Annotated in this window: 47 protein-coding genes and 4 pseudogenes (1 of these 51 cut by a window edge); 28 read left to right on the top strand and 23 right to left on the bottom strand. The window is 69.2% G+C overall.

Going from position 1 to position 57058, the window contains the following annotated elements:
• From MMSR116_RS00250 to MMSR116_RS00205, 10 genes and pseudogenes are all read left to right on the top strand, one after another.
• Positions 1-11 carry the final stretch of a helicase HerA-like domain-containing protein gene (locus MMSR116_RS00250; RefSeq protein ID WP_191991903.1) on the top strand. Its footprint begins 1537 nt before the window's first position, so 11 of the gene's 1548 nt are visible here — the last part of the coding sequence; its start codon lies off the left edge, out of view; its stop codon occupies positions 9-11.
• Between the two features lie 88 nt (positions 12-99).
• On the top strand, positions 100-1830 hold the full coding sequence (gene poxB / locus MMSR116_RS00245; protein ID WP_158168452.1) for a ubiquinone-dependent pyruvate dehydrogenase: 1731 nt from the start codon (positions 100-102) through the stop codon (positions 1828-1830).
• Positions 1831-1895: 65 nt separating this feature from the next.
• Positions 1896-2639, top strand: a complete 744-nt coding sequence (locus MMSR116_RS00240) for a (Fe-S)-binding protein (protein WP_158168450.1) — start codon at positions 1896-1898, stop codon at positions 2637-2639.
• A complete protein-coding gene (locus tag MMSR116_RS00235; protein WP_158168448.1) occupies positions 2636-4207 on the top strand; it encodes a lactate utilization protein B in 1572 nt (523 codons plus the stop codon). Before MMSR116_RS00240 ends, MMSR116_RS00235 begins: the two co-directional genes overlap by 4 nt.
• On the top strand, positions 4204-4797 hold the full coding sequence (locus MMSR116_RS00230) for a LutC/YkgG family protein (RefSeq protein WP_158168446.1): 594 nt from the start codon (positions 4204-4206) through the stop codon (positions 4795-4797). The genes MMSR116_RS00235 and MMSR116_RS00230 overlap by 4 nt, the downstream gene beginning before the upstream one ends.
• 269 nt (positions 4798-5066) lie before the next feature.
• Complete coding sequence (locus tag MMSR116_RS00225; protein WP_158168444.1) at positions 5067-5927, top strand: transglutaminase-like domain-containing protein; 861 nt, start codon at positions 5067-5069, stop codon at positions 5925-5927.
• 63 nt (positions 5928-5990) lie between these two features.
• A pseudogene (locus MMSR116_RS00220) lies at positions 5991-7369 on the top strand (ethanolamine ammonia-lyase subunit EutB).
• Entirely contained in the window at positions 7366-8157 is a 792-nt protein-coding gene (gene eutC / locus MMSR116_RS00215) for an ethanolamine ammonia-lyase subunit EutC (RefSeq protein ID WP_158168442.1), read from the top strand. Before MMSR116_RS00220 ends, eutC begins: the two are co-directional and overlap by 4 nt.
• Positions 8158-8658: 501 nt before the next feature.
• Positions 8659-10389, top strand: coding sequence for a dihydroxy-acid dehydratase (gene ilvD, locus MMSR116_RS00210; protein ID WP_158168440.1), 1731 nt, complete (start codon positions 8659-8661; stop codon positions 10387-10389).
• Complete coding sequence (locus MMSR116_RS00205; RefSeq protein WP_158168438.1) at positions 10376-11278, top strand: tetratricopeptide repeat protein; 903 nt, start codon at positions 10376-10378, stop codon at positions 11276-11278. The genes ilvD and MMSR116_RS00205 overlap by 14 nt, the downstream gene beginning before the upstream one ends.
• 7 nt (positions 11279-11285) lie before the next feature.
• On the opposite strand, the gene MMSR116_RS00200 is transcribed toward MMSR116_RS00205, so the two are convergent.
• On the bottom strand, positions 11286-11909 hold the full coding sequence (locus tag MMSR116_RS00200; protein ID WP_158168436.1) for a glutathione S-transferase family protein: 624 nt from the start codon (positions 11907-11909) through the stop codon (positions 11286-11288).
• Positions 11910-11935: 26 nt separating this feature from the next.
• On the bottom strand, positions 11936-12730 hold the full coding sequence (gene xth / locus MMSR116_RS00195; RefSeq protein ID WP_158168434.1) for an exodeoxyribonuclease III: 795 nt from the start codon (positions 12728-12730) through the stop codon (positions 11936-11938).
• A gap of 106 nt (positions 12731-12836) precedes the next feature.
• Between xth and MMSR116_RS00190 the strand changes: the two genes are divergently transcribed.
• The 3 genes from MMSR116_RS00190 to glpX all read left to right on the top strand — a co-directional run bounded on the left by MMSR116_RS00190 (position 12837) and on the right by glpX (position 16086).
• Complete coding sequence (locus tag MMSR116_RS00190; protein ID WP_158168432.1) at positions 12837-13523, top strand: ceramidase domain-containing protein; 687 nt, start codon at positions 12837-12839, stop codon at positions 13521-13523.
• 109 nt (positions 13524-13632) lie between these two features.
• Entirely contained in the window at positions 13633-14949 is a 1317-nt protein-coding gene (locus MMSR116_RS00185) for a homoserine dehydrogenase (RefSeq protein ID WP_158168430.1), read from the top strand.
• 153 nt (positions 14950-15102) lie between these two features.
• Positions 15103-16086 (top strand): class II fructose-bisphosphatase, encoded by a 984-nt coding sequence (glpX, locus tag MMSR116_RS00180; protein WP_158168428.1) that lies wholly within the window; start codon positions 15103-15105, stop codon positions 16084-16086.
• A gap of 27 nt (positions 16087-16113) precedes the next feature.
• On the opposite strand, the gene MMSR116_RS00175 is transcribed toward glpX, so the two are convergent.
• A complete protein-coding gene (locus MMSR116_RS00175; RefSeq protein ID WP_158168426.1) occupies positions 16114-17049 on the bottom strand; it encodes a L,D-transpeptidase in 936 nt (311 codons plus the stop codon).
• 481 nt (positions 17050-17530) lie between these two features.
• On the opposite strand from MMSR116_RS00175, the gene MMSR116_RS00170 reads away from it, so the two are divergent.
• The 4 genes from MMSR116_RS00170 (at position 17531) to MMSR116_RS00155 (ending at position 22361) form a co-directional block, all read left to right on the top strand.
• Positions 17531-18781 (top strand): MFS transporter, encoded by a 1251-nt coding sequence (locus MMSR116_RS00170; protein WP_158168424.1) that lies wholly within the window; start codon positions 17531-17533, stop codon positions 18779-18781.
• A gap of 224 nt (positions 18782-19005) precedes the next feature.
• A complete protein-coding gene (locus tag MMSR116_RS00165) occupies positions 19006-20298 on the top strand; it encodes an MFS transporter (RefSeq protein ID WP_158168422.1) in 1293 nt (430 codons plus the stop codon).
• A gap of 6 nt (positions 20299-20304) precedes the next feature.
• On the top strand, positions 20305-21525 hold the full coding sequence (locus MMSR116_RS00160; RefSeq protein ID WP_158168420.1) for a CaiB/BaiF CoA transferase family protein: 1221 nt from the start codon (positions 20305-20307) through the stop codon (positions 21523-21525).
• 23 nt (positions 21526-21548) lie between these two features.
• Positions 21549-22361 carry an enoyl-CoA hydratase/isomerase family protein gene (locus MMSR116_RS00155; protein ID WP_158168418.1) on the top strand — a complete coding sequence of 271 codons (813 nt, stop codon included), beginning with the start codon at positions 21549-21551 and terminating at the stop codon, positions 22359-22361.
• 9 nt (positions 22362-22370) lie between these two features.
• On the opposite strand, the gene MMSR116_RS00150 is transcribed toward MMSR116_RS00155, so the two are convergent.
• From MMSR116_RS00150 to dctP, 4 genes are all read right to left on the bottom strand, one after another.
• The gene (locus MMSR116_RS00150) at positions 22371-22838 is read right to left on the bottom strand and encodes a YbaK/EbsC family protein (protein WP_158168416.1); all 468 of its coding nucleotides are present in this window, start codon (positions 22836-22838) and stop codon (positions 22371-22373) included.
• A 220-nt stretch (positions 22839-23058) separates the two neighbouring features.
• The gene (locus MMSR116_RS00145) at positions 23059-24411 is read right to left on the bottom strand and encodes a TRAP transporter large permease (protein ID WP_158168414.1); all 1353 of its coding nucleotides are present in this window, start codon (positions 24409-24411) and stop codon (positions 23059-23061) included.
• On the bottom strand, positions 24408-25082 hold the full coding sequence (locus MMSR116_RS00140; RefSeq protein WP_158168412.1) for a TRAP transporter small permease: 675 nt from the start codon (positions 25080-25082) through the stop codon (positions 24408-24410). Before MMSR116_RS00140 ends, MMSR116_RS00145 begins: the two co-directional genes overlap by 4 nt.
• The gene (dctP, locus tag MMSR116_RS00135; protein WP_158168410.1) at positions 25079-26101 is read right to left on the bottom strand and encodes a TRAP transporter substrate-binding protein DctP; all 1023 of its coding nucleotides are present in this window, start codon (positions 26099-26101) and stop codon (positions 25079-25081) included. Before dctP ends, MMSR116_RS00140 begins: the two co-directional genes overlap by 4 nt.
• A 195-nt stretch (positions 26102-26296) precedes the next feature.
• On the opposite strand from dctP, the gene MMSR116_RS00130 reads away from it, so the two are divergent.
• Positions 26297-26950, top strand: coding sequence for a GntR family transcriptional regulator (locus MMSR116_RS00130; RefSeq protein ID WP_158168408.1), 654 nt, complete (start codon positions 26297-26299; stop codon positions 26948-26950).
• A gap of 72 nt (positions 26951-27022) precedes the next feature.
• On the opposite strand, the gene MMSR116_RS00125 is transcribed toward MMSR116_RS00130, so the two are convergent.
• The 5 genes from MMSR116_RS00125 to MMSR116_RS00105 form a co-directional block, all read right to left on the bottom strand.
• The gene (locus MMSR116_RS00125; protein WP_158168406.1) at positions 27023-27703 is read right to left on the bottom strand and encodes a GntR family transcriptional regulator; all 681 of its coding nucleotides are present in this window, start codon (positions 27701-27703) and stop codon (positions 27023-27025) included.
• 60 nt (positions 27704-27763) lie between these two features.
• Positions 27764-30715 (bottom strand): FAD-binding and (Fe-S)-binding domain-containing protein, encoded by a 2952-nt coding sequence (locus tag MMSR116_RS00120; RefSeq protein ID WP_158168404.1) that lies wholly within the window; start codon positions 30713-30715, stop codon positions 27764-27766.
• A gap of 115 nt (positions 30716-30830) precedes the next feature.
• Positions 30831-32636: an IlvD/Edd family dehydratase gene (locus MMSR116_RS00115; RefSeq protein WP_158168402.1), complete on the bottom strand. Its 1806-nt coding sequence runs from the start codon at positions 32634-32636 to the stop codon at positions 30831-30833.
• Between the two features lie 146 nt (positions 32637-32782).
• Positions 32783-33550, bottom strand: coding sequence for an SDR family oxidoreductase (locus MMSR116_RS00110; protein WP_158168400.1), 768 nt, complete (start codon positions 33548-33550; stop codon positions 32783-32785).
• Between the two features lie 2 nt (positions 33551-33552).
• Positions 33553-34266: a GntR family transcriptional regulator gene (locus MMSR116_RS00105; protein WP_158168398.1), complete on the bottom strand. Its 714-nt coding sequence runs from the start codon at positions 34264-34266 to the stop codon at positions 33553-33555.
• 112 nt (positions 34267-34378) lie between these two features.
• Between MMSR116_RS00105 and MMSR116_RS00100 the strand changes: the two genes are divergently transcribed.
• A complete protein-coding gene (locus tag MMSR116_RS00100) occupies positions 34379-35302 on the top strand; it encodes a 3-hydroxyacyl-CoA dehydrogenase (RefSeq protein WP_158168396.1) in 924 nt (307 codons plus the stop codon).
• Positions 35303-35304: 2 nt separating this feature from the next.
• Positions 35305-36234 carry a 3-keto-5-aminohexanoate cleavage protein gene (locus MMSR116_RS00095; RefSeq protein ID WP_158168394.1) on the top strand — a complete coding sequence of 310 codons (930 nt, stop codon included), beginning with the start codon at positions 35305-35307 and terminating at the stop codon, positions 36232-36234.
• A 218-nt stretch (positions 36235-36452) separates the two neighbouring features.
• Here MMSR116_RS00095 and MMSR116_RS00090 read toward each other — a convergent pair whose 3' ends face one another.
• From MMSR116_RS00090 to MMSR116_RS31245, 4 genes and pseudogenes are all read right to left on the bottom strand, one after another.
• Positions 36453-36734 (bottom strand): DUF167 family protein, encoded by a 282-nt coding sequence (locus MMSR116_RS00090; RefSeq protein WP_158168392.1) that lies wholly within the window; start codon positions 36732-36734, stop codon positions 36453-36455.
• A 10-nt stretch (positions 36735-36744) separates the two neighbouring features.
• Positions 36745-38112 (bottom strand): FAD-binding oxidoreductase, encoded by a 1368-nt coding sequence (locus MMSR116_RS00085; protein WP_244625579.1) that lies wholly within the window; start codon positions 38110-38112, stop codon positions 36745-36747.
• A gap of 344 nt (positions 38113-38456) precedes the next feature.
• A complete protein-coding gene (locus tag MMSR116_RS00080) occupies positions 38457-39650 on the bottom strand; it encodes a fumarylacetoacetate hydrolase family protein (protein ID WP_158168390.1) in 1194 nt (397 codons plus the stop codon).
• 95 nt (positions 39651-39745) lie between these two features.
• Positions 39746-39859: pseudogene (locus MMSR116_RS31245) on the bottom strand (IS5/IS1182 family transposase); the annotation flags it as partial.
• 301 nt (positions 39860-40160) lie between these two features.
• Here MMSR116_RS31245 and MMSR116_RS00075 point away from each other — a divergent pair.
• From MMSR116_RS00075 to MMSR116_RS00050, 6 genes are all read left to right on the top strand, one after another.
• Positions 40161-41222, top strand: coding sequence for an ABC transporter ATP-binding protein (locus tag MMSR116_RS00075; RefSeq protein WP_158168388.1), 1062 nt, complete (start codon positions 40161-40163; stop codon positions 41220-41222).
• Between the two features lie 60 nt (positions 41223-41282).
• Complete coding sequence (locus MMSR116_RS00070) at positions 41283-42593, top strand: ABC transporter substrate-binding protein (RefSeq protein ID WP_158168386.1); 1311 nt, start codon at positions 41283-41285, stop codon at positions 42591-42593.
• Between the two features lie 21 nt (positions 42594-42614).
• Positions 42615-43571, top strand: coding sequence for a carbohydrate ABC transporter permease (locus tag MMSR116_RS00065; protein ID WP_158168384.1), 957 nt, complete (start codon positions 42615-42617; stop codon positions 43569-43571).
• A gap of 47 nt (positions 43572-43618) precedes the next feature.
• On the top strand, positions 43619-44506 hold the full coding sequence (locus MMSR116_RS00060) for a carbohydrate ABC transporter permease (protein ID WP_158169364.1): 888 nt from the start codon (positions 43619-43621) through the stop codon (positions 44504-44506).
• Between the two features lie 201 nt (positions 44507-44707).
• Entirely contained in the window at positions 44708-46333 is a 1626-nt protein-coding gene (locus tag MMSR116_RS00055) for a dihydroxyacetone kinase subunit DhaK (RefSeq protein ID WP_158168382.1), read from the top strand.
• Positions 46334-46596: 263 nt separating this feature from the next.
• Positions 46597-47553 carry a D-2-hydroxyacid dehydrogenase family protein gene (locus tag MMSR116_RS00050; protein ID WP_191991866.1) on the top strand — a complete coding sequence of 319 codons (957 nt, stop codon included), beginning with the start codon at positions 46597-46599 and terminating at the stop codon, positions 47551-47553.
• A 2-nt stretch (positions 47554-47555) separates the two neighbouring features.
• On the opposite strand, the gene MMSR116_RS00045 is transcribed toward MMSR116_RS00050, so the two are convergent.
• From MMSR116_RS00045 to MMSR116_RS00020, 6 genes and pseudogenes are all read right to left on the bottom strand, one after another.
• Complete coding sequence (locus MMSR116_RS00045) at positions 47556-48659, bottom strand: ABC transporter permease (RefSeq protein WP_158168381.1); 1104 nt, start codon at positions 48657-48659, stop codon at positions 47556-47558.
• Positions 48656-49579, bottom strand: a complete 924-nt coding sequence (locus MMSR116_RS00040) for an ABC transporter permease (protein ID WP_158168379.1) — start codon at positions 49577-49579, stop codon at positions 48656-48658. Before MMSR116_RS00040 ends, MMSR116_RS00045 begins: the two co-directional genes overlap by 4 nt.
• A pseudogene (locus MMSR116_RS00035) lies at positions 49576-51170 on the bottom strand (peptide ABC transporter substrate-binding protein). The gene MMSR116_RS00040 and the pseudogene MMSR116_RS00035 overlap by 4 nt, the downstream one beginning before the upstream one ends.
• A 2-nt stretch (positions 51171-51172) precedes the next feature.
• Complete coding sequence (locus MMSR116_RS00030) at positions 51173-51610, bottom strand: GlcG/HbpS family heme-binding protein (protein ID WP_158168377.1); 438 nt, start codon at positions 51608-51610, stop codon at positions 51173-51175.
• Positions 51611-51866: 256 nt separating this feature from the next.
• Positions 51867-52895 carry an alpha/beta fold hydrolase gene (locus MMSR116_RS00025; protein WP_158168375.1) on the bottom strand — a complete coding sequence of 343 codons (1029 nt, stop codon included), beginning with the start codon at positions 52893-52895 and terminating at the stop codon, positions 51867-51869.
• Between the two features lie 98 nt (positions 52896-52993).
• Complete coding sequence (locus MMSR116_RS00020) at positions 52994-54058, bottom strand: WcbI family polysaccharide biosynthesis putative acetyltransferase (RefSeq protein ID WP_158168372.1); 1065 nt, start codon at positions 54056-54058, stop codon at positions 52994-52996.
• A gap of 203 nt (positions 54059-54261) precedes the next feature.
• On the opposite strand from MMSR116_RS00020, the gene MMSR116_RS00015 reads away from it, so the two are divergent.
• Positions 54262-55593, top strand: coding sequence for an MFS transporter (locus MMSR116_RS00015; protein WP_158168370.1), 1332 nt, complete (start codon positions 54262-54264; stop codon positions 55591-55593).
• A 641-nt stretch (positions 55594-56234) separates the two neighbouring features.
• On the top strand, positions 56235-56936 hold the full coding sequence (locus tag MMSR116_RS00010) for a hypothetical protein (protein WP_244625578.1): 702 nt from the start codon (positions 56235-56237) through the stop codon (positions 56934-56936).
• A gap of 6 nt (positions 56937-56942) precedes the next feature.
• Here the strand turns inward: MMSR116_RS00010 and MMSR116_RS00005 are convergent.
• Positions 56943-57056 (bottom strand): annotated as a pseudogene (locus MMSR116_RS00005) (IS5/IS1182 family transposase); the annotation flags it as partial.
• Positions 57057-57058 lie beyond the last annotated feature (2 nt).

Raw genomic sequence — 57058 nt, 5'->3', positions numbered from 1 at the left:
CCAAGCGCTGAGCCGGCAGGTTCGGCCGACAGTCCGGGATCGTGACTTCCGGGCGGCGGGTTCCACTTGTCGGCAGGAAGCCGAACGCGGAGCCCGACCATGCGCATCACCAACGTGGCCGACGTCGTCGCCGAGACCCTGCAGGAGGCCGGCGTTTCCCGCGTCTACGGCGTCGTCGGCGACAGCTTGAACGGCATAACCGAGGCGCTGCGGGCCCGCGGACGCATCGACTGGATCCACACCCGCCACGAGGAATCCGCGGCCTTCGCGGCGGCAGGGGAGGCGCAGGTCACCGGTCGCCTCGCCGTCTGCGCGGGATCGTGCGGGCCGGGCAACCTGCACCTGATCAACGGCCTCTACGACGCCCATCGCAGCCGGAGCCCGGTCCTGGCGATCGCGGCCCATATCCCCTCGGCGGAGATCGGCTCCGGCTATTTCCAGGAGACGAATCCCACCGCGCTGTTCCGCGACTGCAGCCATTACTGCGAGATGGTTTCCGATCCGGCGCAGATGCCGTTCGTCCTCGAGAACGCGATCCGCGCCGCGGTGGGGGAGGGGGGCGTCGCGGTCATCGTCATTCCGGGCGACGTCGCCCTGCGCGACGCGCCCAAGCGGCCCCTGGCGCCCCGCGCGGGCCTCGTCCCTGCCAAGCCGGTGGTGCGCCCGGCGGACGCGGAGCTCGACGCCCTCGCCGCCATGCTCAACGCCGGCAAGCGGGTGACGCTGCTCTGCGGGCGCGGCTGCGCGGGCGCCCATAGCGAGCTTCTCCAGCTCGCCGACGCGCTGAAGAGCCCGATCGTCCACGCGCTGGGCGGCAAGGAGTTCGTCGAGTTCGACAACCCCTACGACGTCGGCATGACGGGTCTGATCGGCTTCTCGTCGGGCTACGCGGCCATGATGGCCTGCGACACGCTCCTGATGCTCGGCACCGGCTTCCCCTACAAGCAGTTCTACCCGCAGGATGCCAAGGTGGCGCAGGTCGATCTGCGCCCGTCCGAACTCGGGCGCCGCTGCCGGATCGAGCTCGGTCTCGTGGGCGATGTCGGCGCGACGCTCCGGACGCTGCTGCCGCGGCTCAAGGCCAAGACCGACCGGTCGTTCCTCGACGCCAGCCTCAAGCATTACGCCAAGGCGCGCGCGGACCTCGACGAACTCGCCACCGGCAAGCCCAGCGGTCCCCTGCACCCGCAATACCTCGCCCGCACGATCAGCGAGGCGGCGGCGGACGACGCCGTCTTCACCGCCGATGTCGGCACGCCGACCATCTGGGCGGCGCGCTACCTCGCCATGAACGGGCGGCGCAGGCTCCTCGGCTCCTGGGTGCACGGCTCCATGGCCAACGCCCTGTCGCAGGGCATCGGCGCGCAGGCCTGCCAGCGGGACCGGCAGGTGATCGCCCTCTGCGGCGACGGTGGCTTCGCCATGCTGATGGGCGACTTCCTCACCCTGCGGCAGCACCGCCTGCCGCTGAAGGTCGTCGTGTTCAACAACGGCACCCTCGGCTTCGTCGAATTGGAGATGAAGGCCGCGGGCTACCTCGAGACCGGGGTCGCCCTCGACAACCCGGACTTTGCCGCGATGTCGCGGGCGGCCGGCATCTTCGCCATCCGGGTCGAGGATCCGGCGGAGTTGCCGAACGCGATGCGCGAATTCCTGGCTTTCGACGGTCCGTCACTCCTCGACGTGCGCACCGCGCGGAACGAGCTTTCGATGCCGCCGAAGATCGACGGGCAGCAGGTGAAGGGCTTCAGCCTCTATGTCCTGCGCGCCGTCATGGACGGACGCGGTGACGCGGTCCTCGACCTCGCCAAGACCAACCTCATCCGGTAGACCCTCTGGATCAGTCTCGAACCGTTCCAGACCAGTGGAATGGCGATCCAGGGAGGTGCCGGACCATGCGGGTCGGCCTGTTCGTGCCGTGCTACGTCGACGCCTTCGAACCGGAGGTCGGGATTGCCACGCTGGAGCTGCTGGAGCGGCTCGGTTGCACGGTCGAATACCCGTTCGACCAGACCTGTTGCGGACAGCCCATGACCAACACCGGCTGCCATGCCGAGGCGGCCGCCACCGAAGCGCTGTTCGTGAAGAACTTCTCCGGCTTCGACTACGTCGTGGCGCCCTCCGGATCCTGTGTCCATCAGGTCCGCGAGCACCTGACCGCGATCCCGCAGACCGACGAAGTCCGCCACGTTCGTGCCAGCACCTACGAGCTGGTGGAGTTCCTGCACGACGTCCTCGAGGTGGAGTCGCTCCCCTGGGCGCGCTTTCCCCACAAGGTCGCCTACCACACCAACTGCAACGCCCTGCGCGGCATCCATCACGCGCGGCCGTCCGAACTGGTGAAGCCCTATTATTCGAAGCCCCTGGACCTTCTGCGCCTCGTCGACGGTGTCGAACTGGTCGACCTCGCCCGGCCCGACGAATGCTGCGGCTTCGGCGGCACCTTCTCGGTGTTCGAGCCCGCGGTCTCGGCCAAGATGGGCTACGACAAGGTCGCCGATCAGAACCGGGCCGGCGCCCAGTACGTCGTGTCGGCGGATTCCTCGTGCCTGATGCACCAGAAGGGCTGCGCCGAGCGCCTGGGTCTGCCGCTCAAGTACATTCACATCGCGCAGGTGCTGAACGGAGCCGCCGCATGAGCGCCGAGGATCTCAACCCGCGCGAGCGCGAGGGCGTCATCCATCCTGAGGTGCGCGCCCGCCACGACGAGAGCGAGCGCTCCCAGGACGGAGCCCGGCTCCAGCACGCCGAGGCCGCCTCGAAGCCGATCCGCGCCCCGAAGGTCCGCGAGCCGCAGCCCCGCGGCGCCAAGATCCGCGGCGATCGCCCGATCAACCAGGCCGAGGCCGCCGAGCGCTTCCTCGCCGCGCCCCTGCACCAGGCCGCCCACGACGAGCGCCTGTGGGATCTGCGCAAGAAGCGCGACGCCTCCGCGCACGGCATCCCCGAGTGGGAGGAGCTGCGCGAGCTCGCCTCGCAGATCAAGACCCACACGCTCAGCCACCTCGACCGCTACCTCGAGCAGTTCGAGGCGGCCGCGAAGGCCAACGGCGTCCACGTCCACTGGGCGAAGGACGGCGCCGATCACAACCGGATCGTCCTGGAGATCCTGCGCAGCCACGGCGCCCGGACGCTGGTCAAGTCGAAGTCGATGCTCACCGAGGAGTGCGGCTTCCGCCACCACATGGCGGCCAACGGGATCGAGGTGATCGAGACGGATCTCGGCGAGCGGATCCAGCAGCTCGACAACGAGGAGCCCAGCCACGTCGTGGCTCCGGCGGTCCACAAGACCCGGATGGACGTGGCAGAGGTCTTCGCCAAGACGCTCGGCACCGACCCCGACAACGATGACGCCCACTATCTCGCCGAGAGTCAGCGGGAGACGACCCGGCCCTACATCCTGAAGGCCGATGCCGGCATGACCGGGTGCAACTTCGCCATCGCGGAGACCGGCTCGGTGGTCACCTGCACGAACGAGGGCAATGCCGACCTGTCCGGCAACGTGCCGCCGCTGCAGATCCACTCGATCGGCATCGAGAAGATCATCCCGAAGGTCGAGCACCTCGGTGTCTTCATCCGCCTGCTGTCGCGCTCGGCGCTCGGCTCGCCCATCACCCAGTACACCTCGCATTTCCGCGCGCCGCGGGCGGGCACCGAGATGCACATGGTGCTGGTCGATAACGGCCGCTCCGAGAGGCTCGGCATGGAGGAATTCTGGACTTCCTTGAAATGCATCCGCTGCGGCGCCTGCATGAACACCTGCCCGGTCTACCGCCGCTCGGGCGGTCTGTCGTACGGGGCGACGTATTCGGGGCCGATCGGCCTGATCATCGATCCGACCTTCAACAAGCGGAAGTACTCGACGCTGCCGTTCTCCTCGACGATGAACGGGTCCTGCACCAACGTCTGCCCGGTGAAGATCAACATCCACGAGCAGATCTTCGCGTGGCGCAAGGTCTTGGTCGAGGAGCACCAGATCCCGGCGCTCAAGCAAGGCATGATGAAGGCTGCAGGCGCGGTGCTGTCGCGCCCGGCGGCCTACCGGGCGGCGATCGGCGCGGCGGATTCCGCCCTCAAGGTGCTGCCGCGCTTCGCCGTCTACAACCCGCTCAACACCTGGGGGAAGAAGCGCGAGATGCCCGACGCCCCGCGCCAGACCTTCCACGCGTGGTACAAGCAGAACCGCATGAAGGACACGGGTCGATGAGCGCCCGCGACGCCATCCTGGCCGACATCCGCAGGAACCGGCCGGCGGGCGATTTCCCGCTGCCCGAGGTTCCGATCTTCGCGCCGCTGATCGGTGACGATCGCTTGACGGAGTTCGGTGAGCGGCTGAAGCGCATGGGCGGCCGGATGGCCGAGCCCGGCGCCGACGACGTCTTCGCGGCCGTGCGCGAGCGGCTCGACGCCGCCAAGGTCGTCGCCTCGGCGGTGCCGGAACTCGCCGGAAACCGCGACCTGCGCGGCATTCGTGCCCCGCAGGAGGTCGAGGACGTCGACATCGCGGTGGTCCGCGCGGTCTTCGGAATCGCCGAAACCGGCTCGGTCCTGTTCACCCAGGACCAGCTCATCGTGAACGCGGTGGCCTACCTCGCCCAGCACCTCGTCGTGCTGCTCGATCCCGCCGACATCCTGCCGAACGTCCAGGCGGCCTATCGCCGACCCGAATTCGGCAATTCGGCCTACGCGGTGCTGCACACCGGCCCCTCCGCGACCGCCGACATCGAGGGCGTGCTGATCCACGGCGCGCAGGGCGTGCGGTCGCTGACGGTTCTGTTGCTGCCGAGAGGCGCCTGAGAACACGTCTGATCCGGTGTCCCACCCCACGCCCTCATCCTGGGGTGCCGGAGCGCAGCGCAGGCCTCGAAGGAGCTTTCCAGCCCGCCATGCGATCCCTGGAGGCTCCTTCGAGGCCCGCAGACGTGGGCACCTCAGGATGAGAGCGCGGCCTGGATTTCGAATCGCGCGCGGATCGGCTCCGAAAGAGGATCCGCGCGCCGGAACTTCGCTTCAGGCGCGTCCCTTGCTTGGACGATGGAGAGGCCGTCGTCCGGCAAGGAGATCCGATGCGCTACACGCTTGGTTGCAGCCTGTCCTACAACATCCTCTCGGACACCACCTTCATCTTCAACCTGGAGGTGGCCAAGCTGAAGAGCGTCGAGATCCTGAGCGAGAGCTTGGTCCTGACGCCGAATCTGAAGCGCGATCTCTACGTCACGCCCGACCTGCAGAACCGCTATCTCGGCGTCAACGTGCCGACCGGCCAGTTCGCGCTGGAGTACAATGCCGAGGTCGACCTCACGGTGCACCGGGCTGATCCGGCGACCATCAACGAGACGCCGATCGGGCAATTGCCTCTCGATATCCTGCCGTTCCTGCTGCCGAGTCGCTTCGTCTCCTCCGACCGGCTGACCCCGTTCGCGCAGGCCGAGTTCGGCGCCCTGCCGAAGGGGCATGCCCGGGTCAACCAGATCTGCAACTGGATCCACGACCACATCACCTATCAGCCCGGCACCAGCGACGGTGAGACCACCGCGGACGAATCGCTGCTGAAGCGGGCCGGCGTCTGCCGGGACTTCGCGCATATCGGCACGGCCTTCTGCCGGGCACTGGGCATCCCGGCGCGCTTCGTGAGCTGCTACGCCCACGGCCTCGTCCCCAGCGACTTCCACGCGGTGTTCGAGGCCTATCTCGACGGCCGCTGGTGGCTGTTCGACGCCACCCGCCAGGCCGATCTCGACGGTCTGGTCCGCATCGGCGTCGGGCGGGATGCCGCCGAGATCGCCTTCTCCACGCCCTTCGGCAACATGCAGCCGGTCAACCAGCAGGTCCGCATCCAGCGCACGGACGGGCAGGGCAGCCCGATGCCCCGGACGGTGGATGCGATTTCGACCGAGATCCCGGCGCCCCATGCCGGCGCGGCCTGAGCGGACATCGGCCCCGGATCGCCCTATCCTGTGATCCGGTGATCCTGCCCGGGAGCGAACCGCATGGCCTATCGTCACGTCGTCGGCCCCCGCACCCACGCCTTCGCGGACCTCGCGGCGCTCATGGCCAAGGCGACCCCGGTCCGATCCGGTGATCGCCTCGCCGGAATCGCGGCCGAGTCCGCGGAGGAGAACGCCGCCGCACGCTGGTGCCTCGCGGAGGTTCCGGTCGCCGACATCCTGGCGCGGCCGCTGATCCCCTACGAGAGCGACGACGTCACCCGGCTCATCCTGGACGGGCACGACGCCGCGTCGTTCCAGGAGATCGCACACCTCACCGTGGGTGACTTCCGGGAATTCCTGCTCACCGCTTCGACGGAGACGTTGACCCGGATCGCCCCGGGGATCACCCCCGAGATCGCCGCCGCGGTCTCCAAGATCATGCGCAATCAGGATCTGATCTCGGTGGCGCGGAAATGCCGGGTGGTGACCCGCTTCCGCAACACGATCGGTCTGCCCGGCACCCTGGCGGTACGCCTGCAGCCGAACCACCCGACAGACGATCCGAAGGGGATCACGGCCGCGGTCCTCGACGGTCTGGCGCTCGGCTGCGGCGATGCCGTGATCGGCATCAACCCGGCCTCCGATTCCGTGCAGGCAATCGGTGATCTGCTCCAGCTTCTGGATACGCTGATCTGCCGGCACGCGATCCCGACCCAATCCTGCGTGTTGACGCACGTCACCACGACGCTCGCCGCCATGGAGCAGGGCCTGCCGGTCGACCTCGTCTTCCAGTCGATCGCCGGAACCGAGAAGGCCAATGCCAGCTTCGGCGTCACGCTGCCCATCCTGAAGGAGGCGCACGAGGCCGCGCTCGCCCTCAGACGGGGGCGCTCGGCGACAACTGCATGTACTTCGAGACCGGCCAGGGCTCGGCGCTCTCGGCAGACGCCCATCACGGCATCGACCAGCAGACGCTGGAGGCGCGGGCCTACGCGGTGGCACGGGCGTTCCGGCCGCTTCTGGTCAACACCGTCGTGGGCTTCATCGGCCCGGAATACCTCTACGACGGCAAGGAAATCATTCGGGCGGGCCTGGAGGATCACTTCTGCGGCAAGCTCATGGGCGTGCCCCTCGGTGTCGACGTCTGCTACACGAACCACGCCGAGGCCGATCAGGACGACATGGACACGCTGCTGACGCTCCTCGGGGCGGCCGGCTGCACCTACATCATGGGCGTGCCGGGGGCCGACGACGTGATGCTGAACTACCAATCCACATCGTTCCACGACTCCCTCTACCTGCGCGAGGTGCTCGGCCTGAAGCGCGCGCCCGAATTCGAGGCTTGGCTGCACGCGCTCGGCCTCACGGACGGGACCGGTGCCTTGGTCCCGGGTGCCGAAGCGCCGCTCCTGACATCCGCGCCGGACCTCGCGGCATGAGCGACCCGGCCGCGATCTGGAGTCGGCTCGCCGGCCTGACGCCCGCCCGGATCGGCCTCGGCCGCGCCGGCAGCGGCCTGCCGACCCGGGAGGTGCTGCGCTTCGGACTCGACCACGCGCAGGCCCGCGACGCGGTCCATGCGCCTCTCGACGAGCCGGCGCTCACCCGCGCCCTCACGGATCTCGGTCTCGCTCCGCTGACGGTCGGTTCGCAGGCGCCCGATCGGGCGACCTATCTGCGCCGGCCTGATCTCGGCCGCAGGCTCGCCACCGAGGATCGCGCCGTGCTCGAGGCCCGGGCTGCCAAGGCCGACCTCGCCATCGTGGTCGCGGACGGCCTCTCGGCTCGGGCGGTGCATGAGAACGCCGCGCCGCTGGTTTCGGCGTTCAAGCCGCTCGTCGACAAGGCCGGATGGACGCTGGCACCGGTCGTCATCGCCCGGCAGGCGCGGGTCGCTCTCGGCGACGAGATCGGCCACGCCCTTGGCGCCCGCGCAGTCGCCGTGCTGATCGGCGAGCGCCCGGGCCTCTCGTCCCCCGACAGCCTCGGCATCTATCTCACCTTCGGTCCCCGGGCGGGCCGCTCGGATGCCGAGCGCAACTGCATCTCGAACGTGCGGCCAGCCGGGCTGACGCACGATCGCGCGGCGTTCAAGCTTCACTGGCTGCTCGATCGCGCGCTGGCTGTCTGCCTCACCGGGGTGACGCTCAAGGACGAGAGCGACCGCGCCCTGATTGACGCGACCGCCGCCTCGGTTCTGCCCGGTCCGGCGCACCCATCGGCATAGATGTCGTCGCGAACTCCGTGCCGGTCCGACGGCGCGGTGGAAGCTTCGGCACAAATCAGGTCCGGCCGCCCGGACGCCTCAAGTAGTCACGTCCCAGCATCGCCGGGGAGCGACTGCGTCGCGTCCGCCGCGCTTTGCGGCTGGGAAGCGCGCGGCATCGTCAGAGAAGTCTTGGTATCTCGACGCCATCGGCGATCGCGGCGGAATTATCCTTAATCTTCTCCAACGCGGCGAAAACACCGTAAGCGTGGCTGTGGCGGGGTCGCAACACCGTAAAACGATCCCGGCTCCGCCCTCAGACCTGCCCGTAAACGCCGCGATCCCGCCATAGTCGGGGCCCACCTCAACAACCGCGGTAAACGACAATTTCGACAACGATTTACCGATCGGAAACGGGGACTTCCCGAGACGCGGACGGCTTTTCCGGCACATCGCGAACGGCGGTGTGCCGCGGTCTCTCGCACCCTCGGGATTGGCTGCGCGAAGGCTTTGTCTGAGGTCATGGTGACGCGTTTGAACGACAAGTCGAAGCTGCCGAGCCGCCACGTCACGGAGGGGCCGGACCGCGCCCCGCACCGTTCCTATCTCTACGCCATGGGTCTGACCCGCGAGCAGATCCACCAGCCGCTGGTCGGCGTCGCCTCCTGCTGGAACGAGGCTGCGCCCTGCAACATCTCGCTGATGCGCCAAGCGCAGGCGGTGAAGAAGGGCGTCGCTGCGGCCAACGGCACGCCGCGCGAGTTCTGCACCATCACGGTCACCGACGGCATTGCCATGGGCCATGGCGGGATGCGCGCCTCCCTGCCGTCCCGGGAAGTCATCGCCGACTCGGTCGAGCTGACCATGCGCGGGCACGCCTACGACGCCCTCGTCGGCCTCGCCGGCTGCGACAAGTCGCTGCCCGGCATGATGATGGCGATGGTGCGCCTCAACGTCCCGTCGATCTTCATCTACGGCGGCTCGATCCTGCCCGGCTCGTTCCGCGGCAAGCCGGTGACCGTGCAGGACCTGTTCGAGGCGGTCGGCAAGGTCGCGGTCGGCGACATGAGCCTGGAGGATCTCGACGAGCTGGAGCAGGTCGCCTGCCCCTCGGCCGGCGCCTGCGGCGCGCAGTTCACCGCCAACACCATGGCGACCGTGTCCGAGGCGATCGGCCTGGCGCTGCCCTACTCGGCCGGCGCCCCGGCCCCCTACGAGATCCGCGACAAGTTCTGCGCCACCGCCGGCGAGAAGGTGATGGAGCTGCTCGCCAAGCAGATCCGCCCGCGCGACATCGTCACCCGCAAGGCCCTGGAGAACGCCGCCACGGTGGTTGCCGCCTCGGGCGGCTCGACCAACGCGGCCCTGCACCTGCCGGCCATCGCCCACGAGTGCGGCATCGCGTTCACGCTGTTCGACGTGGCCGAGATCTTCCGGCGCACCCCTTACATCGCCGATCTGAAGCCCGGCGGGCGCTACGTCGCCAAGGACATGTTCGAGGTCGGCGGCATCCCGCTGCTGATGAAGACACTCCTCGACCACGGCTTCATGCACGGCGACTGCCTGACGGTCACCGGCCGCACCATCGCGGAGAACATGGACCGGGTGACCTGGAACCCGGACCAGGACGTCGTCTACCCGGCCAACAAGCCGATCACCCCGACCGGCGGCGTCGTCGGCCTGAAGGGCAACCTTGCCCCCGAGGGCGCGATCGTGAAGGTCGCCGGCATCCCGGCCGAGAAGCAGGTCTTCACCGGCCCGGCCCGCGTGTTCGACGGCGAGGAAGCCTGCTTCGAGGCCGTGCAGACACGCGCCTACAAGGAAGGCGACGTGCTCGTCATCCGCTACGAGGGGCCCCGCGGCGGCCCCGGCATGCGCGAGATGCTGTCCACCACCGCGGCCCTCTACGGGCAGGGGATGGGCGACAAGGTCGCCCTCATCACCGACGGGCGCTTCTCCGGCGCCACGCGCGGCTTCTGCGTCGGCCATGTCGGGCCCGAGGCGGCCGTGGGCGGACCGATCGGCCTGATCCGCGACGGCGACGTGATCACCCTCGACGCCATCCAGGGCACGCTCAGCGTCGCCCTGTCGGATGACGAGCTCGCCGAACGGCGCAAGGCTTGGACGCCGCGGACCAACACCGCGACCTCGGGCTATCTCTGGAAATACGCGCAGGGCGTCGGGCCCGCCCTGTACGGCGCCGTCACCCATCCGGGAGGTGCCAAGGAGACGCAGACCTATGCGGACGTCTAGGACTGACCTCAGCCGGCGCAGGGCGCCGGCCGGGGCCGATCCCGGTCGGTTCCGGTCTGCCAGGATGATCGCCGTCGCCGCCTGGGCATTCATCGCGATCGCGCTGCCGGCCGGTGCGCCCCACGCCCTCGACGCAAACGTGCGCACGCCCGTCCAGGTGCCCGTCGCGGACAAGAGCTACCGCTCGGCCAAGGACGCGCTCCGGGCCGGGATGCGCGAGTACAATGCCGGCGACAAGCAGGGCGCCGCCCGGGCGCTCGAATACGCGGCCGGCCAGGGCCATGCCTTGGCCCTGTGGAAGCTCGGCCGGATGTACGCGGACGGCGACGGCGTGCCGCATGACGACCTGAAGGCGTTCGAGTTCTTCTCCCGGATCGCCGATGCCAGCACCGATGACGGGCCCGATCCGCAAAACTCCGCGGTTCTGGGCAGCGCCTTCACGGCGCTGGGCACCTACTTCCTGGAGGGGATCAAAGGCAGTTACGTGCGCCCGAACCCCGAGCGCGCCTACGACATGTTCAACTACGCGGCGTCCTACTACGGCGACCCCAACGCGCAGTACAACCTCGCCCGGCTCTATCTCGACGGCACCGGCGTCGAGGCCGATCCGCGGCAGGCCGCGCGCTGGTTCAACCTCGCCGCCGAGAAGGGCCATCACCCCGCGCAGGCGCTGCTCGGCGACATGCTGGTCAACGGCCTCGGCGGTATCCCCGTCCAGCGCGTGAAAGGGCTGATGTGGCTGTCCCTCGCCCGGGAGGGCGCGGAAGGCCGCAAGGACGACTGGATCGTGGCCCTCTACGAGAAGAACTGGGCGGCCGCCAACGAGGACGACCGCGCCGAGGCCCAGACGCAGCTCCAGACGGTGGGCTCGATCAAGCGGCGGCGCTGACCGCCGCTCAAGCCTTCGCCGCCGCGATCGCTGCGACGAAGGACGGCCGCTCCAGGGTCGCCGAGACCCATGCGGCGAGCTTCGGCCAGCGCGCGTCGTCGACCGTGACCTTCGCCAGGCGGAGGTTGTGGAACGGTGCCGCCACGGCGATGTCGGCGATGCTGAACGTGCTGGCGACGAGGCAGGGCCCCTCGATCTGCGACTCCAGGTAGTCGAACAGCGGCGGCAGCGCCGTGTCGACGGTCCGCTGCGCCAGCGCCTCGTCGCCCTCTGTCTTGAACAGGCGAGGCTTGAGGAAGCGCTCGACGAACGGGATCAGCACCTGCCGGGTCAGCTCGCATTCCCCGAACTTCTCGAACCAGCGGGCGCGGGCGAGGCTCTGCGCGTCCGTCGGGATGAGCGCCGGTTGCGGATGCCGGCATTCGACATAATCGATGATCGCGCTCGAATCGGCCAAGCGGAAGCCGTCTTCCTCGAGGGCCGGGATCTTGCCGAGGGGGCTCGCCGCCCTGAAGCCCGGATCGCTTGAGTGGAAGCCGACCGGCCGATGCTCGAACGGGATGCCCTTCTCGATCAATGCGACGAGAACCTTGCGCACGTAAGGCGAAACGCTGCTGCCGTAGACGATCATCGTGTGGTCCCCCGGGATCCGGCGTCTCAGCCCGCCGATAGCTCAACCGTGACTGGAACATGATCCGACGGCTTGTCGAGGCCGCGCAGGTGCTTCTGCACGGAGGCCGCGACCAGACGATCCGCCGCCTGGGGCGACAGGAGAAGGTGGTCGATGCGGATGCCGGCATTCCGCTGCCAGCAACCGGCCTGATAGTCCCAGAACGTGTAGAGCCCATCCCGCGGATCGCAGGCGCGCAGGCCGTCGGTGTAACCTTCGGCCAGCAGGGCCCGGAACGCCGCGCGGCTCTGCGGCAGGAACAGGGCGTCCGAGCGCCACGCCTCGGGGTCGGCCGCGTCCGCCGGCTCGGGGATGACGTTGTAGTCGCCGGCCAGCACCACCGCGGTCTCGTCGTCCAGCAGCCCGCGCGCATGCAGCCGCAGCCGCTCCAGAAAAGCCAGCTTGTAGGGGTACTTCGGACTCGCCACCGGATTGCCGTTCGGCAGATAGATCGACGCCACCCGCACCGGCTGCGTCTCGGGTCCGGAGACGAGAGCCTCGATGTAGCGGGCCTGCTCGTCCTCGGAATCGCCCGGCAGACCGCGCCGGACCTCGGCCACGGCCAACGGCTTGCGCACCAGCAGCGCCACGCCGTTATAGGCCTTCTGTCCCAGCGTCTCCACCGCGTAGCCCGCCGCCTCGACCTCGGCGCGCGGGAAGGCCTCATCCTGGCATTTCAGTTCCTGCAGGCAGACGATGTCGGGCCGCGCCTCGTCCAGGAAGGGGAGCAGATGCGGAAGCCGCTGCTTGATCGAATTGACGTTCCAGGTGGTGATCCGCATCGCCTCGCTTCCGCTCGCCGCAGGGTCGTCATCCGCGCTTCGCGCCGCGCTGACAAGGCCATCCCGGCGCCATCCCGGCGCAAGGTCACGGATCTAGGGAGACCGGATGGATTGGTACGAGCCGATCGGGGCCTATTGCGAACGGGGCAGCGCCGGATTCTGGGCCGAGCCCGCGAACGCGTTGTCCAACGGGGCCTTCCTGCTGGCCGCCGCGGCGGCGGCGTGGCGCGCGTTCAAGGCCGAACCGCCGGACCGGATCTGCCTCGGCCTCGCCGGGCTGATCGCGGTGGTCGGTGTCGGCTCGTTCCTGTTCCATACGCTGGCGGTTTACTGGTCGATGCTCGCCGACGTGATCCCGATCGCGCTGTTCATCTACGCCTACTTGGCGCTCGCCCTGCGCCGCTTCCTGAGGTTGGCCCCGCTACGGGTCGCCGTCGCAATCGCCGGATTTGCCCTGTTCGGCTTCGCGCTGGCACCGACACTCGACGGGCTGACCGGAACCGACGTCTCCCGTTTGACCAACGGCTCGATCGACTACCTCCCGGCGCTGCTGGCCCTGTTCGGCACGGCCTGGGCCGCGACAGGCCGGCCGGAGGAGCGCCTGTTGCGCACCGGCCGTCGGCTTGCCGGCATTGGTGTGCTCTTCCTGATCTCGCTCGCTGCCCGCACCGCCGATCAGGCCGCCTGCGTCGTGGTCGCTACGGGCACGCATCCCCTCTGGCACGTCCTGAACGCCGTCGTACTCTACGCCCTCGTGGCGACGGCGATCCGGCATCGGGAGATTGCCGGATGAGCGGGTCATCGGCGGCGGGCGGTTTCCTTGCGGGCGGCCCGGATTTCTTGCAGAAGTGCGCCGCATCGGGCGCCCGTCCCATCGCGGTCGCCCGGGCATGGAAGGGGTCATGACAGTGAGCTTTCGCCTCGGGATCGCCGGGCTCGGCACCGTCGGTGCGTCGGTGGTCCGGATGGTCGAGCGCCGCCGCGCGGCCCTCGCTGCGGCCGGCCTCGACATCCGCGTCGCCGCGGTCTCCTCGCGCGACCGCAGCCGCGACCGGGGCCTCGACCTCTCGGGCGTCGCGTGGTTCGACGATCCGGTGGCCCTGGCGCGCTCGGGCGACGTCGACTGTGTCGTCGAGCTGATCGGCGGGGCCGAGGGCGCCGCGAAGGCCGTGGTCGAGGCGGCCCTCGATGCCGGCAAGCCGGTTGTCACGGCCAACAAGGCGCTCCTCGCGCGCCACGGTGCGGCGCTGGCGGCCCGTGCCGAGGAGACGGGCGTCGCACTCGCCTTCGAGGCGGCGGTGGCCGGCGGGATCCCGGTGATCAAGACCCTACGCGAAGGGCTTCCCGGCAACACGATTTCGCGCGTCTACGGGATCCTCAACGGCACCTGCAACTACATCCTCAGCCGCATGGAGCGCGAAGGCCTGACGTTCGAGGCCTGCCTCAAGGACGCGCAGGCGCTGGGCTACGCCGAGGCGGATCCGACCTTCGACGTCGAGGGATTCGATACGGCCCACAAGCTTGCGCTTCTCACGAGCCTCGCCTTCGGCACCGCGGTCGACGCCGAGGGGGTCTCGGTGGAGGGCATCTCCCGGGTGCAGCCCCTCGACCTGCGCATGGCGGACGAACTCGGCTACCGGATCAAGCTGCTGGGCGTCGCGCAGGCCGCCGAGGCCGGGATCGAGCAGCGGGTCCACCCGACCATGGTGCCGAAATCCTCGGCCATCGCCCAGGTGATGGGCGTGACCAACGCCGTGACCATCGACGCCGACGCCGTCGGCGAGCTGACCCTGATCGGGCCCGGTGCCGGCGGTGAGGCGACGGCCTCGGCTGTGGTGGCCGACATTGCCGACGTCGCACGCGGCATCGTGCGGGCGACCTTCGGCATACCGGCCGCCGCGATGCGCGCCAGCGAGCGCGTCGAGATGCAGCGTCATGAGGGCGGCTACTACATCCGCCTCACGGTTCATGACCGTCCCGGGGTCGCGGCGGGCGTCGCCCAGCGCATGGCCGAGCGCGAGATCTCGCTGGAGAGCATCCTGCAGCGCCGCACGGAGGGGGCTGAGACCGATCCCCGCGGCCGCTCCGGCCGACCGGTGCCCCTTGTGCTGATCACCTATGCGGCGACGGAGGGCAGCATCCGTGCGGCCCTGGACGCCATCGGTGCTGACGGCCTGCTCGCCGAGCCCCCGCAGGTCATCCGGATCGAGCGGGAGTAACGATCGGGGATTCGCCCACCTGTGGGCGCCGTCCCGGACTTAATGCATGATATTGGGCCCCGGTAAGCGGGGCTTAGGCTGAACGTCCGCCGCTCGACGGCGTTCAAAACGGGACCCGACTTCAAGATCGGGCCCGGACAAAGGCAGGAAACGATGGCTGACGCCCCCAGGTCCGCGCAACGCGGCGTTCCACGCACGCTCGCCCTCGAACTCGCGCGCGTGACGGAGCGCGCCGCGATCGCGGCCGCCCGACTGCGCGGCAAGGGCGACGAGAAGGCCGCCGACCAAGCCGCGGTCGACGCGATGCGCGACGAACTCAACACTCTCCCCATCCAGGGAACCGTGGTGATCGGAGAGGGCGAGCGCGACCAGGCGCCGATGCTGTTCATCGGGGAGAAGCTCGGACGCGGCGATGGGCCCGAGGTCGACATCGCGGTCGATCCGCTGGAAGGCACGACGCTCTGCGCGAAGGACATGCCCGGGGCCATCGCGGTGATGGCGATGGCCGAGCGCGGCTCGCTGCTCGCCGCGCCGGACGTGTACATGCAGAAGATCGCCGTCGGCCCGGGCTATCGGCCGGGTATCGTCGACCTCGACGCCAGCCCCACGGAGAACATCGCGGCGCTGGCCCGCGCCAAGGGCGTCGATCCGCAGCAGATCACCGCGCTGATCCTCGACCGGCCCCGGCACGCGGCGCTGGTCGCGGAGGTCCGGGCCGCCGGCGCCGCCGTGCGCCTGATCTCGGACGGCGATATCGCTGGCATCATCTTCACTGCCAGTCCCGAGGAGACCGGGATCGACCTGTATCTCGGGACCGGCGCGGCGCCCGAGGGCGTCCTCGCGGCCGCCGCCATGCGGTGCATCGGCGGCCAGATGCAGGGCCGGCTGATCCTCGACACGCCGGACCGGCGCCGTCGGGCCAGCGAGATGGGGATCGCGGATCTCGACCGGAAATACGACCTCACCGACCTTGCCAGCGGCGACGTCATCGTTGCCGCGACCGGCGTAACGGACGGCGCGCTCCTGCGCGGCGTGCGGTTCAAGACAGACCGGATCCAGACGGAGACGCTGGTCTATCGCTCCGAGGCGGGCACCGTCCGCCGTATCCTCGGCGAGCACCGGCGCGGGCTGAGTTAGACGCAGCCCGCCCCGGTTCGCCTGGGCTCAGTTCAGGACGACCACCTTGGTGCCGACGTTGACGCGGCTGAACAGGTCGATCGCGTCCTGATTGATCATCCGGATGCAGCCCGAGGACACGCTCTTCCCGATGGAGAACGGCTCCAGCGTGCCGTGGATGCGGAACAGCGTGTCCTTGTTGCCCTGCCAGAGGTACATGGCCCGGGCGCCGAGCGGATTGCGCAGGCCGCCCGCCACGCCGAGCCCGCTCTGCAGCTTGTCGACCTCGCTCGCGAGCTTCGGGCTGCGGGCGATCATCTCCTTGGGCGGATACCAATCCGGCCATGCCTGCTTGGAGTTGACCGTGGCGGTGCCGGACCACGAGAAGCCCTGCTTGCCCACGCCCACTCCATAGCGCCGTGCCCGGCCGTTCTGTTCCACCAGCGTCAGCTGGTGCGCCCGGGGATCGACGATGATCGTCCCGGGCTCGTAGGGCCCGTGATAGGCGATCTCCTGCCGCAGGAACGCGGGGTTCATCTTCTTGTAATTGAAGGCCTGGATCGGGAAGACGTCGTCGGCGACCGGTCCGTAGGCCTTCGCGTAGTCGATCGGCTCGTTGTCGGGCGCCCGGAGCACGGCCTTGGCCTTCGCGGCCTCGATCGGCGACAGGCCTTCGGCGGCCGGTGCGGTGCCCGGGCGGGCCGGCACGGCCGGCGGCGCGTCGAAGTCGGCCGCGGCCGGCGGAGGAGCGGCCGGCGCCCGCGGGCCGGGGCGGACGAAGTCGGTGCGACCCGTATAAGGCAGGTAGCGGTCGCCCCGCCGCACGTAATACGCGCCGTTCTGGTCCTGGTAGAGCTGCCCGTCGTCGCCGAAGCCGTCGATCCCGGACTCCGCGACCGGGCCGCGGCCCTGGGCCTCAGCAGTCGAAGCCAGCGCGAGAAGTGTGAAGCCGGCCAGCAGAAGGCCGCGGATTGGGGCGGACATGGTACGAATTTCCCTGGATGGCGTCACCGGGCTGTGCGACGGTGCGCGATCGAGCCGGCCGGCACGAAGTCGTTGGGCAGCTCAATCCGCGGCTTAGCAAATATCGCGCATCGCCGCCAAGTTGCCGCAAGCGTTGTCGGGCCGCCTTGAGGGTCTGGCGACCACTTTCTCCCAACGGGTGTTGCGGCTGTGCCTCAACGGTGCGCCGCCCCGGCCGGCGAGCCGACGCCCGTTTGCTCGGCACGACCTGCCTTGAACCGAGGCACCCGAAGGACGTGATCCGGGCCGGCTTCGGCAAGAGGCCATACCGCCATCGCTCAATCGCGCGAGGTCCGAAGCTTGGCACGCTCGCTGCATTGCCGCACTGGCCGCGCCTGCTGCGGCGGCGGAGCAACGGCGCTCCAAACAGCGGACGGTGTGAGTCCGGATCCCCGGCATGAGCGACCGCGTGACGGTTCGCCCTTTCAAGACGAGCACCTCTATGGCCAGCTTCAAGACCGTGATGAAGTCGGGTCACCCCCCGACGCTGTTCGCCGCCTTCCTGTATTTCGATTTCTGCTTCGCGATCTGGGTCCTGAACGGCGCCATGGGCCCGTTCATCACCGAGACTTACAAGCTGACCCCGGCCCAGACCGGTTTCATGATCTCCCTACCGATCCTCGCGGGCGCGCTCATGCGCTTCCCGCTCGGGGTTCTGGCCCAATATATCGGCCGCAAGAACGCCGCGATCACCGAGATGACCGTGATCATGCTGGCGATGGCCTACGGATACCTGTTCGTCTCCTCGTACAACCACGTGCTCGCCATGGGAGTCCTGCTCGGCATCGCGGGCGCCTCGTTCGGCGTGGCGCTGTCGCTGGGCTCGGGCTGGTTCCCGCCGGAGCACAAGGGCCTGGCCATGGGGATCGCGGGTGCCGGCAATTCCGGAACCGTGCTGGCGGTTTTGTTCGCGCCGCCGCTGGCGCAGGCCTACGGCTGGCAGACCACCTACGCCTTCGCCGGCGTGGTCATGCTGCTGCCGCTCGCCGTCATGATCGTGCTGGCCAAGGAACCGCCGGATTGCGAGCACCAGTCCTTCAAGGAGCACGTCTCCTGCCTGTTCACGAAGGACGGCTGGGCCTTCTCGCTGATCTACGTGATCACCTTCGGCGGCTTCGTCGGCCTGTCGAACTTCCTGCCCACCTTCTTCTACGAGCAGTTCGCCGTCACGAAGGTCGAGGCCGGGCGGCTGACCATGCTGGCGGCCTTCATGGGTTCGGGCATCCGGATCGTCGGCGGCTACTTTGCCGACCGGATGGGTGGGATCGCCGTCCTGTCGGTGGTGCTGCTCGCGGCGATCGCCACGTTCCTGTCGCTGACCGCGACCCCGTCGCTCGCCCTCACCACGATCCTGTTCATGCTGTGCTTCGCGGCGCTCGGCGCCGGCAACGGCGCGCTGTTCCAGCTCGTGCCCCTGCGCTGGCCCACCAACACCGCGGTGGCCGGCTCGATGATCGGCGAAGTCGGCGCCCTCGGCGGCGCGATCCTGCCGAACGTGATGGGCCTGTCCAAGCAGTATACCGGCTCGTTCTCGATGGGCTTCATCGGCTACGCCGCCTTCACCGCCCTGGTGCTCGGTTGCCTCGCCCTATGGCAGCGCAAATGGGTCGGGAGCTGGGTCGGGCCGCGCGGCAAAGCTCTCGGGACCGCCGCGGAGGCGGAACAGGGTCAGCTCCGGCCCGCCACCGCCTGACCACATCCTCCAGGCCGCAGCAGCGCGGCATTCGACGCGGGGACCCCGGCGGTCCCCGCTCTCGCTTGCTGGCAATCCGCACGTTTCACCTGAAGGATGCAGTTCAGCGGTTGCCTTCCGGCTCCGGAACCGTTTGAATAATGCATTACGAGAGAGCGCCCGACCCTGCGGTCGAGGCGCCCGACGACCGCGCGCGGCGGCGTCCACAGGTGGAGGAACGGTCGATGTCGAAGCGCATCAGCGCCACGAATGGCGTGCTCGGCCTGCTCTGCGTGATGTATTTCATCACCTATCTGGACCGGGTGAACATCGCCACGGCCGGCGCAGAGATCATGCGCGACTTTGGCATGTCCAAGACCGATTTCGGCTTGATCCTGTCGGCTTTCGCCTATCCCTACGCGATCTTCCAGGTGATCGGCGGCTCGGTGGGCGACAAGTTCGGCGCACGGCGCACGCTGCTCGCCTGCGGCGTGATCTGGGCCGCGGCCACGATCCTCACCGGCATGGTCGGTGGGCTGGTGAGCTTGTTCCTGGCGCGGGTGCTCCTCGGCTTCGGCGAGGGCGCGACCTTCCCGACCGCGACGCGTGCCATGCAGAATTGGACCGCGCCCGGCCGGCGCGGCTTCGCGCAGGGCATCACCCACGCCTTCGCCCGCCTCGGCAACGCCGTGGCCCCGCCGATCGTCGCGTTCCTGATCTACCATTTCGGGTGGCGGACCAGCTTCGTGATCCTCGGCGCCGTGAGCTTCATCTGGGTCGCGATCTGGTGGCTCTACTTCCGCGACGATCCGTCCGAGCACCCGGCGATCACCCGCGCGGAGCTGGAGACGCTGCCCCCACCCCGCAAGGTCGGCGCGAAGCAGAGCGTTCCGTGGGGCGCCCTGACCCGGCGGATGCTTCCTGTAACCGTCACGTATTTCTGCTACGGCTGGACGCTGTGGCTGTTTCTCGGCTGGCTTCCGAGCTTCTTCAAGGAGAATTACGGCCTCGACCTGAAGAACTCGGCGCTGTTCGCCTCCGGCGTGTTCTTCGCCGGCGTGGTCGGCGACACGGTGGGCGGGATGCTGAGCGACTCCATCCTGCATCGGACCGGCAAGGTGAAGCTCGCGCGTCTCTCGGTCATCGTGGTTGGGTTCCTCGGCGCGGCCGCGAGCCTCGCCGGCGTGTTCATGACGCGCGATCTGACGCTGGTGGCGCTCCTCCTGTCGTCCGGCTTCTTCTTCGCCGAGCTCGTGATCGGGCCGATCTGGTCGGTGCCGATGGACATCGCGCCGAAATATGCCGGGACGGCGAGCGGCCTGATGAACACCGGCTCGGCCATCGCGGCGATCGTCTCGCCGATCGTCTTCGGCGTCATCGTGGACATGACGGGAAGCTGGACCCTGCCGTTCGTCGGCTCGATCGGCCTCTGCTTGCTCGGCGCCGGCCTCGCCTTCACGATGCATCCCGAGCGGGAGTTCGTGGAGCCCGCGACGGGACCCGTCGCCCCGGCCGCGACCGTGACGGCAGGAGAGTAGCGGAGGATGGCAGCATCCAGTGGACGGTCCGGTCCCCTCGCCGGGATGCGGGTGATCGAACTCGCGCACATCATGGCCGGCCCAGTCTGCGGGCTGATGCTCGCCGACATGGGCGCGGAGGTGATCAAGGTCGAGAAGATGGACGGCGACGACACCCGCCGCACGGTGCCGCCGGCTCTGGAGGGCGAGAGCGCCGCCTACATGATGATGAACCGCGGCAAGCGCGGCATCAGCCTCGACCTGAAGGATCCGGACGGGGTGGGCGTCCTGCGCCGCCTGCTCAAGGGCGCCGACGCGCTGATCGAGAACTACCGCGGCGGCACGATGGAGCGCCTGGGGATCGGCTACGAGACCCTGCGGCAGGAATTCCCGGAACTGGTCTACTGCTCGCTCTCGGGCTTCGGCCGCACCGGGCCCTACGCCGACCGCGCCGGGTTCGACCTCGTGGCGCAGGGCATGAGCGGGCTCATGTCGGTGACGGGCGAGGGGGCCGGCCGTCCGCCGATGAAATGTGGGCCGCCGGTGACCGACATCACCGCCGGCATCCTGGCCGCCATGGGCGTGCTGGCGGCCTATTCCAACCGCCTCCGGACCGGAAAGGGGCAGGCGGTCGACACGTCCCTTTTCGAGGCGGGGATCACCCACACCTACTGGCAGTCGGCCATCGCCATGGCGACCGGCACCGCCCCCGGCCCGATGGGCTCGGCCCATCCGCTGAACGCACCCTACGAGGCATTCGAGACCGCCGATGGCTGGATCACCATCGGGGCCGCCAACCAGACCAACTGGCTGCGGCTTCTGAAGGCGATCGGGGCGGACGCGCTCGCCGAGGATGAGCGCTTCGCCCATAATCGGGACCGGATGGCGAACCGGCACGAGCTCGCCGCGACCCTGGCGCCGGTGTTCCGGGAGCACGGCTCGGCGGAATGGCTCGCGCGCCTGGAGGCGGGGGGCGTCCCGGCCGGCCCGGTGCTGGACGTGAACGCCATGCATCGGGACCCGCAGACGCTGGCCCGGGAGATGGTTGTGGAGGTCAATCACCCGCGCGTCGGGCCGATGAAGACCCTCGGCCTGCCGGTGAAGTTCTCCGACACGCCCGGGCGCGTGCACGGGCCGGCCCCGTTGCTCGGCGAGCATTCCCGGGCGATCCTGGCGGAGGCTGGCTATTCGGCCGCCGAGATCGACGGCCTGATCGCGCGGGGAGTGGTCCGCGAGACCGCGGCCTGACCCCGCCGAACGGAGACCGTGCCATGAAAGCCGCGCCCGCGACCGACGAGCTGCTGTTCACCACGGACGAGGGCGGCATCGCCCGCATCGTCCTCAACCGGCCGCAGGCCCGCAACGCGATGACCTTCGCGATGTACCAGGGCCTCATCACCTGCTGCGACGCGATCACCGACGACCCGAATGTCAAGGCGCTGATCATCACCGGGGCCGGCGACAAGGCCTTCGCGGCCGGCACCGACATCGGCCAGTTCCGCAGCTTCAGCACCGCCGAGGACGCGCTGGGCTACGAGCGGTTCATGGATCGTGTGCTGGGCACGCTGGAGCGGCTGCGCGTGCCGACCATCGCGGCGATCGCCGGCGCCTGCACGGGCGGCGGCGCGGCGATCGCGGCGGCCTGCGACCTGCGCATCGCCACCCGTGATGCGCGCTTCGGCTTCCCGATCGCGCGGACGCTGGGCAACTGTCTGAGCCAGGGCAACCTCAAACGGCTCTCCGGTCTCATCGGCGCGGCGCGGGTCAAGGACATCATCTTCACGGCACGCCTCGTCGGCGCCGAGGAGGCGCTGGCCATCGGGCTCGTGGGCGAGGTCGTCGATGACCGCGACGCGCTCACCGAGCGGGTCGATACCCTGGCGCAGCTGCTGGCCGGACACGCACCGCTCACCATGCAGGCGACCAAGGAAGGGCTGCGGCGCCTCGCCGAGGAGGAGGCGCCCGCCGACGGCGCGCCGCATCCGGGTGATGACCTGATCCTCATGTGCTACATGAGCCAGGATTTCCGCGAGGGCATGGAGGCCTTCCTGGGCAAGCGGCCTCCGAACTGGACCGGCCGCTAGGCGCCGCCTTCAGCCGGTTTCCTGGCAGACATCGACCCAGGTGGCGGCGGTGAGCGCGGCCATCCGCTCCGGCGCGATCCGGACCGCGCTGTGCGTGCTGCCGGCGGCCGGCACGACCTCGTCGAACGCCTTGAGCGAGACGTCGCAATAGACTGGCAGCGGCGCGACGAGCCCGAACGGGCACACGCCGCCGACGGGGTGGCCGGTGATGGCCTCGACCTCTGCCAGATCGAGCATCCGCACCTTGCCGCCGAGGACTGCCTTGGCTTTCTTGTTGTCGAGCCGCGCGTCACCGCGGGTCACCACCAGGACGACCTGATCGCCGACCCTTAGCGAGAGGGTCTTGGCGATCTGCGCCGGGGCGACGCCGTGGGCTGCGGCGGCCTCCGCCACGGTTGCGGTGCGGGTTTCGAGTTCAAGGACCGCGATATCGGGCGCCTTCTCGGCGAAGAATGCCCGGACTGAGGCGAGACTCATGGCGGATCCTGGGACGCCGAACGGTGTGGGCGTTCACCTAAGCTGGGGCCGTTCGAGTCGCGACCGAAGTCTGGCTTCGCTTCGCGCATGGCGGGGCAGCAGAGTTGCACGCCCTCTTGCTAAGCGGAGTGCAACCCGCGCCGCCTCTCTCCCTCTCCCGCGAAGGGGGGGAGGGGGTGCGCGGCGGTCTCCGCCTTCAGACGGCCACCGCGCAAAATGCCTACCGCGTCGACGTCAGCAGCAGATCCGGCAGCCACATGGCGATCCCCGGCACGAGACAGAGGATCAGAATCGCCACCGCCATCAGCAGCACGAACGGCAGCGTGCCCCAGATGATGTCGGACAGCGGGATGTCCGGCGCGATGTTCTTGATGACGAAGATGTTGAGGCCCACCGGCGGGTGGATCAGCCCCATCTCCATCGTGATGGTCATCACCACGCCGAACCACACGAGATCGAAGCCCGCGGCCTTGAGCGGCGGCAGGATGATCGGCGCCGTCATCAGGATGATCGACACCGGCGGCAGGAAGAAGCCCAGCACGATCACCAGCGACAGGATCGTGACCAGCAGCACCCACGGCGAGAGCTGCATCGCCACGATCGCCTGCGCGGCCGATTGCGAGATGTGCAGGTAGCTCATCACGTAGGCGTAGAGCAGCGACATGCCGATGATCAGCATCAGCATCGTCGATTCCCGCAGCGTGGCGGTCAGGATCGGGCTGACGTCTCGGAACCGCCAGACGCCGTAGATCGCGGCGATCAGCGCCAGCGCCATGAGGCCGCCGAGGCCCGCCGTCTCGGACGGCGTGGCGTAGCCGCCGTACAGCGCCACCATCACGCCGGTCAGCAGGACCACGAAGGGCAGCACCCTCGGCAGCGTCGAGAAGCGCTGCGCCATGCTGTACTGCTCGTCCGCCAGGATCGGCGAGGCCGGGCCGCCGCGCTCCAGGGCCGCCTTCGCGGTCGCGTATTCCGAGCGGAAGCGGATCATCGACCACGTTGCGAACAGCCCGACCAGCAGCAGCCCCGGGCCGATCCCCGCGAGGAACAGCCGGCCCAGCGACTGCTCGGCCGCAACCGCGTAGAGGATCATGGTGATCGAGGGCGGCAGCAGGATACCCAAAGTGCCGCCGGCCGCGATGATCCCGGCCGCGAAGCCCGGCGAGTAGCCGCGCTTGCGCATCTCGGGGATGCCGGCCGAGCCGATGGCCGAGCAGGTCGCAGGGCTCGATCCCGCCATGGCGGCGAACAGCGCGCAGGCGAAGACGTTGGCGATGCCGAGGCCACCGGGGATGCGGTGCATCCAGGCATGCATGGCTGAGTAGAGATCCTGGCCCGCCCGGGACCGCCCGATCGCCGCGCCCTTCAGGATGAAGAGCGGGATCGACAGCAGGGTGATCGAGGCCATCTCCTCGTAGACGTTCTGCGCCACCGTATCGAGGGATGCGCCCGGCATGAACGCCACCATGAAGGCCAAGGCCACGAAGCCCAGCGCGAACGCGATGGGGATGCCCGACAGCATCGCGCCGAGCGTGGCGCCCGCGTACAGGAAGCCGATCGCGGCCGTGCTCATCGTTTACCCTTCGCGGTGACCGTTTGGCCCATCGGATCCGGACCTTCCGGAGCCAGGGTCTGGTTCAGATCGGCGCCGAGCCCGATCTTCGGCTTGGCCCAACCGGCCGCGCGGGGACCGTAGGCCAGCGCCTCCGCGATCTGGAGGGCGAATTGCAGACAGAGCAGGCTCATGCCGACCGACATGAGCGTGTAGGGGATCCACAGCGGCGGTCCCCAGGTCGATTGCGACACTTGGCCGTCGACCCAGGCCTCATGGTCGAGTGACCAGCTCTTCCAGGCGAAGAACAAGCAGAAGGCGAGGCTGACGCAATCGGCCAGCAGCAGCCGCACCCGGTTGGCGGCCGGGGGCAGCAAACCCGTCAACGCCTCGATCGCCACGTGGCCGCGCTTGGCCTGGACGCCGGCCGCGGACAGGAAGGTCGCGCCGATGATCAGGAACACCGCCATCTCGTCCTGCCACTCGGTCGGCTCCTTCAGCAGGTAGCGGACGACCACGCTGTGGGTCAGGACGAGGCAGGCCGCCACGAGGCACAGGCCGCCGAGCCCCAGGATCACCCGGTTCAGGAGCCGCATCGTCCGGTCCAGGACGCCAAGCAGCCCCGGCAGCCGGGGCTCGTCCGCGGCCCGGGCGTCCGGAGCCGCGGTCGCCGCGTCGAAGCCGTGGCTCACGCGACCTGCTCCGCGAGCTTGAGCAGCTCCGCGCAGTTCGCGTTCTTGCCGGCGTAGTCCTTCCAGGCGGTGCTCCGCGCGAGGTCGCGCCACTGACCGAGCGACTTCTCGTCGAGTTGCGAGACCTTGGCGCCCGCCTTGGTGAAGATCTCCTCGACGCGCGTGTCGTCCTCCTTGGCGCCGGCCTGCCCGAAGGCTTCGAGCTCGGTGCCGACCGCCATGATCAGGTCCTGCTGATCTTTCGGCAGGCCGGAGAACACGGTCTTGGACATCATGATCGGCTCGAGCATGAACCAGTAGGACCGCTCCCGGCCGGAGGTGAGCGCCTTGGCCAACTCTTCCAGGCGGAAGGAGATCAGGCTGGTGGACGAGGTGATGACCGCGTCGCAGGCGCCCGTCTGCATCGCCGCGTAGGATTCGTTCGACGGGATCGAGAGGGTGGCGGCGCCCGCCTCCTTCATCATCATGTCCATCTCGCGGGAGCCGCCGCGGACCTTCATGCCCTTGGCGTCGGCCGGAGCGACGAGCGGACGCTCGCGGCTGGCGACGCCGCCGGCCTGCCAGACCCAGGAGACGAGGATGATGCCCTTGGAATCGAGGATCTCGGCGAGCTTGCGGCCCACCGGGGCGCCCTTCCACGCCACGGCCTGGGCGTAGGAGGTCACTAGGGCCGGCATCAGGCCGATGTTGAGCTCCGGCACCTCGCCGCCCGCATAGGGGCTCGGATAGAGCGACATGTCCAGCGCGCCCTTGCGCATGGCGCCGAACTGCGCGTTCGTCTTCATCAGCGAGGAGCCGGGATAGACCTGGACCTCAAGCGCGCCCTTCGAGCGCTCGCTCACGGCCTTGGCGAACTTCCGGCACATGCGGTCCCGGAAATCGCCTTCGTCGATCGTCCCGCCGGGGAACTGGTGGGACAGCTTCAGCGTCGTGGCCGCACGCGCCGATCCGAGGCCGAATTTCAGGACCATCGGTGCCGCGAGGGCGGTCCCGACGAACGCGCGACGAGTTGGCGTCATGATACTCTCCCGCGCCGCAAACAAAGCGGCCGAATATTGTGCGATGCAATATTGCGCCGCTTCGTTGTATGCATGAAAGAGCGTCTTGTATATTTTGTCAACGCGCCTGCATAATGTCGCCGCGTGTCAGCCGTCTGACAGCGGGGCGGCGCGAGGAGGTGCGCGGCCCCGGACCCTGGGAAAGGTCATCGCAGAATGAGCCACGCCCAGCGTTTGAGACAACGGATCGAAGACGAGATCGTCTCCGGCGAGCTTGCGCTCGGTTCGCGCCTCGACGAGAACCAGCTCGCGGCGCGGTTCGGGGTTTCCCGTACGCCGATCCGGGAAGCGCTGCTGCAACTGGCCGTTACCGGCCTCGTGCAGACCAAGCCCCGGCGGGGTGCGATCGTCAGCGCGCCCGAGCCTCATCTTCTGCTCGCCATGTTCGAGACCATGGCGGAGATCGAGGCGGCCTGCGGCCGGCTCGCGGCGCGACGCTTCGGGACCGACGACGCCGCGGCACTGCGTTCGGCCCTCGATGGCTGCCGGAGCGCCCTCGCGACGTCCGACACCGAGGCCTACTACGCCGAGAACTACGTGTTCCACCGGGTGGTGTACCGGGCGAGCCACAACGCGTTCCTGGCGGAACAGGCCCTCTCGCTGCATCGCCGGCTGGCGCCCTACCGCCGCCTGCAGCTGCGCGTCCGGCAGCGCCTCCCCCAGTCGCTGGCCGAGCACGAGGCGATCGTCGACGCCATCCTCGCCGGGGACGAGACCCGGGCCGCCGACGCGCTGCGCAGCCACGTGGTCGTGCAGGGCGACCGCTTCACCGACCTCGTGGCCGGCCTGCGCGCACCGAGCGCGGCCTGAGCGTCACGCCGTCCGATCCGGGCAGGCTTGGGAGATCCTGCAGTCTGGCAGACGGGAAGCGCGAGCCGCGTCTCAGGCGTTCTCCGCGTCTCCGTAATTCGCCGCGATCACCGATTTCTTCCCGCGGATGTGCTCGCGCATCAGCACGGCCAGGGCCGCGCCGTCGCGGGCGCGCAGCAGTTCGATCATCCGCTCGTGCTCGGCGACCGCGCGGGCCCATTGTTCCGGCGTCTGGTGGGCGGAGTAGCGCGAGCGTTGGATGCGGCCCGACAGGCTCTCGTAGATGTTCGCCAGGATCGTGTTGCGGCTCGCCGCCATGATGCCTTCGTGGATCCGGCGGTTGTGGCTGAAGTAGCCGGCCTCGTCGCCCGCCTTCCAGGCGCGCACCATCGCCTCGTGATCGACGAGGAGTGCGTCGATCTCGGCGTCGCTGATGGTCCGGCAGGCGAGATCTCCGGCGGTTGCCTCGAGACCGGCAATCACCTCCATCATCTCCTCAAGCTCGGTGTCCGAGATGCTGGCGACGCGCGCGCCCCGGTTCGGGAGCAGTTCGAGCAGGCCCTCCGTGGCGAGGATCTTGATCGCCTCGCGCAGCGGCGTGCGCGAGATGCCGAACCGCTCCGTCAGCTCACTCTCGTTGATCCGGGCCTTCGGTTCCATCTCGCCGGACCGGATCAGGTCACGCATCCGCTCCGCCACCTCGTCGTGCAGGTAGCGGCGGCTGATACCGATCCCGGGCTCGATCTTGTTCATGGTCCCCCGACACACGGCAGGTCGAATTGACCTGTGTCCCTTGTGTAGGTGTCCGGCAATTCAGTGTCGAGGCACGAGAGCTTGATCCAGAACGCGAGCCACATGTTCTGCGCGGAGGCCGAGCCCGTCATGAATCTGATGACGGCAGCTTGTCCCGTCGGCCACCACGAGATCGTCCGGGCCAGCGGCCCGAAGCGCCGGGAACAGAGACAGCTCCGCCATGGCGAAGGAGGTGTCGATCGATTCCGGCCGATACCCGAAGGCGCCCGCCATCCCGCAGCAACTCGATTCGATCACGCGGAGGTCGAGGCCCGGGACCGCCCGCAGCACGGTCTCCACCGATCCCATCAGGCCGAAGGATTTCTGGTGGCAATGGCCGTGCAGGTGGGCGACGCGTCCTTCCTGGTGTGCCAGGGGAAGCTCGATGCGCCCTGCGGAGAGATCGGTGGCCAAGAGTTCCTCGAACAGGACCGATTGCCGGGCGAGCAGGGCGGCGTCCTCACCCGGGAGCAGGGCGGAGAACTCGTCGCGGAAGGTGAGCAGGCAGGACGGCTCCAGGCCGACCACCCGCGCCCCGGCACGGACGAACGGCAGCAGCGTGTCGAGGGTGCGCTGCGCCTCCCGGCGCGCCCGGTCGGTCTGCCCGGAGGCGAGCCATGTCCGGCCGCAGCAGAGCGGCCGGCGACCGCGGGGCGGATCAACCCGGTGCAGGCGGTAGCCGGCGGCCCGCAACACGCGCTCGGCCGCCTCCAGGTTCTCGCGCTCGAAGGCGCGGTTGAAGGTGTCGCCGAACAGGATGACGTCGCGGAAATCCCCCGCGACATCGCCGGGATGGGCGGCCTCGCCCTGCTCCCGCCAAGGGCGCCGCCAGCGCGGCAGGGAGCGCCGCGCGGAGAGCCCGGCCATCCGCTCCGACAGGGCGGCGAGGGCAGGATACCGGTCGCGCAGGTTGAGGAGCGGCGCGAGCTTCGCGGCTGCGCCGGCATAGAGCGGCATCAGCGCGATCAGCCGCTCCCGCAGCGGCAGGCCGTGCCGGGCGTGATAATGGTGCAGAAACTCGATCTTCATCTTGGCCATGTCGACGCCCGTCGGGCACTCGCGGCGGCAGGCCTTGCAGGACACGCAGAGGTCGAGGGTCCGCTTCATCTCCGGGCTGGTGAAGGCGTCGGCACCGAGCTGACCCGAGATGGCGAGCCGCAGGGAGTTGGCCCGGCCTCGGGTGAGGTGCTGCTCCTCGCGGGTGGCGCGATAGGACGGGCACATCGCCCCGCCCGCGAGCTTCCGGCAGGTGCCGTTGTTGTTGCACATCTCCACGGCCGCGCCGAAGCCACCCCAATCCGACCAGTCGAGGGCGGTTTTCAGCGGCTGCGACGCGGCGTAGTCCGGCTTGAACCGGAACAGCTCGCGGTCGTCCATCCGGAGCGGGCGGACGATCTTGTTGGGATTGAGCCGGTTCTCGGGATCGAACTCGTCCTTCACCGTCTCGAAGGCGCGGGTCAGGATCGGGCCGAACAGAGGTTCGATGTATTCCGAGCGGGAGATCCCGTCGCCGTGCTCGCCGGAATAGGAGCCCTCGTAGCGGCGGACCAGCTCGGAGGTCTCCTCCGCGATCGCGCGCATGCGGCGGACGTCGTCGCCCACCTTCATGTTCAGGATCGGCCGGACATGGAGGCAGCCGACCGACGCGTGGGCGTACCACGTGCCGCGGGTGCCGTGCTTGGTGAAGACCTCGGTGACCGCGTCGGTGTAGTCGGCGAGGTGCTCCAGCGGCACCGCGCAATCCTCGATGAACGAGACGGGTTTCGCGTCGCCCTTCATCGACATCATGATGTTGAGGCAGGCCTCGCGCACCTCCCAGACCGACTTCTGCCGGGGTGGCTCCACCACCTCGACGACGGCATTCGGGTAGCCGTGGTCGGCCATGCAGGCGTCGAGGCGCTTCAGGTCGCGCTTCAGGGCTTCGAGGTCGTCGCCGGCGAATTCCGTCAGCAGCAGGCAGGTCGGCTTGCCGCGGGTGATGTCCGCCAGGGTCGTGCGGAACAGCGGGATATCGGCTCCGAGAACCAGCACGTTGTTGTCCACCAGTTCGACCGCCACCGGGTCCAGCGCGACGATGTGCTGCGTCGTCTCCATGGCGGCCCGGAAGGACGGGAAATGGCAGACGCCCATCACCCGGTGCTTCGGCAGCCGCGACAGCTTCAGGGTGACCGAGGTCGTTGCGGCGAGCGTCCCCTCGGAGCCGACCAGCAGATGGGCGAGGTTCGGCCGATCCTCGATCAGCGCGTCGAGATTGTAGCCGCCCACCCGCCGCTGCACCTTCGGATAGCGCGCCGCGATCTCGTCGCGATGGGTGTGGGCGAGGGCGCGCATGCGCTCCGCCAGGGCCTCGGCGCGGCTGGAGCCCGTGACGCCTGACGCGTCCCTGCCGACGAAGCCGAACGCGAAGGCCTCGCCGTCGGGCAGGAGCGCCTCCATCGCCACGACGTTGTCGCTCATCTTGCCGTAGCGCAGGGAGCGGGCGCCGCAGGAATTGTTGCCCGCCATGCCGCCGATGGTGCAGCGCGTCGCCGTCGAGGGCTCGACGGGGAAGAACCAGCCGTCCGCCTTCACCCGGGCGTTCAGCCGCTCCAGCACCATGCCGGGCTCGACCGTGATCGTACCGGCCTCCGAATCGTAGGCGAGCACACCGTTGAAGTGGCGCGAGCAGTCGACCACGAGGCCGGAGCCGATCGGCTGGCCGTTCTGCGAGGTGCCGCCGCCGCGCAGGATCACCGGCGCGCCGTGCTCGGCGGCGATCCGGAGGGTCGCGGCGATGTCGGCGGCCGAGCGCGGCAGAACCACGCCGGCCGGCATGATCTGGTAGATCGACGCATCAGTGCTGTAGCGTCCACGCGTGAAAGCGTCGAAGCGCGCTTCCCCCTGTAGCTGCTCCGCCAGCCGGCGTGCCAAGCCGGCGTCCAGACGCGCCGCTGCGCGCGGCGCCGGTGCGATCTGCGCCCTCGTTCCGTTCACGTCCGCATCCTCCCCCGGTGATCCGAGACCACCGGATGGGGATTGTATTCAAAATTCATTGAAACGGAAATCGCCCTCGGCGATCTGTGCGCTTGAGGCGCGGGACCGAGCGCGCTCAGTGGTTGTCCCGCGGCACGCCCGAGGTTTGCGCGACCTTCTGGAACTTGACCGCGCCCTTGAGCACCATTCCCTGATCAAGCTGATCCACCTGATCGCGGTAGATCTCCTGCCAGGGCGTCTGTGTGGCCGGGTAGGGGAAGCCGCCCCGTCCGGCCAGATCCGCCCGCCGCCGCTCCAGCTCCTCGGGCGGCAGCAGGATGTCGGCGCTGCGCCGATTCAGGTCGATGCGGATCCGGTCGCCGGTCTGCAGCAGCGCCAAGCCGCCGCCCGCCGCCGCCTCCGGCGAGGCGTTGAGGATGGCGGGCGTGCCGGAGGTGCCGGATTGCCGGCCGTCGCCGACGCAGGGCAGCGAGGTCACGCCGCGCCGGATCAGCGCGCCGGGCGGCTGCATGTTCACCACCTCGGCGGCGCCCGGATAGCCGATCGGCCCGGCGCCCCGCATGATCAGGATGGTGGTCTCGTCGATGTCGAGGGCCGGATCGTCGATGCGGGTGTGGTAGTCTTCCGGCCCGTCGAACACGACCACGCGGCCCTCGAACGCCATCGGGTCGGCGGGATTGCGCAGGTAGCGGGCGGCGAACTCCTCGGAGATCACGCAAGTCTTCATGATCGCCGAGTCGAACAGGCTGCCCTTGAGGTTGAGGAAGCCTGCGCGCTCCAGAAGCGGCTCCGCGTAGGCGCGGATCACGTCGCGGTTCCAGCTGTGCCGGCCGCTGTAGTTCTCGCCCACCGTGCGGCCGTTGCAGGTTAGCGCGCCGGTATGGACCTTTCCGGCCTCGATCAGCTCGGCGAACACGGCTGGGAGGCCGCCCGCGCGGAAATACTCCTCCCCGAGCCAGCGGCCGGCGGGCTGCATGTCGACGAGCAGCGGAATCTCGAACCCGACCTGCTCCCAGTCGTCGCAGTTGAGCGGCACACCGATATGCTTGGCGATGGCGTTGATGTGGATCGGCGCATTGGTCGAACCGCCGATGGCGGCGTTGGCCACGATGGCGTTTTCGAAGGCTTCGCGGGTGAGGATGTCGGACGGCTTCAGATCCTCCCAGACCATCTCGACGATCCGCTGGCCGGTGGCGTAGGCCGCCTGCCCCCGCTCGCGGTAAGGCGCGGGGATCGCGGCCGAGCCCGGCAGCGCGAGGCCCAGCGCCTCGGCCAGCGCGTTCATGGTGGAGGCCGTGCCCATCGTGTTGCAATGGCCGGTGGAGGGGGCCGACGAGCCGACGATGTCCATGAACTGCTGGAAGTCGATGTCGCCGGCGGCGTGGCGCTCGCGGGCCTTCCAGACGATCGTGCCCGAGCCGGTCAGCTCCTTGTGGAAGTAGCCGTTGAGCATCGGACCGACATTGAGCGAGATCGCCGGGATGTTCACGGTCGCGGCCGCCATCAGGCAGGCCGGCATGGTCTTGTCGCAACCGGTCAGGAGCACGACGCCGTCCAGCGGGTAGCCGTACAGCACCTCCACCAGCGACAGGTAGGCGAGGTTGCGGTCGAGGGATGCCGTCGGGCGCTTGCCGGTCTCCTGGATCGGATGGCACGGGAACTCGAAGGCGACCCCGCCGGCCGCCGTGATCCCCTCCCGGACCCGCTTGGCCAGCTCGATGTGATGGCGGTTGCAGGGCGAGAGGTCGGAGCCGGTCTGCGCGATGCCGATCAGCGGCTTACCCGAGCGCAGCTCCTCCGGCGTCAGCCCGTAGTTGAGGTAGCGCTCCAGGTAGAGCGCGGTCATGCCCGGATTGTGCGGGTTGTCGAACCACGCCTTCGAGCGCAGGTCGGCAGGCGAGACGCGGCGTTTGTCGCTCATGGTCGCTTCCTCACATCCTCGGGCCGTTGCTCTGGCCCTCGAGGCCCGCGCGCCAGCCGGTCACGCTGGGCGCAGCACCTTCTTGCTCTGCCTGATACCTACCCTGCCGCGATCTACTCCGCAGCATGATCCACGCGCGGTTGCGTTCAGGACAGCATCCGGGTGTCACCGTCGATGGAGATGGCCTGCCCCGAGATGGTCCGGCCACGGGGCGAGCAGAGCAGCAGGATCTGGTCGGCGAGCTGCCGGGCGGTTACGTATTCCTTGACCGACACGAACGAGAAGGCGCGCGCCTCCATCTCGGCGAAGCTGGTGCCCTGCTGCTGCGCCTTGGATTCGAGCACCCGCCGCTGGCGGTCGCCGGCGACGAGCCCTGGCAGGATGGCGTTCACCCGGATGCCGGCCCCGCCGAGCTCGATCGCCAGGGATTTGGTGAAGCCGATCACCCCCCACTTGGCCGCCGCGTAGGGGCTGCGCAGGGCGAAGCCGAACTTGCCGGCGGCCGACGACAGGTTGACGATCGAGGCGTTTGCGCTCTGGCGCAGGTGCGGCACGGCCAGCCGCGCGCAGTTGAACTGGCTCGTCAGGCAGACGGTCAGGCATCGATCCCACTCTTCGGGGGCGATCTCCTCGACCCGGCCGGTCGGCCCGGCGATGCCGGCGTTGTTGACCAGCACGTCGAGGCCGCCGAGGGCGTCGACCGCCTGAGTCATCATCGCCGTCACCGCGTCACGATCGGCCACGTCGGTGCGGCTGCGCCCCACGGCGGGCGGCAGCCCGGCCAGCGCCTCCGCGTCGATGTCGCAGGCGAAGACCTGCGCGCCTTCCTCAAGGAACGCGTCGACGATGCTGCGCCCGATGCCCGCGGCCCCCGCCGTCACCAGCACCCGCAGGCCGGCAATCCCGAGATCCATGCTCACTCCTCCCCAATTGTGTCGTGCAGGTCGCCGCGGGACACGATGAAGTCCGCAGCCTCGCGGATGTCGGCTGCGATGGCGGCCGCGGCCGCCGGACTGTCGCGGGCCTCGATGGCCGCCAGGGCCTCGGCGTGCCGACGCAGGGCGAAGCCCTGGCGTAGCCGCTCCGGGCAGGCGCGCAGGTCCAGGTTGATCACCGGGCCCGCCTTCAGCCACAGCCGGGCGATGATCTCCAGGAGGGGCGCGAGCCCGCAGGCGCCGTAGATCGCGAAGTGCAGATCGCGGTTGAGCTGAACTGCGCGGGCCAGGTCGGGCTGGACGGTCCCGGCCTCCGTCCGGAAAGCCGCTTCGGCCCTCCGGATCGCCCCCAGATCTTCGGCGGTCCTGCGTTCCGCTGCGCGGGCAGCGGCGATTCCCTCGACTGCGATGCGCGTCTCGGCGAGCGCCCGGAAGGCCGCGGCGGACATGATCGGCACGCGGATGATCCGCGCCGGGGCGACTTCCAGCACGCCCTCGGCCACGAGCCGGCTCACGGCCTCGCGGACCGGCATAACGGACACGCCGAACGCCGCCGCGCTCCGCCGCAGCGACAGCCGGTCGCCCGGCGCCAGCCGCCCGGAGGCAAGAAGATCCGCGAGCGCCGCGTAGGCGGTCCCCGACAGAGTGTGCCTCTCCAGTTGCGGAAGGTCGGCGAGGGCCGGCACGACGGTCATGCGCCAGACTAGACGCAACCGGGTCCCAGACGCTAGTGATCTGTGATCACAGCTGGCGAGACCGGCCGCCGATGCGAGGCGGACCGGCCGGCGGAACCGTGGGAGGGCGATCTTGACCGAGAGCGTCGCGGTCATTGGCGCCGGTCTGATCGGCCGGGCCTGGGCGATGATCTTCGCCCGCGCGGGCTGGACCGTCCGGCTGTTCGATGCCGCCGCGGGTGTCGCCGAGGCCGCGATCCCGCTCTGCGACGCGGGGCTGCGGACCCTGGCGGAGCATGGTCTCTGTCCTGATCCGGAGAGCGCCGCGGGCCGGATCGTGGCCGTGGGGAGCCTCGGCACATGCCTCGACGGCGTCACCTTCGTCCAGGAGAACGGACCGGAGCGACTCGACATCAAGCGGGCGCTCTTCGCCCAGCTCGATGCCCATGCCCCGCGGAATGCCGTGATCGCCTCGTCCTCGTCGGCGATCCGCTGCTCCCTGTTCACGGAAGATCTGCCGGGCCGCAGCCGCTGCCTGATCGGCCATCCGGTGAATCCGCCGCACCTGATCCCGCTGGTGGAGATTTCCGGTGCGCCCTGGACCACGCCGGAGGCTCTCGCCCGGGCGCGGGCGGTCTACGAGCAGATCGGCCAAGTGCCGATCACGGTGCTGAAGGAGGTCGAGGGCTTCATCCTCAACCGGCTGCAGGGGGCGCTGCTGGCGGAGGCGTTCCGCCTGGCGTCCGAGGGCTACGTGACCCCGCAGGATCTCGACAGGACCGTCTCCGACGGCCTCGGCCTGCGCTGGAGCTTCATGGGGCCGTTCGAGACCATCGCGCTGAACGCGCCGGGGGGCATCGCCGATTACTGCGCGCGCTACACCGCCTTTTACAAGCGCCTCGCGGCCGATCCCCCATCCCCTGCGGTCTACGAGGCGCCGGCCGTCGAGACCATCCTGGCGCAATGGCCGGCGCCCGACGACCTGCCCGCCCGCATGAACCGCCGCGACGCGCGGCTCGCCGCGCTGCGGGCCCACAAGGCTTCACACAAGGATTGAGCATGGCCTCCCAGCGGAAAGTCATCATCACCTGCGCGGTCACCGGCGCGATCCACACGCCGAGCATGTCACCGCATCTGCCCGTGACGCCGGAAGAGATCGCCGATGCCGCCATCGGCGCGGCGGAGGCGGGCGCGGCCATCGTGCACCTGCACGCCCGCAACCCCGAGACCGGCCAGCCGGACCAATCGCCGGAGGCGTTCGCGAAATTCCTGCCGGTGATCAAGCAGCGCTCGTCCTGCGTGGTGAACCTCACCACCGGCGGCGCCCCGACCATGTCGATCGAGGAGCGGGTCCGCCCGGCCGCGACCTTCCAGCCGGAGGTGGCCTCGCTGAACCTCGGCTCGATGAATTTCGGCCTGTTCGGCATGCTCGACCGCTTCAAGGACCTGAAGCACCAGTGGGAGCGCGACTACCTCGGCAACAAGGACATCATCTTCCGCAACACTTTCGGGCAGATCGAGCACATTCTGACCACCTGCGGGCCGAACGGCACGAGGTTCGAGTTCGAGTGCTATGACACTGCCCATCTCTACAACCTGAAATACTTTTTCGACCGCGGCCTCGTTCAGGCACCGCTGTTCATCCAGACGGTCTTCGGCCTGCAGGGCGGCATCGGCGCGCATCCCGACGACGTGATGCACATGAAGCGCACCGCCGACCGGCTGTTCGGCGACCAGTACCGCTGGTCCGTGCTGGGGGCGGGCCGAAACCAGATGAACATCGCCGCCATGGCGGCCGCGATGGGCGGCAACGTCCGGGTCGGGCTGGAGGACAGCCTGTGGGACGGGCCCGGCAAGTTGGCCGAGACCAACGCCGCGCAGGTGCGCCGCGTTCGGTCGATCATCGAGGGGCTGGGGCTGTCAGTCGCCTCGCCTGACGAAGCGCGCGAGATGCTGGCGTTGAAAGGTGGCGACAAGGTCGCGTTCTAAGCGAAGCCCGGCGTTCCGCGACATCGTGCGCCGAGGACTGACCCGCCCCGCACGCGTCGGCCGGGTCCGGCCGACGGATCGGTTGCGGCGGACCCTGGAAAGCGCGCCTCTGTGCGCGCGCAGCGAAGCAACCCAGGGCAGCGGGACATTCGTGAGCGTGGCGCTTCTGGAGTGCTTCGCGACGCTCGCAAGGACGGATGGGCCGTCCGGCATGCCCCTCACGGCTGGCCGAAGACCTGCTCCAGATCTGCCAGACCGAGCCCGTCGATCTCCAAGATCTTCAGCCGGCTCTGGTCCCCCGACACGATCCGGACCGACCCTCGGCTTACCTTCAACGCCTTGGCGATCAGCACCACGAGCGCCGCGTTTGCCGCCCCATCCATCGGCGCCGCGGAGACGCGGGCCTTCAGGAAGGGCTGGCCCTTCTCGTCCCGCGCCCAGCCCTCCACGGCGTCGCGGCCGCCGCGCGGCGTCAGGCGCACCGCCAGCCGGATCGCCACGGCGAGACCGTCAGAAGATCTTGCCGGGGTTCAGCCGGTTCTCCGGATCGAGCGCCCGCTTGACCAGCCGCATCGCGGCGATCTCCTCCGGCGAGCGCGACAGCTTCAGCTTGGCACGCTTCTCCAGGCCGATCCCGTGCTCGGCCGAGACCGAGCCGTTCAGCGCCGCCAGGGGCTCGTAGATCGCCGCATCGATCGCGGCATTGCCGGCCGCGTCGAGGCGGGTGGTGTTCCAGTGCAGGTTGTTATCGCCGATATGTCCGTACACGACGGCGCGGCAGCCGGGGATCGCGGCGAGCCGGTCCAGGGCCCCGCGGACATAGCCGTCCATGCGCGACAGCGGCACGCTGACGTCGAAGGCCCGCTCGATCCCGTCGGCGTTGAGGTGCTCGACCCGGTCGCGGATCCGCCACATGCCCCGACGCTGCTCCTCCGAGGAGGCCACGGCGGCGTCGAGGATCGTGCCGTCGCCCATCAGGCCCTCCAGCAGGCCGAGGAAGCGGTCCGACTCCTCGGTCACGCACTCGACCTCGATGATGGCGTAGAACGGGTAATCGGGGCCGAGCGGCCGGGTGGCGCGCCCCGGCGCCGTCATGAGCCGGTAGAAATCGGGCCACAGCCCTTCGAAGGAAGAGACGCGCCCCTGGAAGGCGCTCTGCGCCGCCCGCAGCACCCGCGCGCCGTCATCCACCCCCGGGCAGGCGATCAGCGCGGTGGCGTAACCCGCGGGCTCCGGGCGTAGGCGCAGAACCGCCCGCGTGACGATGCCCAGCGTGCCTTCGGTGCCGACGAAGAGCTGCTTCAGGTCGAGGCCGGTGTTGTTCTTGATCAGCGGGCGCATGGACGACACCACCGTGCCGTCGGCGAGTACCGCCTCCAGGCCCAGCACCATCTCGCGCATCATGCCGTAGCGGAGCACCCGAAGGCCGCCGGCGTTGGTGGAGATCGCGCCGCCGATCGTCGCGGAGCCGCGGGCGCCGAGGTCGAGGGGGAAGAACAGGCCGCTTGCGGCGGCCGCGTCCTGCACGCTCTCGAGGGTGGCGCCCGTGCCGACCACCACCGTCATGCCGAGCGGATCCACCGGCTCGATGCCGGTCATGCGCTCCGTGGACAGGGTGATCTCGTCCGGCGCGCAGAGCGTGCCGTCGACGAGGCCGGTGGCGCCGCCCCGCGGCACCACCGCGACGCCGGCCGCGTGGCAGGCCGTCATCACGGCGCTCGTTTCTGCGGTGCTGCGCGGGCGGACCAGTGCCAGGGCGGCGCAGGGCTCGGTCGGGCGGGTCCAGTTCGCCGACCGGCCGCGCAGCTCGTCGCCGGTGACGAGGCCGGTCGGTCCGACGATCGCGGTCAGGCGGTCGAGGAGGGCGGCAGAGGTCATCGGCATCATCTCGGAGGGATCAGGCATTGTCACGGTATACGACAGCATCTCCACCTTCGCGGAACAAGACGTGCTCACACCGTCGGCGGCAGTGTGCTGCTCCGCCCGTGCTCGCACCGTCATTCCAGGGCGCCGAAGGCGAACCCGGAATCTGGAGCCGCGGCCGGTGCAAGGCTTGGCGCATCGGCGGCTCTGGATCCAGGCTCCGCTGTGGCCCGGGATGACGGTGCGGGGGATGGAAGATCAGCGTGTCCTCTGCTGAGACGCAGGGCATCCCAACCGCGGCACCCGGATGTCATGGACCGTGGGTCTTCGAGTCGAGCAACTCTCGACCCGACGCTCTGTCACAGAAGTCCGCGCGCCGCGAGGTTGCGCATCAGTGCGCGCGCACCGAACGTCCAGGGCTCGCAGGCGTCGCACGGACGCATGCGGTTGACGAGGCTTCCGAGTTCCGGGCTCGCCACCACGACCCGGTCATTGTCGGCATGGGTGAAGCCGAGGCCCGGCCCGTGGCGGTCCTGGATCGGCGCGAACATCGTGCCGAGGAGAAGGAGAGCGCCGTCCGGATAATTGTGCGTGCGCCCCATCAGCGCGTCGGCAAGCTCCTCCGGGTCGCGGCTGATCTCGGCGAGCGGCGATGTGCCCTCGAGCCGGAAGCCGTCCGTCCCGGTCACCTCGAGGGTGACGGTCGTGCGACGGACATCGTCGAGGCCGAACGTGTCGTCGAACAGGCGCAGGAACGGCCCGAGGGCGCAGGAGGCGTTGTTGTCCTTGGCCTTGCCGAGCAGCAGCGCCGAGCGGCCCTCGAAATCCCGCAGGTTCACGTCGTTGGCGAGCGTCGCGCCGACGATGCGCTGGTCGGAGGCGACGGCGAGCGCCACCTCGGGCTCCGGGTTGTTCCAGTGCGAATCCGGATGGAGGCCCGCATCCGCCCCGCAGCCCACCGCGGAGAGCGGCTGCGCCTTGGTGAAGATCTCGGCATCCGGGCCAATGCCGACCTCCAGGTACTGGCTCCAGGCCCCCTGCGCGACCAGCACCTCCTTCAGGGCCATCGCCTCGGGCGAGCCGGGCTTCAGCCGGCGCAGGTCGCGGCCGACGAGGCGCTCGACCTCCGCGCGGATCGCCGCCGCGGCGGCGAGGTCGCCCCGGGCGCGCTCCTCGATCACGCGCTCCAGCATGGAGGTGGCGAAGGTGACGCCCGCCGCCTTGAGAGCCTGGAGGTCGACCGGCGCGAGGAGCCACGGGCGGCCTGCGTCACGTCCGTCGGGCGGCGTGTTGGCCAGGATCGCGTCGAGGCTTCCGAGATCCACGCCGTCCGCGCCGCGCAGGGCGGCTCCGGGATCGCGCGACTCGCAGAGGTCACTCACCGTGGGAAAGGTGGCGGTGACGTCGACGACCCGGGCCTCGCCTGCCGCATCGTCCCGGATCGCCACGACGCTCGGGCCGGACACGTCCGGCCGCCACAGTCTTCCGGCGAGAGCTCCCCGGCATCCATCGGCGGGCAGGATGTCCCGCGCGGTCAGGCCCGATGACGACATGCGCTCACTTCCCTCGAACATAAGCCCGCGAATCGTCCCTCCGGCCTCGCGACCGGAGCGCGGTCCCTTAGCATCGCGCGTCGTCCTTAGAGCGCCTAACAGAACCGTTTGATCTGCTTGAGGGTGATGAGGCTCGCGGCCAGGGTTGTGAAGGCCTCGTAGATGTCGCCGCGCCGCTCGTAGCGGATGGGCAGGCGGCGGAAGCGGTTGANGGACGCGGCCGGGGCGGCGGAAGAAGCGGGGCGATCTCAGTCCACAGATCGTTGGGAAGAAGGGGGCGAGCCATCCCAGCCAACGCCCGACCACACGATCCGTGCCCGTTCTGTTAGGCGCTCTTAATCCCACCAGCTTGTTTCACCGGAACGGCCTCGTCACCCGCCCGTCACGCATAGCCTGACAGATGGTAGATTATCTGCAGCTTTGCCGTGGCGGCCGCTTGCTTTCTACCACACGCTCCTTTGTACTCATCGTCTAGAGCCGCCGACAGAGCGGCCTTGTTCGGGAGGAAGCATGGCCTCGGTGGGAATCCGCGAGGTTCGCAAGGCTTTCGGATCGACGAACGTCCTGCACGGCGTGTCCGTGGACATACGGGACGGCGAGTTCGTGATCCTGGTCGGCCCATCGGGCTGCGGGAAGTCGACACTTTTGCGGATGATCGCCGGCCTGGAAAACATCTCCGGCGGCGAGATCCGCATTGGCGAGCGAGTCGTGAACGATGTGCCGCCGAAGGAGCGGGACATCGCGATGGTGTTCCAGAATTACGCGCTCTACCCGCACCTGACGGTCCGCGAGAACATGGCCTTCTCGATGCGAATCCGGAAGGCGCCGGCCTCTGAGATCGACCTGCGCGTCAACAAGGCCGCGCAAATCCTCGGCCTGACCCATCTCCTCGACCGCTACCCGCGCCAGCTCTCCGGCGGCCAGCGTCAGCGCGTCGCCATGGGCCGGGCGATCGTGCGCGATCCGCAGGTCTTCCTGTTCGACGAGCCGCTGTCGAACCTCGACGCCAAGCTGCGCGTGGCCATGCGCACCGAGATCAAGGAACTGCACCAGCGACTGAAGACCACGACGATCTACGTGACCCACGACCAGATCGAGGCCATGACCATGGCCGACCGGATCGTGGTGATGCACGATGGCATCGTCGAGCAGATCGGGCCGCCGCTCGAACTCTACGACCGGCCGGACAACCTGTTCGTCGCGGGCTTCATCGGCTCGCCGGCCATGAACTTCATACCCGGCAAGATCAGGGCGAACGGGCGCCTTGCCTTCGTCACCGAGACCGGCCTGACGATCCCGCTGGCCGAGGCGCCGGCCTCCGTCGAGGGGCGGCCCCTCATCCTGGGGGTCCGGCCCGAGCATTTCGACGTCGCGCCCGACGGGATCGCCGCCGAGGTCGTGGTCGTGGAGCCGACCGGATCCGAGACCATGCTGGCGGTGCGGGCGGTGGGCCAGGACCTCACCTGCGTGCTGCGCGAGCGCGTGCGCGAGCGGCCGGGCGAGACGATCTCGCTGCGGCCGAACCGCGTCCACTTCTTCGACGCCGAGTCCGGCCGTCGCCTGCCGAGCTGATCCGCATCCGCGCGGTACGCCCGCGCCCACGAACGAGAATCACCGAGGGAGTAGCCTACGATGTCCGTACTCGACCGCCGTTCCCTCCTGGCGGGTGCCGCCGCGACCGGCCTCGCGGCCGGCGGCGACCTCCTGGGCTTCGCCAAGGCTTGGGCGCAGAGCACCGAGTGGAAGCCCGAGCCGGGAGCGAGCCTGTCGCTGCTGCGCTGGAAGCGCTTCGTCCCGAGCGAGGACGACGCGTTCATGAAGATGGTCGAGGCCTTCACCAAGGCGACCGGTGTCAAGGTGACGGTGAGCAACGAGTCGTTCGACGACATCCAGCCCAAGGCCTCGGTGGCGGCCAATACGGGCCAGGGCCCCGACATGGTCTGGGGCCTGTTCTCGTTCCCGGCGCTGTTCCCCGACAAGTGCCTGCCGCTGGAGGACGTGGCGGAATCACTCGGCAAGAAGTACGGGCCGTGGTTCCCGTCCGCCGAGGCCTACGGCAAGGTCAAGGGCAAGTGGATCGCGATTCCGGTCGCCTTCAACGGCGGTTACCCCAACTACCGCATCTCGGCCATGAAGAAGGCGGGTTTCGACAAGTTCCCGACCGACACGGCGGGCTTCCTCGAACTCTGCCGGGGCCTGAAGAAGAACAACACGCCCGCCGGCTTCGCCCTCGGCCACGCCACGGGCGACGGCAACACGTGGTGCCACTGGGCGCTCTGGTCCCACGGCGGCAACCTCGTGGATGCCAACGAGAAGATCGTCATCAACTCGCCGGAGACGGCCAAGGCGCTCGAATACGTCAAGTCCCTCTACGAGACCTTCGTGCCCGGCACGGTCTCGTGGAACGACTCGTCGAACAACAAGGCCTTCCTGGCGGGCGACCTGTATCTCACCAACAACGGCATCTCGATCTACGCGGCGGCCAAGAAGGACAACCCGAAGCTCGCCGAGGACATGGATCACGCCGTCTGGCCGATCGGCCCGGCCGGCAAGCCCACCGAGTTCCAGCTCGCCTTCCCGATCCTGGCCTTCAAATACTCGAAGGCGCCCAACGCCTGTAAGGCGTTCATCGCCTTCATGATGGAGGCGGCCAACTACAATCCGTGGCTCGAGGCGGCGCAGGGCTACCTGTGCGAGCCGCTGTCGAACTATCCCAAGAACCCGATCTGGACGAGCGACCCGAAGAACGCGGTCTTCGCCGAAGCAGGCCGGCGCTCCCTCGCGGCCGGCGGGCTGGCGCCGGTCAGCGAGCGCATCGCCGCGGTGCTGGCCGACTTCGTGATCGTCGACATGTTCGCGAGCCACTGCACGGGGCGCGAGGACGTGAAGGGCGCGATCAAGAACGCCGAGCGCGCCGCCACGCGCATCTTCAGGAACACCTGAGCCGGAAGCGGAGCCGAGACCATGGCGCACACGGCCCTGACACAGCCCGCCCCGGTCGCGGTTCCGACCCGCTCGGCCTGGCAGCGCATGCGCGCGAGCCGCGGTTGGGCGGGCTTCTGGTTCATGCTGCCCACCGCGCTGATCCTCGGCCTGTTCCTGGCCTACCCGCTGCTGAAGGGCATCTGGCTGTCCTTCACCAACGCGCGGATCGGGCGCGAGGGCGTGTTCATCGGCCTGGAGAACTACGAGTGGCTGTGGGACGACGACGTCTTCTGGCTCTCGGTGTTCAACACCTGCCTGTACACGGTGGTCGCCTCCGTGGTGAAGTTCGGGGTCGGCCTCTACCTCGCGCTGTTGCTCAACAAGAACATGCCGTTCAAGTCGATCATCCGGTCGATCGTGCTGATTCCGTTCGTGGTGCCGACCGTGCTCTCGGCAATCGCCTTCTGGTGGATCTTCGACAGCCAGTTCTCGATCATCTCGTGGTCGTTGCGCCATCTCGGGATCATCGACGGCAACATCGACTTCTTGGGCGAACCGGCGATGGCCCGGGCCTGCGTGATCTTCGCCAATATCTGGCGCGGCGTGCCGTTCATCGCCATCACGCTGCTCGCCGGCCTCCAGACGGTCTCGCCCTCCCTCTACGAAGCGGCGACGCTCGATGGTGCCTCCAACTGGCAGATCTTCTCGCGGATCACCCTGCCGCTGCTGACGCCGATCATCGCCGTGGTGATGACCTTCTCGGTGCTGTTCACCTTCACGGATTTCCAGCTGATCTGGGCCATGACCCGGGGCGGCCCTGTGAACGCCACCCACTTGATGGCGACTCTCTCGTATCAGCGCGGCATCCTTTCCGGGACGCTGGGGGAGGGCGCCGCCATCGCCACCGCCATGGTGCCGTTCCTGCTCGCCGCCATCGGCATCTCGTGGTTTGGCCTGCAGCGCCGCGCCTGGCAGGCCGGGGAGTCCGACCGATGAGCGCCCCCGCACCGCCCGCCCACGCCGATCCCTTGCGCACGCCGGTCATGGCGGCGCAGCCGGCAGGGATCACCGACAATTCCGAGGGCATGGCCTATCTCGAGCGCCTGCCGCGGCGGCTTGTGACCACCTACCTGCCGCTGCTCGTGATCCTCGCGGTCCTGCTGTTCCCGTTCTACTGGATGGCGCTCACCGCCATCAAACCGGACGAGCAACTGATCGACATGGAGCGGTTCAACCCGTTCTGGGTCGTGGATCCGACATTCAAGCACATCCACAAGCTGCTGTTCGAGACGCAGTATCCGCGCTGGCTCTGGAACACGATGTACGTGTCGGTGGCCGCGACCGTGCTGTCGCTGTTCGCCAGCGTGCTCGCCGCGTACGCCTGCGTGCGGGTGCGCTACCGTGGCGCCGGCTGGGTCGGTGCGGCGATCTTCCTGGCCTATCTTGTGCCCCCCTCGATCCTGTTCATCCCGCTTGCCACGATCGTGCAGGCCTACGGCCTGTTCGACTCGCCGATCGCGCTGATCCTCGCCTACCCGACCATCCTGATCCCGTTCTCGACCTGGCTCCTGATGGGCTACTTCAAGACTATTCCCTACGAGCTGGAGGAATGCGCGCTGATGGACGGCGCGAGCCGCTGGCAAATCCTCACCAAGATCATCCTGCCGCTCGCCTTCCCCGGCCTGATCTCGGCGGGGATTTTCTCGCTGACGCTGTGCTGGAACGAGTTCATCTACGCGCTGACCTTCCTGTCCTCGACGCAGAACAAGACGGTGCCGATCGCCGTGGTCAGCGAATTCGTGGACGGCGACGTCTACAAGTGGGGCTCGCTGATGGCGGGGGCGCTCCTCGGCTCGCTGCCGCTCGTGATCCTCTACTCGTTCTTCGTCGAGTACTACGTCTCCGCGCTGACCGGCGCCGTGAAGGAGTGACGGAGACGGGCTCGACCTTGGCGTAAATGCGGGCGCAGGGTTAGCGACCGCCTATGAACCGACATCGCAGGGCGGGGCACTGCGGCATCGGTTCGCTCGGGCGCACCATCGGCCGCCGTTGCCCGTGTGCTCCGAGTGTGCGGCAATGCCAGCGCCGCCGCCGACGGTGAATCGCGGACCGGCCCCACCGAAGGTCACGCCATGGCCCACTTCATCGACACCCGTGCCACCCTGGTCAACGACGCCGTCGACGGGCTGGTCGCGGCGAGCGGCGGCCGCCTCGCCCGGCTCGACGGGGACCCCGACATCCGCGTGGTGCTGCGCGCTTCACTCGACACGGGCAAGGTGGCGGTGGTGTCGGGCGGCGGCTCCGGCCATGAGCCGGCGCATGCGGGCTTCGTCGGGCCGGGCCTGCTGAGTGCCGCCGTCTGCGGCGACGTCTTCGCCTCGCCGAGCGTCGATGCGGTCCTCGCCGGCATCCTGGCCGTGACCGGGCCGGCCGGCTGCCTCCTCGTCATCAAGAACTACGCGGGCGATCGGCTGAATTTCGGCCTCGCCGCCGAGCGCGCCCGGGCGCTCGGCCGCCGGATCGAGACCGTCGTCGTCTCCGACGACATCGCCCTGCCGGACGCGAAGCAGCCGCGCGGCGTCGCCGGTACCCTGTTCGTCCACAAGGTCGCTGGCCATGCCGCCGAGATGGGGGCGCCCCTGGAGCGCGTGGCCGCCCTCGCGCGCCGCGCCGCTGGCGCCAAGTCCCTGGGCATCGCGGTCTCGACCTGCACGATCCCAGGCTCGCCGCGCAGCGAGCGCCTCGCCGAGGGGCAAGCCGAGCTCGGCCTCGGTATCCACGGCGAGCCTGGCATCGAGCGAATCGCGCTGCCCCCGGCTGGCGAACTCGCCCGCATGATGGCTGGCCGGCTCTCCGACGCCGTGGCCGCTGCCGGCCGGCTGGCCTTGCTGGTGAATAATCTGGGCGCCGCCTCGGCCCTGGAGATGCAGGTCCTAACGCGGGCTGTGCTTGCCACCGAACTCGGCCGGCGCGTTCGCCTGCTGATCGGCCCCGCTCCGCTGATGACGGCCCTCGACATGCACGGCGCTTCGCTGTCGGTCCTGCCGCTCGACGACGAGCTTGAGGCGGCACTCGCGGAGCCCGTGCCGGTGCCGGCCTGGCCCGGGGCCGTGCGGATCGTGCCGCCGGCGCTGCGCCCGGTGCCCGAGGGCTTGACCGGCGAGGCCTTCACCCCGTCGCACGATGCGGTGGCGGCAGCGCGGATCACCGCCGTCGCGCAGGCGCTCGTCGCAGCCGAGGACACGCTCAATGCCCTCGACGCCAAGGTCGGCGACGGCGATGCCGGCACGACCTTCGCGGGAGCGGCCCGCGCCGTCCTGGCCGGCCTCGACCGGCTGCCGCAGGCCGATCACGCGGCGCTGTGCCGTGCGCTCGCCGAGCGGATCGGCCGGGCCGTGGGCGGCTCCAGCGGCGTGCTCGGCTCGATCTTCTTCGCCGCGGCGGGGTCGTCCTTGATCGGCGGTGCCGGCTGGCCCGAGGCCCTGAGCCAGGGCGTGGCGCGAGTGCAGGATTATGGCGGTGCCCGCCCGGGTGAGCGGACGCTCCTCGACGCCCTGGTCCCGGCCGTGGACGCCCTGAAGGGCGGCGATCTCGCCGGCGCGGCGTCGGCGGCCCGCACGGGCGCCGAGGCCACGGCGGAGATGGAGCGCGCCGGCGCCGGCCGCTCCAGCTATCTGTCCGCCGGCGATCTCACAGGCGTGCAGGATCCGGGCGCCGCCGGGGTCGCCATAGCCTTCGCGGCGCTGGCCGAGGCGTAGGCTGCGTCCGACAGCGCGCATCCGGACGATCAGGACGTCATCCCGGGGCTGCGGAGCGGAGCCTGGGATTCAGAGCCGCCGGCGCGCACAATCCTGGCATCGCTGCGGTTCTGGGTTCCGGGCTCGCCTGCGGCGCCCGGGAACGACGGGACTGTCATGCGCAGCGTCGTGGAAAACGGAATCTTCGGGTCGCTGCATTGACGGTTGCGGCGCGGCAGCAACCCTCGATTGACGCTCCGCGGCGTGAAGCCTACCCCAATCACATGCAGACCTGCCTGATCCTCGACGACTACCAGAATGCGGCCCTCGCGCTCGCCGACTGGACCCGTCTCTCGGATCACGTCGCCGTCGCGGCCATCTCCGAGCACATCGCGGACGGTGAGTCCCTGATCGGCCGGATCGAGCAGGCCGAGATCCTGGTGATCATGCGAGAGCGCACGCCGTTCGCGGCCGCCCTCCTGGAGCGCCTGCCGCGCCTCAAGCTGCTGGTCACCAGCGGCATGCGCAACCTCGCCATCGACGTCGCGGCCGCCCGGGCCCGCGGCGTGACGGTCTGCGGGACCGCCTCGAGCCCGACGCCGCCGACGGAGCTAACCTGGGCGCTGATCCTCGGCCTCGCCCGCCACGTCGTGCCGGAGAACCGGACCCTGCGCGACGGCGGTCCCTGGCAGAGCACGATCGGGACCGATCTGGCCGGCGCCACCCTGGGCATCCTCGGTCTCGGCAAGATCGGCGCCCGGGTCGCCGCGATCGGACGGGCCTTCGGCATGCGGGTCATCGCGTGGAGTCCGAACCTCGATGACGCCCGCGCGGCCGCGGCCGGCGCCGAGCGCGCGGCCTCCAAGGAAGCGCTGCTGGAAGCGAGCGACGTCGTCACGATCCATCTGGTCCTGGGCGACCGGACGCGCGGCCTCCTCGGTGAGGCGGAGCTGCGTCGGATGCGGCGGGAGGCCATCCTGGTGAACACCTCCCGGGCGCCGATCGTCGATCAGGCCGCCCTGGTCCGCGCCCTTGAAGAGAACTGGATCCGCGGCGCCGGCCTCGACGTGTTCGAGACCGAGCCGCTGCCCGCCGACAGCCCGTTCCGCCGCCTGCCGAACGTCCTGGCGCTGCCGCATCTCGGCTACGTCTCGCGCGACAACTACCGGACCTTCTTCACCGAGGCGGTGGAGGACATCGAGGCTTGGCTCGCCGGCGCTCCCATCCGGGAGCTGAGCTGAGATTAGCCGGCGCGTGTGTCCAGGGCGTCAGCGAGGCCGTCGCCCAGCAGGTTGAGCGCCACCAGGGTCGTGATCAGGAAGAGCGCCGGAGCCGCCAACATGTGCGGGGCCGCCTCGATGGCGCGGGAGCCCTCTGCGATGAGGACCCCCCAGCTCGTCTGCGGCTCCTGCACGCCGAGCCCCAGGAACGACAGGAAGCTCTCCAGGAGGATCACCTGCGGGACGAGGAGCGTGGCGGTCACCACCACCGGACCGAGGGTGTTGGGCACGATGTGCCGGAGGATGATCCGCGGCGTGCCGATGCCCAGGGCGCGGGCGGCGCGGACGAAGTCGCGCTCGCGCAGCGACAGGGTCTGCGCCCGCACCACGCGGGCCATGTCGAGCCACTCCACGGCGGCGATCGCCACCAGCATGAGCAGCAGGCTCGGGCGGAAGAACACCAGCAGGAGGATGACGAAGAATACGAAGGGCAGCGCGTACAGCACGTCGACGAAGCGCATCATCACGGCATCGAAGGCCCCGCCCACGAACCCCGCCGTGGCGCCGTAGGCGACGCCGATGAGCAGTGCCACGAGGCTCGCGGCGAGACCGATCGCCAGGGAGATTCGGCCGGCGACCAGGCAGCGGGTGAGCAGATCGCGGCCCTGTACGTCGGTGCCGAGGAGGAAGTGCAGGCGCCGGACCGGAACCGCCACGACGAGGCTCCGGTCTCCGTCCCGCTCCTCGACGACGTCGGGTGTGCCGAACAGCGCCGAGCGGGGCAGGTAGACGAGGCTGCGGCGGTCGACCCCCGTATCGGATCCGAGCGTCAGGTGCAGCGTGTCGCCCTCGCGGGTGACCGCGTCGAGCTTGGCGCGCATCCGGAAGGCGAGCCTCTGCAAGGCCGGCTCGAGATGGGCGGGATCCGGTTGCGCGCCGAAGCCCGCCGGCAGTTGACGGAGATCCGGATAGGCGCGCTCGGGATCGTGGCCGGTCAGCGCCGGTCCGATCAGGCAGGCCAGCGCGATCAGGATCAGCACGGCCAGCGCCGTCAGGGCGCCGCGTTCCCGGGCGAGCCGGCCGAGCGTGCGTCGGGCCGACCGCGTCGCGGCGGAGTCCGCGCTCACGTGGCGACCCGCAGGCGCGGGTCGAGCCACGCGCAGGCGAGGTCGGCCGCGAGGTTGAGGGCGATCACCAGACTGGCGACCAGCAGCACCGTGCCCATCACCAGCGTGTAGTCCCGGTTGAGCGCGCCCTCGACGAAGTAGCGGCCGATGCCCGGCAAACCGAAGATCGTCTCAACCACCACCGATCCCGTGAGCAGCGACGCGGCGAGCGGCCCGAGATAGGCCACTACCGGCAGCAGTGCCCCGCGGAGGGCATGGCGGGTGATGCGGGACGGCGGGAGGCCGAGGCTGCGCATGGTGCGGATCGGCTGCGTGCGCAGGATCTCTCCCAGCGAGGTCCGGGTGAGCCGGGCGAGGGCGCCGACCTGCGGCAGGGCAAGCGTCACCACCGGAAGGACGAGGTGGCTCGGCGCGCCACCCTCCCAGCCGCCCAGCGGCAGCCAGCGCAGCGTCAACCCGAAGGCGATCTGGAGGAGAGGCGCCACGACGAAGCTCGGCAGCGAGAGGGTCAGCGCCGCCCCGACCCCGAGCAACCGGTCGACGGCGCCTCCGCGCCGGAGCGCCGCCGCGCTGCCCAAGCCGACGCCCAATGCCACCGCCAGGGCCAGGGCGAGAATGCCTAGGGTGGCGGAGACCGGAAGGCCCCGGGCTATCAGGTCCAGGACGCTCTGGTCGCGGAACGAGAAGGACGGCCCGAGGTCGCCCCGCATCAGCGCCGCCAGATAGCTCCCGAACTGCGCGATCAGCGGACGGTCGAGGCCGTAGACCCGGCGCAGGTTTTCCATGGCGGCGGGCGTCAGTGGCCGTTCCAAGTCGAAGGGGCCGCCGGGGGCGAGCCGCATCAGAAAGAAGCTGACGGTGACGACGGCGAGCAGCGTGGGGACCGACTGCGCGAAGCGGCGCAGGATGAAGCGGATCACGCGTCCAGCCTCAGAAACCGCGTGGGCGCCGCGTTGCGCAGGTTCGGGTGGTAGCCGTGCAGCCGCGGTGCGATTAGCGCCTTGGAGCGGTAATGCATCAGCGGGATCCAGGGCAGCTCGCGCAGGGCGATGGCCTCGGCGTCGTAGAGGAGGCCGGCGCGGTGGGCGAGGTCGCGCTCGGCGGCGGCCTTCGCCATCAGCGCGTCGTAGGCGGGATCCGACCAGTGGCCGGCATTCATGCCGTCATTGCCGCTCTGCAGCAGAAATAAGAAATTTTGCGGATCGGAATAGTCGGCGATCCAGCTGTAGCGCGCGACGTCGAAGTCGCCGCCGTCGCGCAAATAGGCAAAATGTGTCTTCGCGTCCGTGTAGACGTAGCGGGTTACGATTCCGAGGTCGCGCCACATCTCGCCGATCGCCACCGCGATCGTGCGATTGTTGTCGCTGACGTTGAACCGATACTCCACCGTAAGCGGACGATCCGGCCCGAAACCCGCCTCGGCAAGGAGCCGGCGCGCTTCCGCCTCGTGGTCGATCGGGAGCCCCAGCCGCCCCTCGACCTCGGGCGGCGTGCGGTAGTTGTCGAGGCCGGGCGGGCATAGGGAATAGGCCGGGCTCATGGTGCCACTGTTCAACCCGTCGGCGAGGTACTCCCGGTCGATGACCAGCGACAGCGCCTGCCGCACGCGCCGGTCCGAGAACGGCGCTTTGCGGGTGTTGATCACGAGCGCCGCCAGCCCGAGGGACGGCCCGAGCACCACCTGTTGGCCGAAGCGTTGGCGCAGGTCGGCGATCTGATCGACCGGCAGGTCGGCGAGCGAATCGATCTCTCCGGCCGCGTAGCGGCGCACGGCCGAGGCCATGTCGGGGGTCGGCAGGAAGTCGACCCGCCGGATCGCGAGGCTCGCCGCGTCGGGATGGTGCGGGTTGGGCTCAAGGCTGATCGCGCCCCCGGGACCCGGTCGCGGAGCCGGTAGGCGCCGTTGGTTACATAGTTGCCGGGACGGGTGAAGGCCTCGCCGTGCCGGTCCACCGAGGCTCGGTGGACCGGCAGAGCGGTCTGATGGGTCAGGAGCTCCAGGATGTACGGCGTCGGCTGCTCCAGAGTGATTGCGAGTCGTAGAGGTTCCTCCGCGACGACTCCGAGGGCATGAGTCGGCCTCTCGCCGCGGTTCACCGCGGCGGCATTTTGGATCGGGAACAGCACCTCGGCGTATTTCGCGCCCGTAGCCGGGTCGAGGATGCGGCGGAGCGAGTAGACGAAATCCGCTGCGGTCACCGGTTCGCCGTTCGACCAGCGACCGTCAGGCCGCAGGTCGAAATGCAGGGTCAGGCCGTCCTCTCCGATAGACCATGCCCGGGCGGCGCCCGGAATGATGGCGCCCCGGTTGTCGTAGGTGAGGAGGCCGTCGCCGAGATCGCGCAGGATGTGGGCCTCCGCGACCGTCGACGACCGGTGCGGGTCGAGGGTCTCGGGATCGGCGTCGTTGCCGCGCCGGTACAGCGGCTCGGCCGCGGCGTCCGCTTCGGCCGGCCGCACGGCGGTCAGGGCTGCCGCGCCGGCTAGCCAGTCGCGCCGGCGAAGGCGCATGGTCAGGCGCCGGTCTCCGGCACGAGGCCGGCCGCCTCGATGCCCGCCACCGCACAGATCTCGTCGTTGTCGGAGGTATCTCCGGAAATGCCGATGGCACCGAGCAGCCGGCCCTCGCCGGACCGGATCAGCACGCCGCCCGGCACCGGCACTAGGGCGGCGGGGCCGGCAATGTGGGTCACGGCCGCCACGAAGTAGGGCTGCTGCTCCGCCCGAGCGTGGATCGCCCGGGAGCCGAGGCCCAGCGCCAGCGCGCCGTTGGCCTTCCCGCACGCGATCTCGGCCCGGCGCAGGGACGTGCCATCCTCGACGGAGACGAACTTCAACGCGCCGCGGGCGTCGTAGACCACCACGGCGAGAGGCTTCAGCGCGCGGGTCCGCGCCTCGCGCAGGGCGGTCTCCACGATGATGCGGGCGGTCTCGAGGGTCAGGTCGATCATGGGATTTCAACGCGGCACCGCTCCGGGCGGCCGTCGCGACCTTATGGATCGGGCCGCGACCGGTCCACTGTCGGGGGCGAAGATGCGCCACGGATCGCGTCGGGTGCTGGCGTCAGCGGAATGGCCCAGCCTGTCGCAAGCGGCGACGCAAAGAAGCGCATAGCGCGGCTGCAGAGCAACGCGCCTGTCCAGTCGCAGGCTCGACCTCACCGATTGCGAACCACGACCGAGGGCGTGGTCTGGCGACGCTTCCGGGTCAAACCGGTCGAGCGGCCGGCAGGCGCGTGATGCTCGCCAGGAACGCGTCGTAACCGGCCGTCACCGCCTCGAGTCGCTCGAAATGCGGGAAGGCGCCGGTCTGGAGCGTCTCGACCCGCCAGTTGGGCCGACCGGCCACGCGGGGCACGAGCCGGTAATCGACGAAGTCGCCGCGCACGCCGTGAACCATCCAGACCGGCAGGCGCAGACGTTCGTAGAGGCGTGTCGCATCGGTCGGGCACAGGTGGCCGGCGATGAAGCACCACGGCGCGTGCTCGGCGCCCGGCTGATGCGCCGAGGCGTAGTCGTAGGCGAGCAGACCTTCGTCGATCCGCGAGGAGCCGAAGGTCTTGCGCAGGAAGAAGCGCATGCTCGGCCGCGTCACGAGGGCATCGAAGAGGGGGCGCCCCAGGGGCAGCCGGTCCAGGGCGTCCCGCAGCCAGTCGCGCCCGCGATGCCCGTCCGGCGGCCCTTCGCCGGAGAGCTGCGCGTCGAAGCCCGTCGGGCTGATCAGGGCGAGGCTGCGGTAGGCATCGGACCGCTCGAGACTCGCCCGGGCGAGAAAAGAGGCGGACAGCGACAGCGCCAGGGCGTCGATCGGCAAGCCGTCGTGGCGGGCCCGGATCTCCTCGGTGGCCGCGTGGATCGCCTCCACCATGAGCCGGGGCGTGTAGCGGCGGCGTGTCCGCTCGGAGAAGCCGAAACCGGGCAGGTCGAGGGCGTAGACTGGCCGCTGGCCACGGTAGTGCAGGTAGAGCGGACGGACCTCGTAGGCGTTCGCGGCCGCGTTGATGGAGTGGATCAGCAGCAGCGGAACGCCCGGCACGTCGGCCGTCCCGTACAGTGAGAGCTCTCCGGCGCGCCTCGTACCGAGCCGCTCGTGCCGGCCGGGCAGGGCGGGCGGCAGAGGCATGCGCCGATCTACGGCCAGCCGGCTCCAGCCGACGAGGCCGGCCGCCGTGCCGACGACTGTCAGGGCCGCAGCCACCGCCGGGCTGACGGCCCTGTGCCGGGTAGGGGAAGACATCCGAACACCTCGCGGTCGATCCCGCGGCCGCGGGCGGTGCGCGACAACGCCGGTCGCGGCGGGAAGTGCCCGCGCGATCGGGCCTGAGGTCGGGATTCCTAAGAGGCGTGCCCGGCGAAGCTGCCGGCCTTGAGCGCCGGCACCTGGGCCATCGACCGCAGGGGAGCATCGCTCCGGCCCGCCGCCTCGCGCAGGAAGTCCACCGTCGGCGGATCGTTGCGCCATCCCTGGACGCGCTGGGAGATCAGGAGATTGCGCTCCCGCCGGTCGTAGTTGGCGTAGGAGGCGGCCACGAACTCCGTCCGGCTCATGGTCCGCGCCGGACCCGACCGGCGCGTCTCCGCCTTGAAGAAAAGGGCGCTGCCCGGAATGCCGTAATGCTGGCCGATCTCCGGATAGACGGGCCAGCTGCCCTGACCGCCCAGGTCATCCGGCAGGAACGCGTCGAGATCGCATTCCTCGAACGGCACACCGGCCTTCGTCAGCAGACCCCGCGCGAGGTCGGCCACGACATAGAGCTTCGTGTGGTTGATCGAGTGCATGAAGCAGCCGCGCCGCACCCAGCGCGTCAGATGCGTGTCGAGGTCGTAGCCGGCCTGGACGCCCAATCCGCGCAGGTAGGAGACCGATTCGTCCCAGAGATTGTAGTAGCCGAGGCGCTCGAACACCGGCTCGGCGAACAGCCGCAGGGCCTGCCCCTGCGAGAAGCCCGCGAGATACGCGAAGAGCGTTACAGCGGAATGCGAATGCCCCATCGGCCCCGAGATCAAGCCGTTGAGCGTATTGTGGTCCTGCACGCCGACATGGACGAGGTCGGGATGGTAGGCGCCGAACACGATCGTCGGGATCAGCCGCACCTTGGGATGCGTGCGCAGGGTGTCGATCGTACCGCCGCCCTTGAAGCGCGGTAGGTAGATGCTGGAGAAGACGTGATCGTAGCCGTCCGCATGCGCCATCAGGTCGGCGAGGCGCGGGAAGCGGCGGGCCGCCGTGAAGGCTGAGACGAAATCCACCTGCGCGCCGGGCAGGAGGTACCGCATCGCCTTGGCGATGGATCCGGCTTGGCACACGCCGATCACGAGGATGCGCGGAGACCCGGTCCGCTTCTTCCCGAACTGCGCGAGCCGGTGCCGCGCGCGCCAGAGGCTATCGACGGTCAACATCCGGCTTCAATCGCATGTCCGCGGGCGGCGGGCAAACAGCTCCATGGGTCGCCGGGACACTTGACCGGTAATCGCCCCGTCGCGGCGTTGCGGACCCCGCGTCGTGACAGATGGCCGGGGCTGTCTCCGGCACCGTCTGGCCTGTCCCGCGGGCTTGTTCCATGCCCACGTTCTGCCGAGCCGAATAATCCAGGAGGACAGGCATGGCCCCGACGCAAGCGCCGGACGCGGTTTCGGAGATCGAGCGGGCGACCCTGCGCCGGGTCACCTGGCGAATCCTGCCGTTCCTGATGCTCGCGTATTTCGTGGCCTTCGTCGACCGGGTGAATGCCGGCTTCGCCGCTCTGCAGATGAACCACGACATCGGCCTCTCGGCCGCGCAGTTCGGCCTCGGCGGTGGCCTGTTCTACGTGTCGTACGTGCTGTGCGAGGTGCCCAGCAATCTCGCCATGGAGCGCTTCGGAGCCCGGATCTGGATCGCCCGGATCATGATCACCTGGGGGCTCGTCTCCGCCGCCATGGCCTTCGTCGTCGGGCCCGTATCCTTCTATGCGGTGCGGCTGCTGCTGGGCGCTTCCGAGGCCGGATTCTTCCCAGGCGTTATACTCTATCTGACCTACTGGTTCCCGCGCGCCTATCGCGGCCGGATCGTGGCCGTTTTCATGGTGGCGATCCCGATCTCGAGCTTCCTCGGCTCGCCGATCTCCGCGGCGATCCTCAACACCGACGGCCTGCTTGGCCTGCGCGGCTGGCAATGGTTGTTCATCTTGGAGGCGGCGCCGGCCGTGCTCCTCGGCCTGCTCGCCTTCATGCTCCTGCCGGACGGGCCGGGCGAGGCGCGCTGGCTCACACCCCAGCAGAGCGCGTGGCTCCAGGACCGCCTTGCCGCCGAGCGCGCTTCGGTGGTCGAAGGCGCCGCGGCGCCGGCCCGACACCTCTCCGTCTGGGAAGTCTTGCGCAACCGCTACGTGCTGGCCGCATCGCTGATCTACGCGGGAGCCTCGGGCGCGAGCCAGTGTCTGTCCCTGTGGCAACCGCAGATCATCAAGTCTTTCGGTCTGACCAATCTTGAGACCGGGCTGCTCAACTCGATTCCTTTCGGGGTCGCCTCCGTGCTGATGATCCTTTGGGGCCGGTCATCAGACCGGAAGCGGGAGCGGGTCTGGCACACGGCTTTGCCGCTGGGCCTTCTGGCGGTGAGTCTCGCCGCGTCGATCGCGACGGCGCAACTTCTGCCGACGATCCTGATCCTGTGTCTCGCGGTAACCGCGACCTACATGGTGAAGGGACCGTTCTGGGCGCTCTCCACCGAGTGGTTGTCGGCCGGCGCCGCGGCAGCCGGCATCGCGCAGATCAACGCGATCGGCAACATCGGCGGCTTCGTGGGCACCTACCTGCTGGGCGTGATCAAGGATGCCACGGGCAGCTATCCGCTTGGTCTGCTGCCGCTGGTCATTCTCTCCGGTGCAGGGTGTCTGCTGGTCCTCGGACTCGGGCGCGGTCGCGGCCAGGCGGTGCGCTCAGCGGCGGCCTGACTGCCGGGCTGAAGGCCCGCTTTGCTTGTCACAAAGATCTGGAATGGACTCTTGCTTCAATGATCGAGGATAGAAAAATAATATCGGGCACTTAATTGAGTATCGATGCCGCCAAGATATGATTGGCGATAAGATTGTTGATGCCCGTATTTGCGTCGTTGACAGATCTGCTATTCGGTGGTCATAGTCGACGGCGTAGAGCATGAAGCTCAACGCTGGTGCATCGGCGGGCATGACGACCGTCGGATGGCCGATGTCTGAGGCAGGCGAACGCCTTCCTGACAGCGCTCGGCACGAGGTCACCCCCGGATGGTACCCGCGGCTTTGATGCCGCCACCTTCGAGACCCGTGGCTTCGTGACGAAGGAGTTCGGCGGGTCCGCTACGCAGCGCGGGTGCACGACCCCTTTGTCGAGGAACCGCGTCAGTATCGGAGGCGTGCGACCATCGGATCGCGGCATCGCCCGATCGGCAAGCGCGGGCGGCCGTGCCGTTGGAATGGCCTCGAACCGGAACCGCCATGCCTTCCTCGGAGGGCGACGTTCTGAGCCGGACCGATCCGGCCAGAGATGCATCCGCGGTGAAAGGCAGGTCTGGACCCGGGTCGATCAGAAGCTTGGCTTTGACGGGGGAGAGTGCGGAATGGACTACGTACCATCGATGGCCGCCGTCGCTGCGGCCACACAGAGGGGTCAGACGCCCGAAACCGGTACAATCACCGCGGCGACTACGGTCGCGACCACAGCGACCGCGGCTCTCGACCCGCGCTCGATCTTCGCGCTGTCCCCCGAAGCCGCCGACGTCGTGCTGACGCTGGCTCAGAACCGAATCCAGCCGATCCAAGTTGCGGAGTCCGACAACCTTCCCGGCCATGGCTCCCCGGCCGTCGGCGCCGCGATCGTCACGGCCGTGGCGACAACGTCGGTCGTTATCCCTGAAGCCTCCAAAACGGTGAGTGCCGCCAACCGGACTTGGACCGAGGATGTGCGGCTGGAGGCCATCCCGTCGAGGAAGGTCGGCGCCGACCTCAGCGTCCAGTACGACAACCCGCGCGTCATGGCGGCCTGGAGCGCGGCGTTCCCCGATATCGCAGGCCGCAAGTTCCGCGGTCTCCAGCTGTCGGACACGCACCTCAGATCTTCGCTCGCCAAACTGGCCGCGGAAAACATCGGTTTCAGTGGGCTGGAGAGGGATATCTACCTTCTGTGTAACGACGAGAAGTTCAGAATCTTCAGCGCCGAACATCCGGAAACGAAGGTGAACTGGATCTACGTCGATAACGACGATGTCCTTCTGTTCTGGCCGAAGGAACCGGGCTCGGATACGGACGCCGTGCGCGTCTAAGAGCGCCTAACAGAACCGTTTGATCTGCTTGAGGGTGATGAGGCTCGCGGCCAGGGTTGTGAAGGCCTCGTAGATGTCGCCGCGCCGCTCGTAGCGGATGGGCAGGCGGCGGAAGCGGTTGA

The organism is Methylobacterium mesophilicum SR1.6/6 (genome assembly GCF_000364445.2).
Classification (GTDB): Bacteria; Pseudomonadota; Alphaproteobacteria; order Rhizobiales; family Beijerinckiaceae; genus Methylobacterium; species Methylobacterium mesophilicum_A.
The sequence above is the reverse complement of the archived record's forward strand: the minus strand, read 5'-3'. Positions and strand labels throughout refer to the sequence as shown.

Bases quoted from the DNA above. Each gene is read 5' to 3' on its own strand.
- MMSR116_RS00080 (WP_158168390.1), bottom strand. From the start codon at position 39,650: ATGTCGTCATCGGGCCTGACCGCGCGGGACATCCTGCCCGCCGATGGA.
- MMSR116_RS00130 (WP_158168408.1), top strand. From the start codon at position 26,297: ATGAGCCACGCCCAGCGTTTGAGACAACGGATCGAAGACGAGATCGTC.
- MMSR116_RS00125 (WP_158168406.1), bottom strand. From the start codon at position 27,703: ATGAACAAGATCGAGCCCGGGATCGGTATCAGCCGCCGCTACCTGCAC.
- MMSR116_RS00030 (WP_158168377.1), bottom strand. From the start codon at position 51,610: ATGATCGACCTGACCCTCGAGACCGCCCGCATCATCGTGGAGACCGCC.
- MMSR116_RS00095 (WP_158168394.1), top strand. From the start codon at position 35,305: ATGGCCTCCCAGCGGAAAGTCATCATCACCTGCGCGGTCACCGGCGCG.
- MMSR116_RS00185 (WP_158168430.1), top strand. From the start codon at position 13,633: ATGACAGTGAGCTTTCGCCTCGGGATCGCCGGGCTCGGCACCGTCGGT.
- MMSR116_RS00155 (WP_158168418.1), top strand. From the start codon at position 21,549: ATGAAAGCCGCGCCCGCGACCGACGAGCTGCTGTTCACCACGGACGAG.
- xth (WP_158168434.1), bottom strand. From the start codon at position 12,730: ATGCGGATCACCACCTGGAACGTCAATTCGATCAAGCAGCGGCTTCCG.
- MMSR116_RS00225 (WP_158168444.1), top strand. From the start codon at position 5,067: ATGCGCTACACGCTTGGTTGCAGCCTGTCCTACAACATCCTCTCGGAC.
- MMSR116_RS00110 (WP_158168400.1), bottom strand. From the start codon at position 33,550: ATGGATCTCGGGATTGCCGGCCTGCGGGTGCTGGTGACGGCGGGGGCC.
- MMSR116_RS00175 (WP_158168426.1), bottom strand. From the start codon at position 17,049: ATGTCCGCCCCAATCCGCGGCCTTCTGCTGGCCGGCTTCACACTTCTC.
- MMSR116_RS00160 (WP_158168420.1), top strand. From the start codon at position 20,305: ATGGCAGCATCCAGTGGACGGTCCGGTCCCCTCGCCGGGATGCGGGTG.
- poxB (WP_158168452.1), top strand. From the start codon at position 100: ATGCGCATCACCAACGTGGCCGACGTCGTCGCCGAGACCCTGCAGGAG.
- MMSR116_RS00060 (WP_158169364.1), top strand. From the start codon at position 43,619: ATGGCGGCGCAGCCGGCAGGGATCACCGACAATTCCGAGGGCATGGCC.
- MMSR116_RS00240 (WP_158168450.1), top strand. From the start codon at position 1,896: ATGCGGGTCGGCCTGTTCGTGCCGTGCTACGTCGACGCCTTCGAACCG.
- MMSR116_RS00165 (WP_158168422.1), top strand. From the start codon at position 19,006: ATGTCGAAGCGCATCAGCGCCACGAATGGCGTGCTCGGCCTGCTCTGC.
- MMSR116_RS00170 (WP_158168424.1), top strand. From the start codon at position 17,531: ATGGCCAGCTTCAAGACCGTGATGAAGTCGGGTCACCCCCCGACGCTG.
- MMSR116_RS00020 (WP_158168372.1), bottom strand. From the start codon at position 54,058: ATGTTGACCGTCGATAGCCTCTGGCGCGCGCGGCACCGGCTCGCGCAG.
- MMSR116_RS00050 (WP_191991866.1), top strand. From the start codon at position 46,597: ATGCAGACCTGCCTGATCCTCGACGACTACCAGAATGCGGCCCTCGCG.
- MMSR116_RS00055 (WP_158168382.1), top strand. From the start codon at position 44,708: ATGGCCCACTTCATCGACACCCGTGCCACCCTGGTCAACGACGCCGTC.
- MMSR116_RS00230 (WP_158168446.1), top strand. From the start codon at position 4,204: ATGAGCGCCCGCGACGCCATCCTGGCCGACATCCGCAGGAACCGGCCG.
- ilvD (WP_158168440.1), top strand. From the start codon at position 8,659: ATGGTGACGCGTTTGAACGACAAGTCGAAGCTGCCGAGCCGCCACGTC.
- MMSR116_RS00235 (WP_158168448.1), top strand. From the start codon at position 2,636: ATGAGCGCCGAGGATCTCAACCCGCGCGAGCGCGAGGGCGTCATCCAT.
- MMSR116_RS00065 (WP_158168384.1), top strand. From the start codon at position 42,615: ATGGCGCACACGGCCCTGACACAGCCCGCCCCGGTCGCGGTTCCGACC.
- MMSR116_RS00025 (WP_158168375.1), bottom strand. From the start codon at position 52,895: ATGTCTTCCCCTACCCGGCACAGGGCCGTCAGCCCGGCGGTGGCTGCG.
- glpX (WP_158168428.1), top strand. From the start codon at position 15,103: ATGGCTGACGCCCCCAGGTCCGCGCAACGCGGCGTTCCACGCACGCTC.
- MMSR116_RS00150 (WP_158168416.1), bottom strand. From the start codon at position 22,838: ATGAGTCTCGCCTCAGTCCGGGCATTCTTCGCCGAGAAGGCGCCCGAT.
- MMSR116_RS00190 (WP_158168432.1), top strand. From the start codon at position 12,837: ATGGATTGGTACGAGCCGATCGGGGCCTATTGCGAACGGGGCAGCGCC.
- MMSR116_RS00015 (WP_158168370.1), top strand. From the start codon at position 54,262: ATGGCCCCGACGCAAGCGCCGGACGCGGTTTCGGAGATCGAGCGGGCG.
- dctP (WP_158168410.1), bottom strand. From the start codon at position 26,101: ATGACGCCAACTCGTCGCGCGTTCGTCGGGACCGCCCTCGCGGCACCG.
- MMSR116_RS00010 (WP_244625578.1), top strand. From the start codon at position 56,235: ATGGACTACGTACCATCGATGGCCGCCGTCGCTGCGGCCACACAGAGG.
- MMSR116_RS00205 (WP_158168438.1), top strand. From the start codon at position 10,376: ATGCGGACGTCTAGGACTGACCTCAGCCGGCGCAGGGCGCCGGCCGGG.
- MMSR116_RS00105 (WP_158168398.1), bottom strand. From the start codon at position 34,266: ATGACCGTCGTGCCGGCCCTCGCCGACCTTCCGCAACTGGAGAGGCAC.
- MMSR116_RS00200 (WP_158168436.1), bottom strand. From the start codon at position 11,909: ATGATCGTCTACGGCAGCAGCGTTTCGCCTTACGTGCGCAAGGTTCTC.
- MMSR116_RS00075 (WP_158168388.1), top strand. From the start codon at position 40,161: ATGGCCTCGGTGGGAATCCGCGAGGTTCGCAAGGCTTTCGGATCGACG.
- eutC (WP_158168442.1), top strand. From the start codon at position 7,366: ATGAGCGACCCGGCCGCGATCTGGAGTCGGCTCGCCGGCCTGACGCCC.
- MMSR116_RS00085 (WP_244625579.1), bottom strand. From the start codon at position 38,112: ATGACCTCTGCCGCCCTCCTCGACCGCCTGACCGCGATCGTCGGACCG.
- MMSR116_RS00070 (WP_158168386.1), top strand. From the start codon at position 41,283: ATGTCCGTACTCGACCGCCGTTCCCTCCTGGCGGGTGCCGCCGCGACC.
- MMSR116_RS00145 (WP_158168414.1), bottom strand. From the start codon at position 24,411: ATGAGCACGGCCGCGATCGGCTTCCTGTACGCGGGCGCCACGCTCGGC.
- MMSR116_RS00115 (WP_158168402.1), bottom strand. From the start codon at position 32,636: ATGAGCGACAAACGCCGCGTCTCGCCTGCCGACCTGCGCTCGAAGGCG.